At 68.7% G+C, this 57,671-nt stretch carries 49 protein-coding genes, 1 pseudogene and 3 CRISPR repeat arrays (1 of these 53 running past the window's edge); of the genes and pseudogenes, 31 read left to right on the plus strand and 19 right to left on the minus strand.

Annotated features, from left to right (window positions below; all coding sequences use genetic code 11):
• From AB0L25_RS33285 to AB0L25_RS33320, 8 genes are all read left to right on the plus strand, one after another.
• Positions 1 to 450, plus strand: a 450-nt coding sequence (locus AB0L25_RS33285) for a TraM recognition domain-containing protein (RefSeq protein WP_500176727.1), incomplete at its 5' end; no start/stop codon positions are given.
• Between the two features lie 63 nt (positions 451 to 513).
• Positions 514 to 921: a DUF4913 domain-containing protein gene (locus tag AB0L25_RS33290; RefSeq protein WP_500176728.1), complete on the plus strand. Its 408-nt coding sequence runs from the start codon at positions 514 to 516 to the stop codon at positions 919 to 921.
• 53 nt (positions 922 to 974) lie between these two features.
• Positions 975 to 1,790, plus strand: a complete 816-nt coding sequence (locus tag AB0L25_RS33295; RefSeq protein WP_500176729.1) for a hypothetical protein — start codon at positions 975 to 977, stop codon at positions 1,788 to 1,790.
• 30 nt (positions 1,791 to 1,820) lie between these two features.
• Positions 1,821 to 2,660, plus strand: coding sequence for a hypothetical protein (locus AB0L25_RS33300; RefSeq protein ID WP_500176730.1), 840 nt, complete (start codon positions 1,821 to 1,823; stop codon positions 2,658 to 2,660).
• 147 nt (positions 2,661 to 2,807) lie between these two features.
• On the plus strand, positions 2,808 to 3,209 hold the full coding sequence (locus AB0L25_RS33305; RefSeq protein ID WP_500176731.1) for a hypothetical protein: 402 nt from the start codon (positions 2,808 to 2,810) through the stop codon (positions 3,207 to 3,209).
• A 4-nt stretch (positions 3,210 to 3,213) separates the two neighbouring features.
• A complete protein-coding gene (locus tag AB0L25_RS33310; RefSeq protein ID WP_500176732.1) occupies positions 3,214 to 3,924 on the plus strand; it encodes a hypothetical protein in 711 nt (236 codons plus the stop codon).
• Positions 3,925 to 3,959: 35 nt separating this feature from the next.
• The gene (locus tag AB0L25_RS33315) at positions 3,960 to 4,343 is read left to right on the plus strand and encodes a hypothetical protein (protein ID WP_500176733.1); all 384 of its coding nucleotides are present in this window, start codon (positions 3,960 to 3,962) and stop codon (positions 4,341 to 4,343) included.
• 20 nt (positions 4,344 to 4,363) lie between these two features.
• A complete protein-coding gene (locus AB0L25_RS33320) occupies positions 4,364 to 5,836 on the plus strand; it encodes a hypothetical protein (RefSeq protein ID WP_500176734.1) in 1,473 nt (490 codons plus the stop codon).
• Positions 5,837 to 5,947: 111 nt separating this feature from the next.
• Here the strand turns inward: AB0L25_RS33320 and AB0L25_RS33325 are convergent, their stop codons facing one another.
• Together AB0L25_RS33325 and AB0L25_RS33330 are read right to left on the minus strand one after the other, a co-directional pair.
• Complete coding sequence (locus tag AB0L25_RS33325) at positions 5,948 to 6,553, minus strand: GNAT family N-acetyltransferase (RefSeq protein ID WP_500176735.1); 606 nt, start codon at positions 6,551 to 6,553, stop codon at positions 5,948 to 5,950.
• Positions 6,550 to 7,971: a helix-turn-helix transcriptional regulator gene (locus AB0L25_RS33330; protein WP_500176736.1), complete on the minus strand. Its 1,422-nt coding sequence runs from the start codon at positions 7,969 to 7,971 to the stop codon at positions 6,550 to 6,552. The genes AB0L25_RS33325 and AB0L25_RS33330 overlap by 4 nt, the downstream gene beginning before the upstream one ends.
• Positions 7,972 to 8,160: 189 nt before the next feature.
• Here AB0L25_RS33330 and AB0L25_RS33335 point away from each other — a divergent pair, with 189 nt between their 5' ends.
• The 4 genes from AB0L25_RS33335 (at position 8,161) to AB0L25_RS33350 (ending at position 10,560) form a co-directional block, all read left to right on the plus strand.
• A complete protein-coding gene (locus AB0L25_RS33335; RefSeq protein ID WP_500176737.1) occupies positions 8,161 to 8,619 on the plus strand; it encodes a hypothetical protein in 459 nt (152 codons plus the stop codon).
• A 221-nt stretch (positions 8,620 to 8,840) separates the two neighbouring features.
• Positions 8,841 to 9,728, plus strand: a complete 888-nt coding sequence (locus AB0L25_RS33340; RefSeq protein WP_500176738.1) for a sensor histidine kinase — start codon at positions 8,841 to 8,843, stop codon at positions 9,726 to 9,728.
• On the plus strand, positions 9,725 to 10,174 hold the full coding sequence (locus AB0L25_RS33345) for a roadblock/LC7 domain-containing protein (protein WP_500176739.1): 450 nt from the start codon (positions 9,725 to 9,727) through the stop codon (positions 10,172 to 10,174). Before AB0L25_RS33340 ends, AB0L25_RS33345 begins: the two co-directional genes overlap by 4 nt.
• Entirely contained in the window at positions 10,171 to 10,560 is a 390-nt protein-coding gene (locus AB0L25_RS33350) for a DUF742 domain-containing protein (protein ID WP_500176740.1), read from the plus strand. Before AB0L25_RS33345 ends, AB0L25_RS33350 begins: the two co-directional genes overlap by 4 nt.
• A gap of 19 nt (positions 10,561 to 10,579) precedes the next feature.
• Here AB0L25_RS33350 and AB0L25_RS33355 read toward each other — a convergent pair whose 3' ends face one another.
• The 4 genes and pseudogenes from AB0L25_RS33355 to AB0L25_RS33370 all read right to left on the minus strand — a co-directional run.
• Positions 10,580 to 11,425, minus strand: a complete 846-nt coding sequence (locus AB0L25_RS33355) for a helix-turn-helix domain-containing protein (protein ID WP_500176741.1) — start codon at positions 11,423 to 11,425, stop codon at positions 10,580 to 10,582.
• Between the two features lie 28 nt (positions 11,426 to 11,453).
• The gene (locus AB0L25_RS33360; RefSeq protein WP_500176742.1) at positions 11,454 to 12,014 is read right to left on the minus strand and encodes a DUF6879 family protein; all 561 of its coding nucleotides are present in this window, start codon (positions 12,012 to 12,014) and stop codon (positions 11,454 to 11,456) included.
• A complete protein-coding gene (locus AB0L25_RS33365; RefSeq protein WP_500176743.1) occupies positions 12,004 to 12,360 on the minus strand; it encodes a hypothetical protein in 357 nt (118 codons plus the stop codon). The genes AB0L25_RS33360 and AB0L25_RS33365 overlap by 11 nt, the downstream gene beginning before the upstream one ends.
• A gap of 460 nt (positions 12,361 to 12,820) precedes the next feature.
• Positions 12,821 to 13,245 (minus strand): annotated as a pseudogene (locus AB0L25_RS33370) (transposase); the annotation flags it as partial.
• A 427-nt stretch (positions 13,246 to 13,672) separates the two neighbouring features.
• Between AB0L25_RS33370 and AB0L25_RS33375 the strand changes: the two are divergent.
• Positions 13,673 to 14,533, plus strand: coding sequence for a DUF4062 domain-containing protein (locus tag AB0L25_RS33375; protein WP_500176744.1), 861 nt, complete (start codon positions 13,673 to 13,675; stop codon positions 14,531 to 14,533).
• Between the two features lie 363 nt (positions 14,534 to 14,896).
• Here AB0L25_RS33375 and AB0L25_RS33380 read toward each other — a convergent pair whose 3' ends face one another.
• Complete coding sequence (locus tag AB0L25_RS33380) at positions 14,897 to 15,103, minus strand: DUF397 domain-containing protein (RefSeq protein ID WP_500176782.1); 207 nt, start codon at positions 15,101 to 15,103, stop codon at positions 14,897 to 14,899.
• Between the two features lie 16 nt (positions 15,104 to 15,119).
• Positions 15,120 to 15,923 carry a helix-turn-helix domain-containing protein gene (locus AB0L25_RS33385; RefSeq protein WP_500176745.1) on the minus strand — a complete coding sequence of 268 codons (804 nt, stop codon included), beginning with the start codon at positions 15,921 to 15,923 and terminating at the stop codon, positions 15,120 to 15,122.
• Positions 15,924 to 16,338: 415 nt separating this feature from the next.
• On the opposite strand from AB0L25_RS33385, the gene AB0L25_RS33390 reads away from it, so the two are divergent.
• The 8 genes from AB0L25_RS33390 to AB0L25_RS33425 all read left to right on the plus strand — a co-directional run bounded on the left by AB0L25_RS33390 (position 16,339) and on the right by AB0L25_RS33425 (position 25,937).
• On the plus strand, positions 16,339 to 16,824 hold the full coding sequence (locus tag AB0L25_RS33390) for an ATP-binding protein (RefSeq protein ID WP_500176746.1): 486 nt from the start codon (positions 16,339 to 16,341) through the stop codon (positions 16,822 to 16,824).
• Positions 16,824 to 17,072 carry a hypothetical protein gene (locus AB0L25_RS33395; RefSeq protein WP_500176747.1) on the plus strand — a complete coding sequence of 83 codons (249 nt, stop codon included), beginning with the start codon at positions 16,824 to 16,826 and terminating at the stop codon, positions 17,070 to 17,072. Before AB0L25_RS33390 ends, AB0L25_RS33395 begins: the two co-directional genes overlap by 1 nt.
• A 155-nt stretch (positions 17,073 to 17,227) precedes the next feature.
• Positions 17,228 to 18,061: an SAM-dependent methyltransferase gene (locus AB0L25_RS33400; protein ID WP_500176748.1), complete on the plus strand. Its 834-nt coding sequence runs from the start codon at positions 17,228 to 17,230 to the stop codon at positions 18,059 to 18,061.
• A gap of 51 nt (positions 18,062 to 18,112) precedes the next feature.
• A complete protein-coding gene (locus tag AB0L25_RS33405; protein WP_500176749.1) occupies positions 18,113 to 18,289 on the plus strand; it encodes an FxLD family lanthipeptide in 177 nt (58 codons plus the stop codon).
• 91 nt (positions 18,290 to 18,380) lie between these two features.
• A complete protein-coding gene (locus AB0L25_RS33410; protein ID WP_500176750.1) occupies positions 18,381 to 21,488 on the plus strand; it encodes a lantibiotic dehydratase in 3,108 nt (1,035 codons plus the stop codon).
• A complete protein-coding gene (locus AB0L25_RS33415; protein WP_500176751.1) occupies positions 21,485 to 22,747 on the plus strand; it encodes a lanthionine synthetase C family protein in 1,263 nt (420 codons plus the stop codon). Before AB0L25_RS33410 ends, AB0L25_RS33415 begins: the two co-directional genes overlap by 4 nt.
• Before the next feature lie 20 nt (positions 22,748 to 22,767).
• Complete coding sequence (gene fxlM, locus AB0L25_RS33420) at positions 22,768 to 24,831, plus strand: methyltransferase, FxLD system (protein WP_500176752.1); 2,064 nt, start codon at positions 22,768 to 22,770, stop codon at positions 24,829 to 24,831.
• 2 nt (positions 24,832 to 24,833) lie between these two features.
• Positions 24,834 to 25,937: a hypothetical protein gene (locus AB0L25_RS33425; protein WP_500176753.1), complete on the plus strand. Its 1,104-nt coding sequence runs from the start codon at positions 24,834 to 24,836 to the stop codon at positions 25,935 to 25,937.
• Positions 25,938 to 26,071: 134 nt separating this feature from the next.
• A CRISPR array of direct repeats spans positions 26,072 to 28,540; the repeat unit is 28 nt; unit sequence GAACCATCCCCGCGTGCGCGGGGCCGAG.
• A gap of 161 nt (positions 28,541 to 28,701) precedes the next feature.
• Here the strand turns inward: AB0L25_RS33425 and AB0L25_RS33430 are convergent.
• From AB0L25_RS33430 to AB0L25_RS33465, 8 genes are all read right to left on the minus strand, one after another.
• Positions 28,702 to 28,995 (minus strand): superinfection immunity protein, encoded by a 294-nt coding sequence (locus AB0L25_RS33430; RefSeq protein ID WP_500176754.1) that lies wholly within the window; start codon positions 28,993 to 28,995, stop codon positions 28,702 to 28,704.
• Positions 28,996 to 29,015: 20 nt separating this feature from the next.
• Positions 29,016 to 29,885 (minus strand): hypothetical protein, encoded by an 870-nt coding sequence (locus AB0L25_RS33435; RefSeq protein WP_500176755.1) that lies wholly within the window; start codon positions 29,883 to 29,885, stop codon positions 29,016 to 29,018.
• A gap of 22 nt (positions 29,886 to 29,907) precedes the next feature.
• Positions 29,908 to 31,881: a toprim domain-containing protein gene (locus tag AB0L25_RS33440; protein WP_500176756.1), complete on the minus strand. Its 1,974-nt coding sequence runs from the start codon at positions 31,879 to 31,881 to the stop codon at positions 29,908 to 29,910.
• Positions 31,878 to 32,831 carry a DUF2637 domain-containing protein gene (locus AB0L25_RS33445; protein ID WP_500176757.1) on the minus strand — a complete coding sequence of 318 codons (954 nt, stop codon included), beginning with the start codon at positions 32,829 to 32,831 and terminating at the stop codon, positions 31,878 to 31,880. The genes AB0L25_RS33440 and AB0L25_RS33445 overlap by 4 nt, the downstream gene beginning before the upstream one ends.
• A complete protein-coding gene (locus tag AB0L25_RS33450; protein WP_500176758.1) occupies positions 32,828 to 33,118 on the minus strand; it encodes a hypothetical protein in 291 nt (96 codons plus the stop codon). Before AB0L25_RS33450 ends, AB0L25_RS33445 begins: the two co-directional genes overlap by 4 nt.
• 162 nt (positions 33,119 to 33,280) lie before the next feature.
• Positions 33,281 to 35,092 (minus strand): relaxase/mobilization nuclease domain-containing protein, encoded by a 1,812-nt coding sequence (locus AB0L25_RS33455; protein ID WP_500176759.1) that lies wholly within the window; start codon positions 35,090 to 35,092, stop codon positions 33,281 to 33,283.
• Between the two features lie 15 nt (positions 35,093 to 35,107).
• Entirely contained in the window at positions 35,108 to 35,530 is a 423-nt protein-coding gene (locus tag AB0L25_RS33460) for a hypothetical protein (RefSeq protein ID WP_500176760.1), read from the minus strand.
• 185 nt (positions 35,531 to 35,715) lie between these two features.
• On the minus strand, positions 35,716 to 36,291 hold the full coding sequence (locus tag AB0L25_RS33465) for a hypothetical protein (RefSeq protein WP_500176761.1): 576 nt from the start codon (positions 36,289 to 36,291) through the stop codon (positions 35,716 to 35,718).
• 321 nt (positions 36,292 to 36,612) lie between these two features.
• On the opposite strand from AB0L25_RS33465, the gene AB0L25_RS33470 reads away from it, so the two are divergent.
• On the plus strand, positions 36,613 to 37,557 hold the full coding sequence (locus AB0L25_RS33470) for a DUF6924 domain-containing protein (RefSeq protein WP_500176762.1): 945 nt from the start codon (positions 36,613 to 36,615) through the stop codon (positions 37,555 to 37,557).
• Positions 37,558 to 37,565: 8 nt separating this feature from the next.
• Here AB0L25_RS33470 and AB0L25_RS33475 read toward each other — a convergent pair whose 3' ends face one another.
• Genes AB0L25_RS33475 through AB0L25_RS33485 form a run of 3 tightly spaced genes read right to left on the minus strand, consistent with a single transcriptional unit; the run spans position 37,566 to position 41,667 of the window.
• On the minus strand, positions 37,566 to 38,813 hold the full coding sequence (locus tag AB0L25_RS33475; RefSeq protein ID WP_500176763.1) for an MFS transporter: 1,248 nt from the start codon (positions 38,811 to 38,813) through the stop codon (positions 37,566 to 37,568).
• 47 nt (positions 38,814 to 38,860) lie between these two features.
• Complete coding sequence (locus AB0L25_RS33480; protein ID WP_500176764.1) at positions 38,861 to 40,654, minus strand: S9 family peptidase; 1,794 nt, start codon at positions 40,652 to 40,654, stop codon at positions 38,861 to 38,863.
• A gap of 17 nt (positions 40,655 to 40,671) precedes the next feature.
• A complete protein-coding gene (locus AB0L25_RS33485; protein ID WP_500176765.1) occupies positions 40,672 to 41,667 on the minus strand; it encodes a hypothetical protein in 996 nt (331 codons plus the stop codon).
• A gap of 274 nt (positions 41,668 to 41,941) precedes the next feature.
• Between AB0L25_RS33485 and AB0L25_RS33490 the strand changes: the two genes are divergently transcribed.
• From AB0L25_RS33490 to cas2e, 9 genes are all read left to right on the plus strand, one after another.
• Complete coding sequence (locus AB0L25_RS33490; protein WP_500176766.1) at positions 41,942 to 42,655, plus strand: hypothetical protein; 714 nt, start codon at positions 41,942 to 41,944, stop codon at positions 42,653 to 42,655.
• A 203-nt stretch (positions 42,656 to 42,858) separates the two neighbouring features.
• A CRISPR array of direct repeats spans positions 42,859 to 46,607; the repeat unit is 28 nt; unit sequence GAACCATCCCCGCGTGCGCGGGGCCGAG.
• Positions 46,608 to 46,761: 154 nt separating this feature from the next.
• Entirely contained in the window at positions 46,762 to 49,665 is a 2,904-nt protein-coding gene (cas3, locus tag AB0L25_RS33495) for a CRISPR-associated helicase Cas3' (RefSeq protein WP_500176767.1), read from the plus strand.
• A gap of 224 nt (positions 49,666 to 49,889) precedes the next feature.
• The gene (gene casA, locus AB0L25_RS33500; protein ID WP_500176768.1) at positions 49,890 to 51,500 is read left to right on the plus strand and encodes a type I-E CRISPR-associated protein Cse1/CasA; all 1,611 of its coding nucleotides are present in this window, start codon (positions 49,890 to 49,892) and stop codon (positions 51,498 to 51,500) included.
• Positions 51,501 to 51,543: 43 nt separating this feature from the next.
• Positions 51,544 to 52,140, plus strand: coding sequence for a type I-E CRISPR-associated protein Cse2/CasB (gene casB, locus AB0L25_RS33505; RefSeq protein WP_500176769.1), 597 nt, complete (start codon positions 51,544 to 51,546; stop codon positions 52,138 to 52,140).
• A 52-nt stretch (positions 52,141 to 52,192) separates the two neighbouring features.
• Complete coding sequence (cas7e, locus tag AB0L25_RS33510; protein WP_500176770.1) at positions 52,193 to 53,323, plus strand: type I-E CRISPR-associated protein Cas7/Cse4/CasC; 1,131 nt, start codon at positions 52,193 to 52,195, stop codon at positions 53,321 to 53,323.
• A gap of 11 nt (positions 53,324 to 53,334) precedes the next feature.
• The gene (cas5e, locus tag AB0L25_RS33515; protein ID WP_500176771.1) at positions 53,335 to 54,123 is read left to right on the plus strand and encodes a type I-E CRISPR-associated protein Cas5/CasD; all 789 of its coding nucleotides are present in this window, start codon (positions 53,335 to 53,337) and stop codon (positions 54,121 to 54,123) included.
• A 7-nt stretch (positions 54,124 to 54,130) separates the two neighbouring features.
• Positions 54,131 to 54,877 carry a type I-E CRISPR-associated protein Cas6/Cse3/CasE gene (cas6e, locus tag AB0L25_RS33520; protein ID WP_378297068.1) on the plus strand — a complete coding sequence of 249 codons (747 nt, stop codon included), beginning with the start codon at positions 54,131 to 54,133 and terminating at the stop codon, positions 54,875 to 54,877.
• Complete coding sequence (gene cas1e, locus AB0L25_RS33525; protein WP_500176772.1) at positions 54,878 to 55,903, plus strand: type I-E CRISPR-associated endonuclease Cas1e; 1,026 nt, start codon at positions 54,878 to 54,880, stop codon at positions 55,901 to 55,903.
• The gene (cas2e, locus tag AB0L25_RS33530) at positions 55,900 to 56,211 is read left to right on the plus strand and encodes a type I-E CRISPR-associated endoribonuclease Cas2e (protein WP_500176773.1); all 312 of its coding nucleotides are present in this window, start codon (positions 55,900 to 55,902) and stop codon (positions 56,209 to 56,211) included. Before cas1e ends, cas2e begins: the two co-directional genes overlap by 4 nt.
• Before the next feature lie 18 nt (positions 56,212 to 56,229).
• A CRISPR array of direct repeats spans positions 56,230 to 57,671; the repeat unit is 28 nt; unit sequence GTCGGCCCCGCGCACGCGGGGATGGTCC (it continues 356 nt past the right edge of the window).

Consider the following 57,671-nt stretch of genomic DNA (forward strand, 5'->3'; position numbering starts at 1 on the left):
ATCATCCCGGTCACCATCCTGCAGAGCTACGAACAGGGCGTCACCGTCTGGGGCGAACCCGGCATGGCCGCCCTCTGGGGCGCCGCCACCCGCAAACTCATCGGCGCCGGCATCGACTCACCCCGCCTGGTGCGCGACCTGGCAACCCTCATCGGACAGCACGACGTCCCCGTCCGCTCCATCACCTACAGCGACGGACGCGCCAGCGAACAGATCTCCCTACGCCGCCAGGAAATCCTCGAAGCCTCCGACATCCGCGCCCTGCCCACCGGCACCGCGCTCCTGCTGGCGACCGGCACCAAACCCGCACTCGTCCGGCTCCGCCCCTGGTACGCCGGGCCGCACGCCACGGCCATCAACCAGGCCATCAAGACCGCGGACGCCGCCATCGCCGAAGCCGCCCGCGATTACTACGCCATCCGCGACGAGCCCGCACCAGACACCTGGTAACGGCCGCGGCATTCCCGAGAGGACGGACTCCCACATGCATTCCTCGAGTACTCAGGAGATTCTTTGCAGCCCCAGAACGACGACAACCGCTCAAGCTCGAACGAGACGCCGGAGCCGCTCTACCCCAACGTCACGAGGTGGGTGACGCACCACTTCATCCCCATGTACAGGCGCACGCTCGGTGGCGAGTTCCGCTGGTGCGCCGAGTGGTGGCGGCACGACGAGGCGATCTCCCGGCTCACCGCGCTCTGGTACGCGTGGGAGGCCATGCGCCTGCAAGGCGCCACCGGCATGGCCCTGTGGTACCGCGACCACCTCGACCATCAGCTCCCGGTGCTGCTCGGCCCGCGCGGACCCTTCTACCAGTGCACCGAGAACGAACACCTCGCGCCGCACCAAGCGCGCCTCGTCCCGGTGCCCTTCGGATGGCTGCGATCCGACGATGACGTCCTCCATGCAACCGACGCGTAGCTGTCCTGACCGCCAACCCGCAGGATCTTTCGCCTCTCCTTCTGGAGTTCCGCATGCCCGACCGCATCGACGCCGCACTTCTCGCGCTTGACGCCTACCAGCAACGCCTGCTCCCCGGCCTCACCACCGGCCACCGCGAAAGCCGAGCAGAAGCCGAAGGCCTCATCCACGGACTCGTCCACGACCTCCTCCGCTACGCCGAACACAACGACCTCGACACCGTCGACTTCATCGACCGGCTCGTCCGAGCCCGAACCGACCCCGACACCTACGCCATGGCCCTGCCCGACCGATTCCTGCTCAACGCCGAAGTCGAATTCCGACCCGGCCGCCAACCCGCCGGCGGCCCGGACTACCGCGGATTCATCGACGAACTGAAGGCGTCCCCCACCGGCCAGAACACCTGCACGGTGCGCGTCCCAGGACTCGCCGAACCCCTGCAGGCTCGAACGTCCGACCTCCGGCCCGCCGTGCCCATCCCGCTCGTCCCGACCCGCACCACGGGCATCGTCCACTCCGCCACCGAGGCAGAAGCCACGATCATCGCGCTGTCCATCGAGATGCTGCGCGCCCCCGCTGGCTCCACCGCTGACCCGCAAGCGCTGGCCGACCTCGCCGAACTCTCCGGAACGCTGGCCTACTGGTCCGGCACCACACACGCGACCGTCGCTCGCCACCTCCGCCACATCGCCTGGAAAGCCCTGCACGCCGCGAACGACGACTTGCGGGCGCCCTCCTCAGCCGAACTCGCCGCCACCGCATTCCCCGACGACCTCGCCGACACCCTGCGAGCCGACGAAGAACACGCACGCCAGGTGCGTCCGACACGACCAACCGAACCCGGCCGTCCAGCCAGACAGCACCCCTAGCCCCGACCCGCCACACCGACCACCGGAGCCATGATGGCCAATGCCGGCCCGGACGAATTCGCCGAATTCGCAGCCACCATCCTCGACACCTTCCAGGGCCTGTTCGAGGAGACCGGACACCTCGACCACCGGACGAGCGACGCCCACGCCCGCGACCTGCTCGGCGACCTCCTCGTCGACCTGATGCACTACGCCGAACGCCGCGGTCTGGACTTCGGCGACATCCTCGGCGAGTCGCGCGGCTACTTCCGCGCCGAGCAACAGCCGGCCGATACCTACACGATCGGCTCGACAGTCGAGCTCGAAGGGCCTGCCGCGGAGGAGGCGGTCCTACTCGGCCGTCCTACACGGGGCACCATCACCGGGCTCTTCGTCCCCGAACACGGCCTGACCGAGTACTACGTGCACTTCATCGGGGACAACAGCGACCGGCGGGTCATCGGCGCCGATCTCGATCCGGCTCCGGGCTTCCCCGCCACCTCCACCGCAGAAGGTGTGATCGCCAACCCGCTGAGAGCCGAGGAGGTACTGGTCGAGGTGACAACGCGCATCGGACTCGCGGACGTCAGCGGAGTCGCCCCGAACCCGGACGATCTCCGGGATCACCGCGCCCTCCTCAGGGCGTTCGTCTCCTGGACCGACATGGACAGACGAAGCGTCACCGATCTCCTCCTCAACCGCGTCGCGGAACGCCTCCCGTCACCGGGGGCCGCGCAGCAGCCGACGTCCACGGCGGAAGAGCCCACCCCGGGGAGGCTGGCCGCTCAGGGCTTCCCGGTACCCATCGCGGAGCGCTTGCGCGATTCCGTTGCAGGAGCGCCGAAGCCAGGGGCGAATGCCCATCCCCGAAGGCACGGTCCGGCTCGCTAGCCGTCAACTTTGAGGCATAGGCACGACACTCCGCCACGATCGTTGATCACTGCCCGACGGGTGCCCACACTAGTCTCATCAACTTTAGTCAACGATGCACATCAAGGCCTTCCCAAGGCCATGGTGTCGACAAGGTGGAGCAGCTCCTTGCAGCAACACTTCGAGACCGTCAACGCAGAGATCCGGTCTGCAGACGGCGTCCCGGCCCTGCTCGCAGCAGCTTTCAAGGGGCTGGAAGTCGTCGAACGCGCCACCATCGTCCTCGCCGACGCCGCCCCGGCCAGTGCCTATCCCGGGTATCAGGTCGCACGAGCGGAGGCCACGAACGCCTGGTCCGTGCTGTCCATGGCCCCCACGCTGGGCTGCGCTGATCGTGCGTCCACCGAAGGCAACGACGTCGAGGATCTCGCCGACTCCATTCGCGCCTTCGTATTGGTCGTTGCCGAGGCGATCGTGAACGTCGCCTCCAAGACGACCGAGCCCGGCGACCGGACGGCCTGCTTGCGGGCCGCGCATCACGCCGGTCGCGTCCACACAGCATTGAGGTGAACAGATGAACCACGATCCGAAGACCAGCCAGCTCGTCCGAGCCTCCAAGGCACTGGAGGGTTATGAAGAGGCCGCTTTCCCGGGCAAGTCTTCACTCCTCGGACGGGACCGGCTCTACTCCTCGGCCCTCTTGGCCGCACTGATCTGCGACCTGGAGCACTACGCCAACCAGCACGACCTCAGCTTCGCCCACGCAGTCAACGTCGGCCGATCCGCTCACGCCGAGGAGGCCGCCGAGCAGGCAACCTACTTCATCGGCGACCACGTTCGGCTTCTCAACCATGATGGTCGCTGCGGCACCATCATCGGCTGGGCGACCATCGACGACCACGATGACCGCCTCTTCCTCATCGTCGTCCCCGGCGTCTCCCGCGTTTACGATGAACGTGCCGCCGACCTCGAACCGGCCCCACCGTTCCCCGCGACAAGCACGACCACCGGGGAAGTGACGCACGCGCTCCAGGCCGAATCGGCCTACATCGGCTTCGCGGCCCGCATTCCTCGCACAGCGCCGTCACTCCAGCCGGCCCTGCGGCAGGACTGCCAGAAACTGCTCTCCGCTCTCAGCATATGGAGCGGCGTCTCCGTCCCCGAACTCCTGAAGGGACTGCACCCCAAGGTCACCAAGCGCACGGAGACGTTCTCATCCAAGGACGATGACCGTGCCTCCACATTCGAGTCATCCCTCGAAAGAAAGCACCACGAATCGTCCTGACGCTCAGATTCATGCCCCTATGGAGGACTTCCCGCATGGCCCACGAACGCGAGCACGAAGAAGTCCGGCACAACTGGTTCAGCGAAATCATGACGGCCGCGCTCAACGACCTCGCCCACACCGAGCGCGTCCTCACCTCCTTCGCCGCTCAAGAGCCCAACGGCTTCATCGCCTGGGGACTCGCCGAAGGCGAAGCCGTCCAGGCCCACCAGGCCCTGAAGCAGGCCCCCTCGCTGCACGCCGCCGTCCCGTCCGATCACGCTGCCGAGGACGCGACCGCCGACGCTCTGTTCGCACTCGCCAGAAAGGTGACCCAGAACCTCGTCCGCGCCGCCGAACTGGCCGCCGACCCTGACGACAAAGCAGCCTGCCTGCAGGCGGCCCTGCACGCCAGCCGACTCCGGGAAGCCCTCCGGTAGTCGTGGCGACCTTCGGTGACATGTCCGCCCTCGCCCGCCAACACCTCACCGAACTCAGACGAACACTCCACGCACCCGAAACCATCGCGCAAGCCCGACATCCGGCCGTGCCCGCCGAGTTGTCGCGCCTCACCACCGTCCTGGCCCGCTACCACGACCGCCTCACCACCGGCTTCGGCGTCCCGCACCCCGACGAACACGGAGTGCGGGGCGCCGCCCGCCGCAGTGCGCTGCTCCTCCGCGAAGCCCAGTCCGCCCTCGGCGCTCCCGCAGCCACCGAGATGCCGATCACTGAGCTCGCAGGAAGGCTTCGGTCCGTCTCCGTTGCTTTGGGGTGCGGCCTCGATCTTCTGGCCTCCCACTTCCCCACGGCTCCCGATCAGCCGTCCTCCGACACCGCCGCCGTCATCAACGCCACCGACACAGCCCGGTTACTCATGTACGACCTCGCCGAATACACCGCCACCTGCGCCCACTTGAGCCAACAGGCGGCCTCACCTTCCGCGAAGGCCGCCGGCCCCCTCCTGCGCGCCGCAGTCATCTCCCGCGTGTTCGGAGGGCACAGTCGAGAACTCGCATCCGTCATCCCGTTTCGGACCACCCCGGAACGCACCCCGCCCCGGTCCGGCGAGGGTTTCGCTGAACTCCTCAACGGAATCCACGCCAGTGTCCAACGCCTCAAGAACCCGCAGGCGCCCATCTGCGTCGCGACCTGGCGCTACCTCGCCACCGCAGCCGCCGTCACGAGCGACATCACCCACAAACTTACCCTTAGCCTGGCCCGGCGGCTGGAAGAGCTTCAGGAAGACAATCCTCGAGCAATGTTCATCGAAACAGCCATGGCCGCCAACCGCACCAGATGGAAATGGCGACTGGTCGTCAAGCACTGGAACCGACTCCCCGGCTACTTCGGTCCTCCGGAGAGTCCGATCTCTACCGATGCCAGCGACCTGATCGTCAGGCTCGGACGCCTAATCTACAGCGACCCCGACTGGCGTCCGTCTCCCCGCAGCACCTACCTGATCAGGCCGCTTGATGAACTGGCGCGAACACCGGCACAAGCAGCCGAGGTCGCAGTCGCCTCTCTTCAGGCTCTCGATGCCTGCAACTCCATCGCCCACCACCGACGTGCCGCCAGCCGCGACGCAGCCGTCATCATCGCCATCGAGAAAGAGAACCTAAACCACCCCCGTTACCCTGACGTCCCCAAATGGCACAACCGCGCCATCCGTCTTTTCAACCGCTATGAAGTTGCCGAATCTGAGGGGCGCAACGCGGCAAACCTCCTGAGAAACGCAATCCAAAGCATCCGAACGAACCAGGAGACTGCTACAGCGCACCCGATGGCGGAGCGGCAAACCGCAGCACCGCTCGACGCTTTCCCCACCTCCATCGCCAAGCACCTCGCCACACAGCCACTCCAAAACAGACCTTCTCCTCAACCCCAGAACGGCAACATCTCGGGACCAGACAGATCTGGACCTTCAAGGTGACGCCCGGTCACTGTGGCCAGGACGGCTTCGAATTCGCGGGGTTGTCGGCCCCGTTTCGGGCGAGCGTTGCCTCCTCTGCTGGTCCCGCTTCTGCCCCGACGGTCCCACCAGCTACGCCAGCCGCGCGTCCCTGCGGACGTCACTTGGGCCGAGCGGTAGGGGAAGGACCAGGACGTCGAATAGTGGGGCGTCCGGCCAGCTGGGGCGGAGTTGGCCGGCGCGGTGCCAGCCCCACGCCTTGTAGGCGCGGTGGGCGGTGTGGTTGTCGGCTTCGACCAGCAGCGTGGCTCGCTTTTCGTTCCGGCTGGCCAGCAGCTCGTTGTGAAGCGCGTGGGCGGCACCTTGGCCGGTCCATCTGCGGCGAACCATGATCTCCGAGAGTGCGAAGGTTCTGGTGCCGTCCTCTTCGGCGAAGCCGGGCTCGGGTTCTTCGAGGAGTCCACGCCACCATGCCGTGTCGGCTCCGAGTGGCCACCCCCAGGTCTGTCCCACCGGCTCGCCGTCGAGATAGGCCACCACCATGTCGAAGCCGCGTCCGGAGCCGGTGTAGGCGTCGAAGCGGATCATGAACTGCTCGGGGGAGTCGAAGGGGTCGCCGCTGGCGATGGCGTCGGCGTAGGCGTCCCGGTAGACCTCTTCGACGGTGGCGCGGACGGCGCGGGCCTGCTCGGCGTCATAACGGCGGAACTCGAACTCGGGCGTGCCGCTGAGGGTCATGCCAAGGACGCTACTTTCGTCGATAGGTCGCTGGCGATCGTCCCGTAGCGATCGTGGAACTCGGCGTCGCGGCGGGCGAGCGGCTGCAGCGTCCTCAGCGCTCGCATCGAGCCCACGTTCTCCAGGTCGCTGAGTGTTCGGTGACCGACCTCCAACGCCTCGGCCGTATCACCGGCGGCAAGCCGCATCTCGGCAAGCATCGCCCGGTAGTACACCTGATTGCGCGGTGCCAGCTCCATCGTGTCGAGCACGCGTTCAAGGAGCTTTGCGGCCCTGGTGGGGTCGCCGAGCAGCGCGGTTACGCGTGCTTCGTGTCCCATGATTTCGGAACGCCTGACGAACCCGAGGGCCTGCCTGTCGGTGGGATGGTCGCCACGGTCCAGCTCGCGGTGAGCCGCTGCGATCGAGGCGCGGGCGGTCGCGGCGTCGCCGAGGAGGGCGCTCACCGTGGCGGTGCGCATATCGATCAGAGCATGGAGTCTCGGCGAGGGGTGGTGCTTCGCGGACTGTGCAGCGATGCGCAATGAGCGCAGTGCCTCCCGGGCGGGGCCACGCTGCCCGCTGGAACGGGCCAGCGCGGTCGATTGCATGGCGACCGTCGCGTGTACGTGGGCGCGCAACTCCGAGTCGTCTCCGCTGTCGGCGAGCATCGCGGCTTCCTGCGCGAGCCGGCGAGCGAGGGACCGTTCCCCGGAGTCGAAGGCCAGGAAGCTCGTGCAGTTACCCAGGTCCGCGGTCGCCCGAAGGAGGGCGAGGCCGACACGTTCGTCGTAGTCGCTCTCGTCCAGCATCGCCTTGGCTCGGGCGAACAGGCGCAGACCGTTCCTGAGCAAGCTCGCGCCGCCCACGCTCCAGTCCCGAGTCCAGAGTTCGTCGGCGCAGGTCTGCAGGTAGTCGACATGAGTGCGGCCGATCCTGCTGGGCGAGAGGAAGCCGTCCGGTAGCAGGGGCCAGGCGGTCAGGGCGAGCATGCCGCCGTTGAAAGTCCTGCGGTCCAATTCGTCCCACTCCCGGGGATCTCGAGGTGCGTAGACGGCGTCCGGCGTGCCCAGGACGAGCGGCAGTAGCGCCTCCCGTGGGACGCAGAACGCGTCGGCCCACGCCAGCAGCTCCCGGATGTCGTACAGGGTTCCCCGCTCGCCGGATTCGGCCCGGGCGACCTTCGTCTTGCTCCAGCCGGGCACGAGGTCGGCCATCTGCTGCTGAGTGAGGCCCGCGGCCGAGCGCAGCAACGCCAGGACGCCGCTGAAGTTCAGTTCGGCAAGGGCCCGACGCATCGGCGGGGTGTCCCATAGCCACGTTGGCGCGCTGACAGTGGATTCCCGCAACGCCCGCTGGCAGGCCCCGCAGACGGGTTCGGTGTTGTAACGGGACAGCAGCGTCGAACGGCACCCTGGACACAACTTCTGTTCGGGCATCTGGGCCTTCCCAGCCGGGGAGACGCGGACCTTCACCACTCACGCTAGAAGGCCGCGCGCCGCGCTGCCAGCAGCCTTGATGCCAATGTGGCAACCGGGCGGCGGGACGTCGGTCGCCACACTGGTCGTTGCCGAGGTGGGCCGTGGCTGGCTGGCTTGTAACCCCAGCCGCCGTCCCTGGAGAACTCGGTGAACAGCACATCCGAGAACGCGATTCGCCATCTGACCGCGCTGGCCGACAGGCTCGCGGGCCATAGTGCGTTGCACATCGACCGTGCATTCGTGCAATCCCCGCCACAGCTGACGGTCAAGAACGTCGACGCGCGGGACGGTCGAAAGTGGGAGCTGGTGTCCGGTTCGATTCGCATCCTGATGAACCGGGGCACGAGCTGGTTCACGTGGGACGACGGAGATCGCCTCGGTCCCGTGGACGCTCTCGAGGCCGTCGCCCAGCGCATCATTCAGGCACTGACGGTCGGAGACGCGGGCTCCGAACCAGAGTCGGCTCGCTCCGGCATACCTGCCTCGGTAGCCCACCCGGGTTCCTGCATCTCTTTGCAGCCCACCCGTCTTCAGCCGCTGTGCGGCCCGTTTCCCTCCCGTCGCGGGCCGCACAGCCTTACTCCTCAGAGGCAAATGGAGGCTTGATGCCACTTCGACGAGAGTCCCGATACCAGTCCGTCACGCCGGTGACCGACGCCAATAGCGTCCAGGCCCGGCGGCGGTCTCGCCACAGCCGTTGGCGTACCCGCATCGCCCACTGGTTGGCGCCGCCTGTCTCTAACCGATCGAAGGTCAGCTATGGGGCGGGAGCGCCATCACATGACGCGAGTGCCTGGCAAGAACTTTGTGACCAGCTTGCGTCGCGTGTGCTGCTGCTGGCCGAGCGAGTTCGCCCGGCTCTCGACGAGTTGGAGAGGAACGAGGACGTCCCCGAGCGCGTGCGGCTGCTGTACGACATCGATCACGGCATCGCTCGCATGCGACGGCTCGCCCGTGACGTCCAGGTCTTGGCCGGGCAGAGCACGGACGAACTCCGCGTCCACCCGGCCTCACTACTGGACGTCGTACGCGTGGCGGCTTCGGGGATCGAGCACTACGACCGGCTCCACATCGGCCCGGTCGCCGATCGGGCGCTGGTGGACCGTGCCGCTGATGACGTCGCCTCGCTGCTGGCCGTGCTTCTGGACAACGCCACCCGCTGCTCTCAGGCACCGGCAACGATCAGTACTCGCTCGTTCGGTGACGGAAGCCTGCTGGTCAGGATCGAGGACGACGGCCCCGGCGTGGGCCCGGCGTGGGCGGAGGCGCTCAATCGGGTGTTCGTCGGGCCCGTCCCACCGCTGAACCCCGCCAACGCCCGCCGTCCGGGTTTCGCGGTCGCTCACCGCCTGGCCCGTAAGCATGGGCTCGGGCTCGCTCTCGTCTGCCGCCGCGCGGCCGAGGCCACTCCCGAGCACGAGGGGCGAAGGGGCACGGTCGCGATGGTGACCATCCCGCCACATCTGGTGTGCGACATCCCTCGCCCTGCCTGCGGCCTGCGGAACACGGCGCTCTCTGTCTCGACCCAACCGGACGTGGCTCCGAGCCAGCAAACTGGCGCCGCTGCGGGACGACGCCAGCGGGCGTCCTTCGCCGATGACGTGGCGGCCTTCACCGTCGCGACGTCCAGCGGAGGCTCTCCCGACTCCGGAAGCCCCCGAGCCCGCCCAGCTCCGTCCTTCACCAATCACCAGCCGGGAGGAGCGACAGCATGACTGCTCCCGAGCACGTCCACCATCCACCGTCCGCGCCGGACGACATCGCCTCGCTCGTCAACGACTTCGTCGATGAAACGCCTGGCGTCTCGCACGCGATCATCGTCTCCGCTGACGGATTGGCCCTGATCTCCTCTCGAAGCCTCGCCGCCGATCTGGCCGACTCGCTGTCAGCGATGGTCGCCGGACTGACCGGCCTCTGCGGGAGCATCGCTGGCCACCTCGACCGCGGAATCTACGAGCACGCCCTGCTGAGCCTCACCCACGGCCACCTGCTCATCATGGGCATCAGCCCGCTGGCGAGCATGGCCGTCCTCACCGACACCTGCGCGGACGCGGGAATGGTCGCCCATCAGATGAATTGTCTCGTCAGCCGCACCGGACACCTTCTCACGTCGAATGCACGGGACGAGCTGCGCCGCCGCAACGGCCGGAGACCAGCGTGATCGGCGGCATCCATTCCCCGGCCCAGCGACCCGAACACCCCTGGGTGCGGCCGTACGTGGCGACAGGCGGGCGCGTCGACGTTCCACGGCAGGTTCCCCTGCACACGCGCGTGACGGCGCACGTCTACGACGGAGACTTCGCGGCAAGGCTGCAGCCCGAGTCGCGCCGGCTGTACGAACGGGCATATATGTCCACGGCTGCCTCTGCCGCCGAGTCTCTGGCCGAGCTGGCTGCCGCCTGCGGTGTGCCCCTGCGAGTTGCCCGCGTCCTGCTGAGCGACCTGGCCGCAGCCGGTCGGGTGCAGATCGGGTCGGACTTGGATGCCTCACCGCACAGCATCCACCTGCTCGAAAGGGTCCTCGATGGCCTTCGCCAGCTTGCCTGATCGAATGTCGCCGACCGCGCTACGCGCCGTCGGCGTAGGCGGAAGCGATCTGGTCGAAGATCGCTTCCGCCTCCTCGCCGAACGAGGCCGTTCTCTCCAGCTCGGCGAACAACCGCACGTAGTACTGGATGTCGCGGGCATCGGTGATGGTGATCGTGGCGGTCTCCAGGCCCACCGTGACCAGCCGTTCGTCGAACGCCTCGAACCCGTGCAGCGGCACCTCGCGGACACGCGCGCTGAAGGGGATGATGCCGATCCGCACGTTCGGTCGACGAGCCAGTGCGGCGATGTACCGGACCTGCGCTCCCATGACCTCGTCCGCGCAGAGCCGCCATCGCAGGGCCCCTTCGGTGAGGACGAACGTGAAGCGCTTGCTGCGGTCGCGGAAGATCTTCTGGCGTTCGGCCAGCGCGGCCATGCTGCGATCCAGATCGTCCCCGGAGACCGAGAGACTGTAGATCTCCCGCGTGAACTCGGGAGTCTGGAGCAACCCGGACACGGTCGCCGGCTGGAAGAACCGGAGCCGCTTCGACTCCTTCTCGACGCGGCCGATCTGCTGCTGCTTGCGCCACGCGCCGCCCCGGAGGATCGCCCGCGCGCTCTCGGTGTGGCGGTGCAGCGACTCGGCCAGGCCGGTCAGTTCGGAGAGGGTTTCGCGGTCGGCACCGTACAACCGGCAGAGCGTTTCGATGTCCTCGATGGTCGGGACGGTGGTGCCGTTCTCGATTCGGGAGATCTTGGGCTGGCTCATGCCGGCCTGCCGGGCGGCGTTCGTCCCGGTGAGGCCGCTGTCGAGACGTAGCCGCCTGAGCGCGCGGGCCAGCTGGTCGCGTTCGCGCCGGTAGCGCTCGGGTGCTTCCTCCATCAGGGAGGGAGTCTAAATGCAGGGCAGGTCATGGCCGGGAACCGAGCCAGTTCTCGCGGCGGTACTCCGGGTGCCTGTCCCACCATGCGGCGAACGGTTCCGCCTTCGCCATGACCGCATCGCGGTAGCCGCGGTAGGCGACGGCCCCGGCACCGTCAACGAGCTCGGCCCCGAGGAAGCGTCCTTCATCGTCGTAGCGCAGGACGGCGACCTTGTCGTCGTCGAACAGCCAGAAGTCCTCGTTCGGCACACCCTCCGGCCGTGCGTGCTCGGCCTCATCGAGGATGAAGACCTCCTGGCCGTACTGCGACGAGACGGCGTATCCCCATTCGCATTCGAAGCGCAGGTACTCGGAGATCGGGCTGCGCAGGATGTGCACCTTGTACCAGCGCTTTCCCGACGAGATCTCCTGCGCCATGAACTCCAGCCACTCGCGGGTGGCAGGCTCGATCTCCAGCGGCTCGCCGTTGAGGTAGCGCTCGAGGCGTTCGTTCTCCGAGGACACGGTGTACCGGTCGAGCGTCTCCATCCGGAACGTCTCGTGCTTGAAGTCGTCGAACAGTGCTTCGAGCTCTGCTTCAGTAAGCATTCGGGACCACCTCGGGAAGTAGCGAGATCGGCACTTCAACGGCCGTTTCCCCTTCGGGCAGGGCCAGCCGGTCGAGCGCCTCGGCGTCGTCGACCAGTTCACCGCGCACGATCGCCGTGCCGTGGCCGGTCAGCCGCACCGCCGGGGTCTCCGGGGACGTCGCCGAAGGGGACGTCCACAGCATCGTCACCGGCACCTCCACCTCCGCCTCCCGCTCCAGGGGAGGGCTGCTCGACGCCGAAGCGACGATGTAGCCCTGCACGATGAAGCTTCCCCGATCGGTCAGATACAGGGTGGGGCACGTGGGTTTTGGGTCGCAGGCCCCTCGAAGCCGGGTCAGGTGCATGGGGGTGTTCCCTCTCGGATCGTGCGGGGTAGACCGTACCTGAAGCATTCGCGTCTAACGTGAATATGTCAAGGTCTAGAAGGTTCGATCAACTGTCCGGCGACGTGGAGAACATTGCGTTCCGTCAGCCGCCTACCGCGAAGGTGAGGCGTTCGCTTCTGTCGCCACGGGCGCCCTCAGAGGCGAATGAAACGATTCCGAACCGGACGCTTCCACGGGCTCGCCTCCGCCGAGACGATCGCACAGCTGGTTGCGCACAACGCCGGCCTCGCAGCTAGCGGCTGCCTACCTCGCCCACCTGGCTGGGGACGCCGGCGAGGTGCGGTCGGCCGGGCCCGAGCCGACCGACCGGGTGACCCGGCCCTGGTGCGGGCGATGGCCGAGGACGGCATCGACGTCTCCGCCGCGACGCCCCAAGATCCTGACGGTCGACGCGGTAGGTGCGGGCGACCCACGTGGTCATCGCCATGGGCTGGCTATTGGAGATGCCCTTGATGCTCATCTGCTCGACCGGCTTGTCCACCCGCCGCATCGACACACCGAGCAGAGAGGAGGTTGCCACCGCGCTCACCAGGATTTGCTCGGCCGGCTACGCCGTTCCGACAGCCACTCAGACAAGCAGGAGCCCGAGCGCAGCTTGGGGAGGGCCACCCCGATGGTGCCGACGCGAGTTTCCCAATCCCGGGACCCGAAACCGGTATCCATTGCGGCGGTTGACCCGCTCGTCCGTGTGCTGTCCGTAGCCGGCCTCGCAGACGGCGTCGGCCTCCGCGCCCATGAGCGCTTCGGCCATCGTCTTGACCAAGCCCGCAATACATCGGGCTCACACGCCACGATCTGATCGGCAACCCACTCGGCAGGGTTCACACTGTTGTCGGCGGCCATCGCGTTCCTCTCCTTCTAATCTTGGTCGATTCGAAGGATTCACGCGTTGGCCGTCTCGCGACACGACGCCATACCACTTGACCTGGTCAAACTCGTACACCACCTCCGTGGACGCAACCAACCACCCTGGAACCCGCCCGTCCCCAGGGGTCAGAAATCGCGCGACGTTGACAGACCTCTGCCGACAGTCGGCAACCCGACCGTATGACGAGCGAATCCCGGTAAGCGGTGTCAAGCCAACCATGAGCACGCCGAACCTGCGGACGAGAAGCAGTGCCGAGGCGGGCGGTCATGCCTTAATCGGCCCTGACCTGCCCGTATCGCACACCGATCCGCTGCGATGATGAAGATGGACAGCCCTCGCCTGCAACGCTTCACAACGTAGAACTGCGCTGTACTGGCAGTCCCGGCGCGTATCCTTCTTGTCATGCCGTACACCGCCACCGTACTCAGGGTCATGATCGCTTCGCCATCCGATGTCCCCGAGGCTCGTGACGCGGTGGAGAAGGCCATCCACGGCTGGAACAACACCCACGCGCAGAACAAGGGGCTCATTCTTCAGCCGTGGCGGTGGGAAACCTCAGCAGTCCCGATGTTGGGGGCCCACCCACAAAAGCTCATCAACGCCCAAGGCGTCGACGACTCCGACATCGTGTTCGCGTTGTTCGGCGGACGGCTCGGCTCTCCCACCCCAGACGCCGTCTCAGGAACCGCGGAGGAGATCGACCGTGCGCTGAAGGCAGGCAAGCCGGTTCATCTGTACTTCTCCACCGCACCGTTGCCACACGACATTGACACAGCACAACTCGAGGCACTCCGCGCGTTCAAAACAGACATGTACGATCGCGGGCTGCTTGGCGAGTTCAGCACCCCAGATCAGCTCAACCACGAGGTGTGGAAGGCAATCGAACACGACATCGCGACCCTGTATCCGGGGGCAGAGCCCGCACCTAGGCAAACTTTGATCGGCGTGGACTTCCGTGTCCAGCCAGAACAGGAACGTGAACTGTCGGGCCACACCTCGAAAGGGAAGCCTCGTTACAAGACCAGGCATTGGGTTGAGGTCACCAATACCGGTGGCCGTGATGCCGAAGAGGTCACTTTCGATAGCGCCAATGAGGACAGCGGAATGATCGTGGTCGGTTCGAATGGCCCCACGATCATCCACGCAGGACAAACCCGGCGCATCCCCATCGCACGCGGCTGGAGCGGGTCGGCCGACCCGGTACTGCGTATCCGATGGACCGAGGACGGAGAGAAGAAGGAACGCGACTTCCACGTCGGGTAATTCATTGCCCGACCCAACTCCCTGGGACTGTACGATTTTCGGCTCTGTCCCTTTTTCGGTGGGTGGCGTCCTTGATCACGCTTAGGCGTGATCAAGGGCGATGGTCTTGTCGGTGTGGTGTTCGTGGGCCTGTCTGGCCTGGTCATCGACGAAGTGGCGGATGAGGGCGAACTGATCCGGGTGCGGTCCCACAGCCGTAAGGGCTCCCTGCGATCGGACCGCGACCAGCGCGCACATCGAGTCGGTTCGACATGGGGCTAGTGACTTCTCGTGTCGGCGAGACATGCGCTCTGCCGCTACCCGGTCCGCCGTGCCCACAGGCGCCAAGGAGCTCGCCACCGGTTTGACCTGTGGCGAGCGGCTCTACAGGTCGAACTCGCCGTTCTTTATCCGCCTCACCAGCGCGCCGTACGCTCCGACGTGGAGAGCGAGGTGGCCGGCCTCGGGGTTCTTGGAGTCGCGAACCGCTAGGGCGTCACCGATGCGGGTGACTTCGACGCACTGGTTGCCGCCGCCGCTGTGGCTCGACTTGCGCCACACCGGGCTCGACGAAGCGCCAGAGTTGATCACCAAGCGTTCTCCTAAGTCACAGCTGATCGTGGAGTTCTCGGAGCATGGCGACGGACTCGTGCGGGTCGAGGGCTCCTTCCAGCATGTGAGTCCAGGCCAGTTGGTAGGTGTCCAGCTCCGGCTCCGATTCTAGATAGAGGTCTCCCATCAGCCCCTCGGCGTAGACGACCGGCGCATCCTCGGGGTCGTGGAATATGAGGATGACGAACTCGCCTTCGACGCCGGCGTGCGCCCCGAAGGTGAACGGAAGGACCTGGAGGGTGACGTTGGGGAGTGCGCTCGCCTCGATGAGGGAGGCCAGCTGGTCCCGCATGACGTCGCGGCCGCCCACATGACGGCGGACGGCTGACTCGTCCAGGACGACGTGAACTTCGGGCGGGTCCTCCTTGCCGAACAGGGCCTCGCGCCTGGCGGCGCGGGCTGTGACTCGACGTTCGACCTCTTCGGCTTCGAGGGTGGGCCGCGTGCGACCGATGATGGCTCGCGCGTATTCGTCCGTCTGCAGGAAACCGGGCACGAGCTGCGCGTTGATCCTGATCTTCGCCGCCGCGCTCTCCAGTCCGACGTACGAGCCGGTGAACACGTCCGAGTACTTCGTCCACCAGCCGCGGCGCCGCGCGTCGCGCCCGAGCTGGATCAGCGCCTCCCGCTGCGGGGATCGCACGTCGTACAGGTCGAGCATGTCCTCGAGGTCGTCGGTGCTGACGCGGCTGCGTCCGTTCTCCAGCCGGTAGAGCTTGCTCTTGCTGAAGTCGAGACGCTTCGCCGCAACCTCGAGCGATAGCCCGGCGGCCTCCCTGAGCCGCTTCAGCTCTCGCATCAGGCGACGGCCTCGAACGGTCGGACTCTGATCCATGTACCTGCCCGCCAAGTCTGCCGATGGGTGCGCGGAATCACCAGGTTGTTCCCGGTTCGTCATATCTGCAACCTGTCACTTCTGAAACCAGTCATGTGTGACCTGTTGCATGTCTGACACGGTGCGTACATGATGCTAGTCACATCCTGGCGTTGATGCTGCTAGATCCCCCAACGCCCGCACCGCCTGAGCCCCATGGCAGGTCGAAGCCATCGACATGGCCGCTGATGTATGGCCTCACAGGCCGTTCTTCTTGATCGCTTCATCGGCCATCGGCTCCAGATGCCTGGCCGATGGGTGGCCGGGCGGCGTCCCGCAGCTTTGCCAGGAGGAGCACCAGGTTGCCGACCTGGTTGGACTACTCGGAGGCGCATGCCACATGGAGGCACCACCGCTCTGCAAGACGTCCGCGGCTCCGGACGAGCCAGAACGCACGCTCGTCCGGTGCCTGGACGGTCCCCGCCCCGAACACCGAGCCCGCGACGTGCTCGTCGAAGTACTGGGCCGGCTGGACGCCACGGAAGAGACATTCGAGGCCGAGCTCGCCGTCAACGAGCTCGTCACCAACGCGCGTCAGCATGCCCCGCCACCGTACGAGCTCCGCATCTCCTGGACGGAGACACGAGTGACGGTCGCGGTCGTGGACGGCGGTGCAGACCACGACACCGTGCTCAAGCGCCTGTCGCGAGCGACGGCCGGATGCCCGTCGGAAGGCGAGTCGGGCCGCGGACTCCAGATGGTCGCCGGACTCTTCGGCGGCCGGTGCGGTGCCGGGGCGACGGCCACGTCCACCGGTCTCGTCCCCGCGAAACAGATCTGGATCGTGCTACCTCGCAAGAGCAGGCACCCGGAAGGAGTCCGGTGATGGCGATGACCGAGAACGAGCGGCAGGCGGTCCGGCTCGCAGACGACCTTCGGAACCACATCGGCCGTTGGTTGATTCAGCGCGGCCTTCAGGGCCCGGTGAGCATCTCGCCGTACGTGGGCCGGGATGGGCGGCCGAACGTCCTGATCCGGACGGACGCGCATGTCGCTCGGGCCCTCGCGATGAGCCTGGACGAACGATCCCACCCGCCCCCGCGACGTCCATTGCCGCCGAACCGGCACGTCTGACGGCACCCTGCGGGCGGCTGGGGAAGTACACGACCGCTCGACGCGCCCGTCGCGGCTCGACCGTCGAGCGGTCGATTCAGTCGCCTTGAAGTCTCTTGAATTATTCACTGCTCGCGTGAATAATCTCAGGTCGTCGACACTCGACGAAGGAGTCAGTGGCATTGGATGCGGAGAGCCTCGACAAGGCGAGCAGCGGCATCGACCCCAGCGTCGCGACCGCCGCGGGCATGTACGACTACTACCTGGGCGGCACGGACAACTTCGCGAGTGACCGGCGAGCCGCTCACCGAGTGATCGCCGAAGCCCCGGAGGCGCTGCTCCTCGCTCGGGAGAACCGCCGCTTCCTGCAGCGCGCCGTCCGCTTCCTCGCGCGGGACGTGGGGATCCGGCAGTTCCTCGACATCGGCACCGGGCTCCCGACGCAAGGCAACGTCCACGAGATCGCCCAGCAGGAGGCACCCGGCGCGCACGTCGTGTACGCCGACAATGACCCGAAGGTGCTGGCCCACTCGCGGGCGCTCAAGACAACGGAAGCCGGGACCACGGGCGTCATCACCGCAGACCTGCGGGATCCGCAGGCGATCCTCGACCACCCGGAGACCCGCCGGCTTATCGACTTCGATCGGCCGGTCGCGGTCCTCCTGGTGGCCGTCCTGCACTTCATCGCCGACGACGCCGACCCCTACGGCGTCGTCGATCGGCTCCGCGCCGCCATGGCGCCGGGCAGCTACCTCACCATTTCCCACGTCACCGCCGACTCTCGTCCCCGGCGGGCCAACGGGCTACGAGACGTCTACCGGTCCACCAAGAACCCCGTCACCCACCGCACCCGCGGCCAGGTCGACCGCTTCTTCCACGGGTTCGAGTACGTCGACCCCGGACTCGTGTACGTCCCCGCGTGGCGCCCCGACGGCACATCGGACGTCAGTCCAGAAGAGGTGTGGGTGCTTGGCGGCGTGGGCCAGAAGCCGCAATACAGCGGCGCCTGAACTGCCAGGGCGCCGACAGGAAGAGTTGGTTCAAGAGACTTGGAGGGTCTCATGCCGAGGAACAGCACCGCAGAACTGGAAACCGTCGCCGAACAGCCTGGCGCCGTCCAGGACCTCTTCGATCTGGACGTCCGGCTGCTGGAGATCGCGGACCCGGCCGGCCTCGTGAACGTCACCGATGACGGGTGCACGAGCACTTGCGGGGCCTGCATCAGCAACGCGTACTAACCGGCTCGCCCACGAGCGCATTCCCGGCGCCGCCGCGACGCCCGCGGCGGCGCCACCGTCCCGCTCACGCATCACCGCCACGGAGGGCGTCGTGCCTCCTTCTGCTCGCCCGCAGAAGTTCAGATCCGTTGGCGCGGCCCTGTTCCGTGCCGCCGCTCACTCCTCGCTGACGCTTCCGCCCTGCCCCGAGCCGACCGGCAACGACACCCCCGAACATGCCGCCACGTGGGCGGACTGGCTCGGGCAGGTCTGGTCGGACGAAACCGTGGCGGAGGCTCTCGAACACGCCAGCCCCTCGCTGGCCCGGCAGGTGCAGTCGATCCGCACCGGCCAGACCGAGACTCCGCGCGAGACGCGGCGCGCCGTCCTGTCGGTCGTCCGCTACCTGCAGCGCATGACGGGACGAGCCACACCGTTCGGCCTGTTCGCCGGTGTCGCGCCCGTCTCCTTCGGTACGGAGCCGCGGTTCCGCTGGGGTTCGCGGCACCATGCCGTCGCTCGCGCCTCCGCCGGCTGGCTCGCCGGAGTCATCGACCGGCTGGAAGGCTGCCCCGAACTCCTGGCGCGTCTGCCCGTCATGGCGAACAACACGCTGACCGTCCGCGGGAATCGCCTGGTCGTGCCGTACCGGCCATGGAAGCGAGCGCGTGGGGCGGGAGCCGTCGAGATCACCGTCCGGCATACGGATGTGGTGCGCGCCGCCGTCGAGGCGGCCCGCGCCCCCATCCGTATGGAGGGCCTGGCGGACAAGATCCAGGCCGGCTTTGCCGCCGCGTCAACAACGCAGATCACCACGTTGCTCACCGAACTCGTGAACCGTGGCGTTCTCATCAGCAGCTTGCATGCGCCGAGCAGCGAGCCCGATGCCCTCGGACACTTGGTGAAGGAGCTGCGGGCCGCCGACGCTTCAACGGTTGTCCCTGTGGCCGGGCTCGTTGGCGAACTCAGGAAGATTCACGAACTGATCGGCCGCCAAGAGCTCGCGGCGCCGAGCTCTGCGAGAGCGGTACGCGCGGACGTCTCCAAGTTGATGCGCATGGTTTCGCCGTCCGGTCATCAGCCCCTGGCGATCGATCTACGGCTGGACGCGGCGGTCGTCCTTCCGCACGAAGTCGTGCGCGAGGTCGAACGGGCCGCGCTCGTCCTCACCCGGACCAGCGCCTTCCCCGTCGGGTCTCCCGCCTGGCGCGCCTACCACCAGCGGTTCTACGAGCGATACGGGATCGGATCGCTGGTGCCGCTCTTGGACGTCGTCAGCGACAGCGGAGTCGGCTGGCCGGAGGGCTACCCGGGCACGACGACCCCAGAGCGGCGCTCCCCGATGTCGGCCCGCGACGGGACGCTGCTCGCCATCGCCCAGCGGGCGGCCCTCGACCGTCGTGACGAGGTCGTTCTGGACGACGAGCTCATCGAGTCGCTAAGCCTCACCGCTGAGCCGCTGCGGTCACCGTCCCACCTGGAGTTGGGCGTGCGCGTGCATGCCGCCGACCGGCGAGCGCTGGAGCGTGGCCGCTTCACGATCGAAGTCGTCAGCGTCTCGCGAGGGGCCGGCGTCTTGTGCGGCCGATTTCTGAACGTCCTCGCCGCACAGGACCAGGCGGCGCTCGCCGAGGGATTGGCACACCTTCCCGGAACTGACTCCGGCACCGTGGCGGCGCAGCTGTCCTTTCCGCCGCTGGATCCGGCGACCGCTCACGTCACACGTACTCCGCGGTTGCTTCACACCGCGATCAGCCTGGCCGAGTACAGCCCGGCCGACCATACGACGCTGGCACCCGAGAACCTGGCGGTCGGCTGCGATGGCCGCCGCCTCTACCTGGCCGATCCGGTCCGTGGCCGACGGCTGGAAACCTTCGGCATGCACGCGCTCAACCTCGTGACGCATACACCGCCGCTGGCTCGCTTCCTCACGGAGCTCGGCCGCGCGCAGTGCGCCCAGGTGACGACATTCGACTGGGGTGCCGCGTCGCATCTCCCGTCCCTGCCCCGGCTGCGCTACGGCAGAACCATCCTGTCCCCGGCTCGCTGGCGGGTGCGGGCCCGCGAACTACCCGCGCGTACACAGCCTTGGACCGCATGGGACACCGTGTTCGGGGAGTGGCGGGCACGCCGCCGGTTGCCTCGATCGGTCTACCTCGCCGAGGGCGACCGGCTCCTACCGCTCGACCTGGATCAAACGGCCCACCGAGTCTTGCTTCGCTCCCATCTGGACGGTGCCTCGGAGGCCGTTCTGTCCGAAGGCCCCGCTCTCGGCGACGCTGGCTGGTGCGACGACCGTCCGCACGAGGTCATCGTTCCGCTCGTCGCCGCCGAGCCGACAGCGTGGCCACCGCTGCCCGCGCCAACACCGGCGCGGGTCATCACCCGCGACCGGAGCGAGACGCCAGGCACCTCGCAGGTTCTGCTCGCCAGCCTGTACGGAGATGTTCAGCGACAAGACGTCGTCCTTACCGAGCATCTGCCCGCTCTACTGCACCAGTTCGACGAACCCGTCTGGTGGTTCGTCCGGTACCGGGACCCGGCGCATCACCTTCGCCTCCGCATCGTCCTTCCCGAACCGGAGGCGTTCGGCAACGCGGCCCGCATGGTCAGCACCTGGGCTGACGAGCTCCGCCGTGTCGGACTGTTGCGCGAGGTCACCTACCCGACGTCCTGGCCAGAGACCGGCCGCTGGGGCTCCGGGCCAGCATGGACGGCAGCCCGGTCGGTGTTCGCGGCTGACTCGCAGACATCGCTCGTCCAGCTCGGCTCGGCCCTGCGCCTGCACCCGCACGCACTTGTAGCGGCCCAAGCCGTCTCGATCGCCGTCGGCTTCACCAGCGACGTCGCCGAAGGTATGCGATGGCTGATCGAGCACGTACCGGCGAAGGCACCCGAACGGGTTCCGCGGCCTGTCTTCACCGAGGCCACACGCATCGCCGACCCCTCCGACAGTTGGGCGACGCTGCGCCAAGCTCCAGAAGGCGCCGCGATCGTGCAAGCATGGAGCGCGCGCGACCAGGCCTTGTCCGAGTATCGGACCTACTTCCCCTCCCCTCACACCAAAGGGATCTCGCCGAACGACGTGCTCGCGTCGCTCATGCATGTCAACTTCGTCCGATCCCGCGGCATCGACTTCGACGAAGAGGCAGTCGGCCTGTACCTCGCTCGCGCTGCCGCACTCGCTTGGACGGCCCGTGCGGACAAGGACCGCCGGTGATCGCCAGGCATCCCGCACGCGAGATCGGCGATGCCGTCGCCGAGGTGCTTGCACACCCCGACGTTCTGCCCGCGCGGCTGACGTCCCGTCCCTGGTGGCGGCAGTCGCTGGCTCACGGGGCACCTGGCATCGCCCTGCTGCACATCGAGCGCGCCGCCGCCGGGCTCGCGCCGTGGCGGCATGCCCACGACTGGCTCGCGTACGCCACCCAGGCGCCACTGACCACCGGGTTCGACAGCCACCTGTTCTACGGAGCCCCCGCAGTCGCCCATGCCCTGGCCTGTGTGAACGAGTCGCTTCCCGACTCCTATACCGAGGCTCTCGACCGCCTCGACCGAGTGGTCGCCGACGATGCCCGCCGCCGAGTCGGTTGCGCGCTGGCGTGGCTGGACGCCGGACACCTGCCCTCGCTATCCGAGTTCGACTTGATCCGAGGCCTCGCGGGCATCGGGTCCTACCTCCTGCGGCGCACTCCCGACGGCGATGCGACGCGCGCCGTCCTCGAATACCTGGTGCGCCTGACCGAGCCCACGCAGAACGGTAAGGAGACGCTGCCGGGATGGTGGACGCTCTCCGGACCCGACGGGCAAGAGAGAGCTCGTTTCAGAGGCGGCCACGCCAACTCCGGGTTGGCCCACGGGATCGGCGGTCCGCTCTCCCTGCTCGCCCTCGCCGCTCGACGCGGCACCCTCGTGGACGGTCACCTGGACGCGATCGCTCGCATCTGCGACTGGCTCGACCGCTGGCGCACCGACACGCCGTCCGGACCCATGTGGCCCTACTGGATCAACCGAACTCAGCTACGGGCCAGCCGGCGAGACGTCTCAGTCCAGCGGCCGAGCTGGTGCTACGGAACCGCCGGTCTGGCTCGTGCGCAGCAGCTCGCGGCCCTGGCGACCGGAGACACCGAGCGCCGGAACATGGCCGAGCGAGCCTTGATCCAGGCCCTGACCGATCCCGCCCAACGTTCCGCGACCACCGACCCCACGCTGTGCCATGGGTACGCCGGACTCGCCCATATCGCCACCCGAGTAGCCGCCGATGCCTCCCCGGACAACGCCGAAACGCTGCACGCCCTCATCCCCGATCTCCTGGACTCGGCCCACCAGACGTCCGCTCACACGGCCGCACTCGTGGACGAAACGGGAAGCAGTCCGGCGCTCCTCGAAGGGGCCGCTGGTGTTGCCCTCGGCGTTCTCGCAGCGAGCGGCACCGGCCTTCCCCGATCAGGTTGGGATACATGCCTGCTCGCCGCCTGAACTTGAGGACGAATCGCCCGATGCCTACCGCCGACTGGCAGCAGTACAACATCGAGTTCCCAGACCGCCAGACGGCTACCGAGGTCGCAGCGCACCGACTTCGTCCCGCACTGGTCGCGGCACAGGAGGCGGGGCTCCTGAACGGCTGGTGGTTCATGCGCAAGCGCCCATGGCGGCTCCGCTACATCCCGACCTGCGACGCACCCGCCACCATCGCCGAACTACTGGACGACCTGGCCGGCGCCGGTCGAATCAACGCATGGACTCACGGCATCTACGAGCCCGAGACCGCGGCATTCGGTGGCGAGGCCGCCATGGACGTCGCCCACATGCTCTTTCACAACGACAGCCTTCACGTACTCACTCGCGCCGCGCAGCCCGCCGTCCCGGAACTGGGCCAACGGGAGACGACGGCGCTGCTGTGCAGCGCGATGTTCCGCGCCGCAGGCTTGGACTGGTACGAGCAGGGTGACGTCTGGTCGAAGGTCGCTGCACTCCGCCCCGCAGCGCCGACGACGCACCGTCCCGAGCTGGTCCAGGCAGCACATCGGCTGATGACCGCCGATGCCCACGATCTGTACGGCGACGGCCCACTCTGCGGCCACGAAGGCTGGATCGCCGCCTTCGAACGAGCCGGGCGCGACCTGGCGGATCTCGCTCGGAAGGGCTTGTTGACGCGAGGGCTCCGCGCCGTCCTCGCCCACCACGTCGTTTTCCACGCCAACCGTGCCTCGCTGCCGGCGGCGGACCAAGCCGCCTTGGCGGCGCTGCTGTCGAACGCCGTCTTCCACTCCGTCCCGAACACGCCGACCGCATCCACCACGACGATTAAGGTCCAACCGATGACTACTCTCAGTAACGATCGAGCTGCCGCGTCCGCCGACGGACTCCGCGCCGCACTGGCCGACCGACTCCGCGACCAGAACGTCCTGAAGACCCCGGCGATCGAGGAGGCGTTCCGGCGGACACCCAGGCACCTCTTCCTCCCTGGGGTTCCGCTCGACCAGGCGTACGCCGACACCCCCGTCTACACGAAGACGGACGGAACCGGAGAGAGCATCAGCGCGGCATCCCAGCCCTGGATGGTCGCCACGATGCTCGAACAGCTCGACGCTCAGCCCGGCGACCGCGTCCTGGAGGCCGGCGCGGGCACCGGATACAACGCGGCGCTCATGGCCGCGATCGTCGGCCCGACCGGCCACGTGACGACCATCGACGTGGACGAAGACCTCGTCGCCGGAGCCCGCGAGCACATCACCGCCGCGGGCGCCGAGAACGTCGACGTCGTCCTCGGCGACGGCGCCCTCGGCCACGCGCAAGGTGCACCGTTCGACCGCATCATCGCGACCGTCGGCGTGTACGAGGTCCCGACGGCATGGCTGGAGCAGCTCACGCCGGACGGGCGCATCGTCGTGCCGCTGCGCCTCCGCGGCACCAACTCCCGAAGCGTCGTCTTCGAGCGCCACGGCGACGGCTGGCGCAGCGTCGACAGCCAGCTCGCCGTCTTCATGCCGCTGCGAGGCATCGGCGACGACGCCCGCCGCTACGTCTCCCTGACGCCGGAAGGAGACGTGACGCTTCAGGTCCACAAGGACCAGACAGTGGACGACCGCGCTCTCGCCGGCGTCCTGGACACCGACCGTCACGAGAGCTGGTCCGGAGTGATGTTCCCACCGGACGTCTCGTTCGAATGGCTCGACCTCTGGCTGTGCCTGCGTCTCGACAACCCTCTGATGAGGATGAACGTCCAGCCCGCGGCCAAAGAGCGCGGCCAGGTCACCCCCATGTTCGGCTGGGGATCGATGGCCACCGTCCACGACCGCGACCTCGCCTACCTCACCATTCGCCCCGCTGCTCCCGGCCAGGACGGCGGCAAGCTCTACGAAGTCGGCGCCATCGGCCACGGCCCGTCCGCCGACCACTTGGTGGACCGCGTGAACGCGGAGATCCGCACCTGGGACGAGCTGTACCGCGACCGCAGCGTCCGGTTCGAGATCCCCGACGCTCCGACGAACACCGACCAGGCCAGAGGTCAGTTCGTCCTGGTGCGTCCCCACCACCCCATCACCGTCATCTGGGAGTGACGATGCTCGATCCGGCCACGGCAGCGCTGCGCTGGTTTCCGCTCGTCGCACGCTCGCGACCACGCTGCTCGCCACTCGACGTCCGGATCAGTGGGCTATGCGCCCTGGCAGATGCCGCCGCCCGGGACCAAGACCCGGCGGCGGCGTCCACCGTCTTCAATCAGGCCGCCCTGCTGGCCTCCGATGTCGGTTTGCACGATCTGGCCCGAGACTGGTGCCACCAGCACGCCGCCGCCTACCTGCGCGCCGTCCCCTTGGACGCCGCGTCCGCACGCCGTGCGCTCGAGCCCCTAGTCAACATCGCCCGCCTGCACATCAGAGCCGGCAATGGTGACGCGGCACTCCAACTTCTAAACGACCTCACCAAGGCGGTCACGTCTCGCACAGACACAATCATCGACGGCCAGCCGCTGCCCGGCTCGTCCCTCACCTCTTCGCCGCGCGACCACGCCCAACTACGCCAGTGGCTCTGGACGGTGAACCTCGCCGACGGAACCCGCGCCCTCACCACCGCGGGCCGCTGGAACGACGCCCTCGACCACCTGCAGCAACACAACGGCATCGGCCAACGAATGCTGGACGGCCGACAGGTCGCTGTTATCGCTCGGATTCTCTCCAATGACCGGGCCGTGGCCGAGCAACTGCTTGCTCAGACGGTCCCGGGTATGGCATGGGAAAATGCAGTGACGGCCTGTCTTGCTGTCCTTGGTAGCTCAAGGGCGGCCCAGGGGAGCAGCGCATTGCTGCAGCACTGTCAAGCCCTGGACTGCCCATCGGACTTGGTGGTCTTCAACACTCGCCTGTGTCTGTTCGCCCTCGGCCTCCTCCGCAACACCGAACATCCAATCGGGGTTCTCGTCGACAACACGGTCCAGCGAGCCATCGGCGCGCGCGATGGATACGCGGCTCGCGAGGTCTTGGCAAACGATACTTGTGTGGCTTCGATCACAAGTCGTCAGGTAAACGACCTAATTGGCATCATCGAAGACTGTGGTCTAAAAGGTTGTGTGGCCCCTCGCGCCTTCCGCGTGGCACTTTTGAAGGCACTCGCCATCAGCAGATCTGTAATTACTGGCATACGGGAAATCGGTCGTCATCGAGACTGATCTCGACTTTAGTGACGGCTTCGGATGACCAATGACCGAGATTACCTTTGTGGAGGTCCAGGGCGTTCTCGTGGACCATCCCCGCTGTGTGCGGGGCCGAGGAGGGTGAGCGCGCGCGGTTCTCCGATGAGGGGGAACCATCCCCGCGTACGCGGGGCCGAGTTCTCGCGCAGGACCGCGACGGGGGCGCTGGTCGAACCATCCCCGCGTGCGCGGGGCCGAGTCTCCCGCGTGAAAAGGAAGAACAAGGCGACGAGAACCATCCCCGCGTGCGCGGGGCCGAGCTCACCAGGGTGAAGAACCGTCGCCACGCTGCCGAACCATCCCCGCGTGCGCGGGGCCGGGGAGTACGAGGAGCTGCCGCGCGACCACGACGGGGAACCATCCCCGCGTGCGCGGGGCCGAGGCGACGCCCCCCGCGATAGCGGCGGTGCGGAGAGAACCATCCCCGCGTGCGCGGGGCCGAGCGCTGCCGGGCAATCCCCGCCCGCCCCTTGGACGAACCATCCCCGCGTGCGCGGGGCCGAGTTCAGCATCCGGATCAGGTCCGCGATCGTCCGAGAACCATCCCCGCGTGCGCGGGGCCGAGTGTGAGCCCCGCAAGGGCGAGCCCGGGGCTGTGGGAACCATCCCCGCGTGCGCGGGGCCGAGGCGACGCCCCCCGCGATAGCGGCGGTGCGGAGAGAACCATCCCCGCGTGCGCGGGGCCGAGCGCTGCCGGGCAATCCCCGCCCGCCCCTTGGACGAACCATCCCCGCGTGCGCGGGGCCGAGTTCAGCATCCGGATCAGGTCCGCGATCGTCCGAGAACCATCCCCGCGTGCGCGGGGCCGAGGTCTTCTTCGACCGGCTCGGCATCGACTTCCTGGAACCATCCCCGCGTGCGCGGGGCCGAGAGGCGGTAGGTCAACATCTCCATGGGGCAGTCCGAACCATCCCCGCGTGCGCGGGGCCGAGCTGACGACGTTGCGGCGGGGCCGCCCGGTCGTGGAACCATCCCCGCGTGCGCGGGGCCGAGCGCTTGACCGTCCAGCGCGGACCGCACGACGCCGAACCATCCCCGCGTGCGCGGGGCCGAGTCTGGCGTGGCCATCTGCCAGGGGCGCTCTCCGGAACCATCCCCGCGTGCGCGGGGCCGAGAGGTCGACCGTCTTGCGGATCAGCTCCTCCTGCGAACCATCCCCGCGTGCGCGGGGCCGAGGCGCGCGGCGCGATCGACGCCTACGCGACGTTCGAACCATCCCCGCGTGCGCGGGGCCGAGGCTCGCCCGGCCCGCACAGCATGAGCGTCAGGGGAACCATCCCCGCGTGCGCGGGGCCGAGCTGTGCGCACAGCTTGCAACCGGTGCACACAGGGAACCATCCCCGCGTGCGCGGGGCCGAGAGGCGTTCACCCTGTGCCCCGACCCGGTGTGGCGAACCATCCCCGCGTGCGCGGGGCCGAGGCCCGCGCCATCCCGGTCCGCACCGACGGCGGCGAACCATCCCCGCGTGCGCGGGGCCGAGAAGCTGTCACGCGCCTGCTCAGTCGACCGGCGGGAACTATCCCCGCGTGCGCGGGGCCGAGTGATCAGGGGTTGGGGCCGGCCGGGGCGAACTCGAACCATCCCCGCGTGCGCGGGGCCGAGCGCCTCGCGTGCGTCGGTCCGCGCCCGGATCAAGAACCATCCCCGCGTGCGCGGGGCCGAGGCCTGCGACCCGCGCACCGTGTCGAACCCGGTCGAACCATCCCCGCGTGCGCGGGGCCGAGGCCTGCCCGTCCTTGTGATCGGTCGAAAAGTGCGAACCATCCCCGCGTGCGCGGGGCCGAGCGCTTGGTGTCCTCGGTCGGGACGTTGGTCCCCGAACCATCCCCGCGTGCGCGGGGCCGAGGACCGATGACAGTCGCGGCCGTCAAAGCTGCCCGAACCATCCCCGCGTGCGCGGGGCCGAGGGGACGACGCCGTACCCCTGCCCCTTCAGCGCCGAACCATCCCCGCGTGCGCGGGGCCGAGGGTCTCGTGGATCTTGCGGCTGATCTGCATCACGAACCATCCCCGCGTGCGCGGGGCCGAGACCGCCCCCGCCCGATCGAAGTCCCCGATCACGGAACCATCCCCGCGTGCGCGGGGCCGAGCGGTACTGGTAGGGGCCGCCGATGAGGATCGGGGAACCATCCCCGCGTGCGCGGGGCCGAGCGCCTCGCTGTCGGGGAGCCGGTCGTCGTCGGCGAACCATCCCCGCGTGCGCGGGGCCGAGGCGATGGATGCGAGTTCGGCCTTGCCAAAATGGGAACCATCCCCGCGTGCGCGGGGCCGAGCACAAATGATCTGGGACCCCAAAGCCGCCCGAAGAACCATCCCCGCGTGCGCGGGGCCGAGGCCTCGTCGACCTTCTTGGAGACGTGCGCGAACGAACCATCCCCGCGTGCGCGGGGCCGAGCGGTCCGGGCTCGCGCCGCAGGCGATGTACCAGGAACCATCCCCGCGTGCGCGGGGCCGAGCCGGACGGACACCCCGGCGGACATCCGCGCGGAGAACCATCCCCGCGTGCGCGGGGCCGAGGGGCGGGAGGACATCCCGCACCTGCAGCACACCGAACCATCCCCGCGTGCGCGGGGCCGAGGCTTTCTGAGCTGGGACTTTAGCAGAGGGGAGACGTTCTTTCATTTAGTTGCGTCACGCAACCTATGCTGGCGACCTTAGTCGACGATCTTGGAGCCTTGAGTTGCGAAACCACAGGCCGTGCCCGTGCGGAGCCGTTGTCAGCGGTTGAGAGATCACGCACTAGGGCCTCTTGCAGGGGCGGAGTTGTCGTCCTGCGGCGACCGCTGGTGAGGGCAGCTCGCCGGTCGACCTCCGGCTTGGCTGCGGGTAGCGGCGCGGCCACCGGATCGCGAAGTAGAGGGCGATGGGCCACCCGATGACGGTCGCGCAGAACAGGACATTGAGCAGGACGATATACGCCAGGTCGTCCGCGCCTCGCGCGAGTGCGATGAACGTCGGCAGGACGGCGAGCACCACCAGAAGCGTGATGAGTCCCAGCCCGAAGATCCAGTCCGACGGGAGCTGCGAGATCATTCTTGCTCTCCAATCGATGCTCAGAGGTTCCGTCGGCGGTTTCGGTCCGGTGTGAGGGCATCGGGACGCCGCGCTGGTGACGTCTGGACGGGCTGCTTCGCGGTCATCGCCAGCGCCTCGTCAATGGGGAACGGGAAGTCCTCGGCGGCGGGCCCGCAGCCGAAGGCGCCGCGTTGCCGAGCGGATTCCGTGGGTACCGGGACGGCCCTGGCGATGATGTGCTCCGGCAGGTTGGTGGTGACCTCCAGGACCGTCCGCAACTCCTCTGGTTCGGGCTCCCGGCCCTCGGCCTGGAGCCGAGCCTTGAGGTTGTCCGCTATCTGGCGCCCACGCTGCTCCTGGCGGGCCTCATCCCACTCCGTGCGGTCGGGGCCGTGCATGGTGGCCGCCCAGTTGTCTCCCATGCCTTCGTGGAGTGCCTGGCGCGGCGCAGCCGGTTCGCCTGTGTGAATGTTCGGATCCCGGCTGAAGAAGGGCGCAGCCTCACGCATCGCAGTGAGCGGGTCCTTGTTCTCGTTCCGGATGCGGTCGTAGTGGCTCATCGCATGCGGATGCAGTTCACGCAGCCGTTCCTCGCACTTGCCGACGGCTGAAGCGGCCGACGCGTTCTCCGGTGCGTACGGGACGGCCGCGCCCCAGACCTCGGCGACGTCGAGCAGGCTCGCCTGGCGGAGCCACCTGCGATCGTGCGCCGGCGACCATCGGGATTGGGCTTCGGCCAGAGCCGTCCTCCGCGCATGTGCCTCGGCGGATTGCTCCGCGAGCCTTAAACGGCTGCGGCGCCGGTCCCATGCTTCTTTGGCGCCGACGGCCAGGGTGACGATCTGGACGATCCGCTGGCCGCTGTGGGTGAGCCCCTCGTTGATGGGATCGGGGTGCTGCTGGGTCATGTCGTTCTCCACTGTTCGTGCGTCATCTGGAATGGGATCGCCGGGACGGTTCCGGTGCGCGTCCCGAAGTGGCGCGCGGCGCTGGGCCGCTGTCTGCTAGCGGCGGTAAAGGGAAGTCATCCGCGGCCGGCGCGACGCCCGGCTCCGGACTGATGGCTGCAGCGACGGCGGCGGTGACCTCGGTGACTTCCACCTGGGTACGAACGGAGACGCGGACGACCTGCCGACTGATCTGGGTGGGCGGCAGATCAGCGATGAGCCGTGCGGCGGCCCGTGCCGCGGTCAGCCGGCTCTCGATGAACTCGAGCGTCCCCCCGAACCGCTCGATCGTCTCATCGACTACCAGGTCGACCAGAGGTGCTGCTGATTGTAGTGCCCCAGTTACGGAGTGGCGTGAATCGTTGGAAAGGAGGTCGGCGGGGTCCAGGCCGTGCGGAAGCACGGCCGCATCGATCGGCCAGGTGACGTCTTGGAAGGTTCGCCATGCGCGCACGGCTCCGGCTCGTCCGGCCGGGTCGCCGTCGAGTGCGATGACGAGTCCCTGGGCGTCGAGGTCCGCGATGGCCGCGAGGGAGCCAAGGTGAGCTGGGCTGATCGCCGTTCCACATGGTGCGACCGCCGCGTAGGTCTGCGGCATGACGGTGTTGACCGCGATCGCATCGAGCGGTCCCTCGACGAGGAGCGGGCGCGCGGGACCTGCGAGTTGTCCACGCACCTCATGCAAGCCGAAGAGGAGCTCGCGCTTCTTGAACAGGGCCGTCACCGGCGTGTTGAGGTACTTGGGCCCCTTGCCTTCGTCCCGTCGGCGACCGATGAACCCGACGACCGCGCCTTCACGGTCACGGAGCGGGAACAGCACGCGATCCCGCAGCACGTCGAAGGGCTCCGCATCGTCCGTCTGCCGCGCGAGACCGGCTTCGACGAGCGTGCGGTCGTCATGACCCAGCTCGCGCAGGTGCCGGACAAGCGCTCTTTGTGCCCTTGGCGCTTGCCCGATTTCCCAACGCTCCTGGACCTTCGCGCTGAAGCCACGGCGGGACAGGTAACCGGTGCCCCAACTACCGAGCAGGTTCCGCCGGTAGAAGCGGTGGGCGTCAGCCAGCGCGGCCAGCAGCTCTTCGCGCTTCGGCCTTGCCTGCTTGCCGGGCTCCAGCGTTGACGTCTCGCGCGGTGCCTCGCTCGCTCCACCAACGGCTATGGTCGCCGGAACTACGGCTGGCTTCGGTGAACCATCTTCCAGCCGACGCCAGAGTCTCATGGCCGTACTGACGATGCGTTCCCCGACCGCTCGGACGGCGGCGGCAGGAGCTGCTCGCGCGTCTGTTCCCGCCCACGACTCCGCAGGTGTGAAACGCAGGTGGTCGACGGGCAGCCCCATCTCGGCGAGCAACAGGTAGGCGACCGAGTCGGCGATGACGCGGCGGACGCCATGGCATCCCGCGGGCTGACCGTGGGCGCCATCCAACTGCCCCTTGGGCTGGATGACGTGTGCGAACTGGTGGGCGAGCAAGGACGCGGCGGATACGTCGTCCAACTCTGGAGGGAGAACGAGCCGCCGACCTGGACGTCCGAGATACGTCCAGCCTCGCCCGCGGTCCACGTAGAGGTCGAGGTCTGCGGCGATCTGCAGCAGCCGCTCCAACCCCTCGGGGAGCCTCTCTGCCGGTAGGTCCAAGGGGTTGCCGTCTGTCTGCTCGATATCGAAAACCGAGCGAACCTTGGCTCGCGTCGAGAGGATGCGGATCCCGGTCTCTCCCCTGCGGACCTGCCGCCCCACCTTCCGCCATCCTTCATACGAGCGGACGTCGGTGGCGGTTCGCCTCTGCGCCGGGATCAGCAACGTGTTGGTGAACCCGTACCGCCCATGCTGGCTCGCGTTCTCCAGCCAGACGTTCCACGGCAGCTTCCCGCTGACGAGGCGGACCGCCGCGTGGGCGGCGATGCCTTCAAGAACGTCCAGTCGCCGCTGCTGCTCCTCCGGATCCGGGGCCGTCATGCCGAACCTCGCTTGGCCGCTTCGGCACGAACGGCGGCGATCATCTCGACGAGCCGATCGTTAGCGATCGTGTGGCCGCGTTCCCGCAAGTGATGCCCGAGGCGGTCTCGGGTGAAGCGGAGACCCGCCTTCTCGACCTCCTGATAGAGCTCGCGAGCGATGGCCATCAGGTCGTCCCCTTCAGGCGTCTTCTCCTCGACTGCCCGTTCCCCGCCGGCGAGACCGGCCGTCAACTCGTCGGGCAACCTTCGCAGTGACAACCGCTCGGTCAGCGGCGCCTGCCACCGCCACGCCCATCGGCCGTACTGCTGCTTGAGCTCCGAGACCGCCAGGAGGTGCCGGTACTCCAGTTCGAGGCCCTCCCTATATCCGGTGATGTGCCACAGCACCATGCGGCGCCACAGCAGCAGGCTGGACATCGGCGCGAGCATCCAGCGCGCTGCCGGAACCCGCTCCACGCGCGTGCCGGACGACAGGCCGACCCAGCGCCGGATCAGGTGCCGTACTCCCTCGACAACGGTGATGAAGAGCATCGGCATCGCGGCGTTCATCACGCTTCCGGCCAGATCTCCGCCCGCCGCCGCGATGTTCACGAGGACCGTTCCGGCGATGTAGGCCCAGGCCACCCAGCGGAGCACCGGCCACGGCAGGTCGAGGTACTCCATCAACAGGTCCCACGCCAGCAGGATCAGGATCCCGACGTCCATGCCGACAGGGACGATCCAGGCCAGCTCGCCAAAGTGCGGCTCGGCCATCTCCCGAACCGTCGCGAAGGACCCGACGCCGCCGAGTACCGCGAGAGCGAGAGTCAGGGGAGCGACGACGATGACTACAACCTTGACGACCGTGGCTCGCATGCCGTCCGGCGACATCGCCTTCGTGACCCCATCGTCGGTAGCCGCGGTCTGCGGCTCGGAAGGCGGCGCTTCCCCTCCATGGTTCGAGGTCAACGCTGACGCCTCTCGCCCATCCAGGCCAGCAGGCGAGCGACGTGCCGCACCTCGTCGGTCGTGCCGAGCAGCCGACCGTGGGCGGTCACGTAGACGTAGGTGTCTTCGGCGCCCGCGCACAGGACGGTCTCCGACCATCCGCCGCTCCGGACCCTCAACTGCCAGCGCCCGTTTCGCGGCTTACGGACCCTCACCTTCGCACCGTTGCACTTCAGCTCGTAGTGGAGGCGGAGCAGACGAGCACGCCGCCTCTTGAGCTCCACCTGCCCGGTGACTCTCTGCCTCATCAGCGATCCCCCGTGACGTCGGCTGATGAACTCAGCGCTCGTTAACTAAAGTCGTTGATGTGACGATGCATCAGCGATCCGAGATGGTCAACCAACATGGATCATCTGGCGTGTCAGGCAACTTTGATCAGAAGGCTGCGCCCGCCGAGGTGGAGCAACAACTCACCGGCCTCGACTTCGGTTTCGAGGTGCAGGGGGCGGCGCACCGCCCATCGATCCTCGTGGAACCGCCCCAAGTGAGGGTGTCCACGAGCGCGGGAAGTCGGCCACGGCAAGACGGCCTGATGTGAACCTGCGTTCGAACGCAGCATCTCGGCCCAGGGGGCTTCCGGTCGTTGCTCCAACGCGGCCGAGGTGCTGGACGGCTCTTCGAGCCGCATCGGCCTGCGCCTGCAGACGCTGGAGTCGGCGGACGTGGGCGATGGTGTCCAACAGCGCGATCAAACTGCTCACGAGCATGAGGACCGTGATCGTCCCTGGATCTTTGCAGCCCGCCAGCACAAGCAACCGAGTCGCTGTGCGCAGGGCGTTTCCCGCGGAGTTCGACCTAGGGATGCGACCGTGCGGTGCACGGGCGGCACGGTCGTAGGCCTCGGCAGCGCGCCGGAGATGCCGGTTTCCGGTGGCCTTGGCTGCAACGTGCAAGGTATCGGAGGCCGCCCAGCAGGCGTCTTGAGCGGCGTACGGGTTCGTGACCATGTGCCTGCGAAGCTGCGCTGTCGCATAGGCCGCCGCACGGGCCGCGTCCTCGTAGAACGACTGCCGCTCCTCGGGGGAGAGATCGTTGCCGGGCACGCGGTCCCGTGGGACAGGCAGCGAAGCCCTCCAGCGCCGTTGCAGGCGAGGAAGGGACAGATCGGCCGCGAGCCGACCGCCGGAGAGCCACAACGGTTCCTCGCCGTCGGAGCGAATCGGCAGTGCGACGGCATAGCCGGTGATCTCGTCCGGTTCGGACTGGCTGAATCGTCGCTTGACCAGCAATCCGTCTTGCTCGAGTCGGCGAAGGAACGCGTCGACGGTCCGTGCTTCGTCCGCCGCCCGGCGGACGACCGTCCGCAGTACGGCGCACGCCGTCCGCGCTGACACGTCCCGTCCGGACAGCGGACCGTGCCCGGGCGAGGGCCGCCGTTCCGGAGTCCAACGGTGACGCAGTTTGGGCAGCGTGAGGTCGCTCGCCAGTTTCCCGCCGCCGTACCAGACGGGCCGTCCGGAGGCGGCGAGATCGTCGGCGAGCGCGACCGCGTACCCCGTCACCTCTCCGGCGGAGCGCGTGCTGTACCGCTTCCGAACAACCACACCATCGGTCTGCAAGCCGGCGAAGAACTCGTCCTCCGTCCGCGCTGCGGCCGCGATGGTGAGGACGTGCCGCCGTAGGATGCTGCGCGCCGGCTCCGGTCTTCCGCTCCGGGCCGCCTTCTCGGTCTCGGCGCGCTTGGGCCGCCGCGCCGCCGTCCGGTCCGCCGGAGCCGTCCGCCGCAGACCGTAGCGTTCCTCGATCGCCTGGCAGGCGTCTCGGACCCGGTAGCCGTCGTTCCAGACTTCTGGACGGTCGCCGTCCTCTCGTGCCAGCGTGGCGACGATGTGCACATGGTCGTCGGCATGGCGCACGGCGATCCATCGGACGCCCGCGGTACCGCCGGCCGGTGCCAGACCGGTGCGAGCCATCACCTCGCGCGCGGCCTCGGCCCACTGCTCGTCCGTCAGGACGGGGTCCTCCGGCGCGGCTCGCAGGGATAGGTGCCACACCGGTTTCCGGTAGTTCCGGTCTCCCAGGAGGGCCATGGGTTGGGAGAGCAGACCATCGAGCTTCCGAAAGTCCCGGACGCCTGCCGTGTTCGCCGCAGGTTCCAGCGCGGCGGGGTCTCGGAAACCTGCCACGATATGAGGGTCGTGGTGCTCTCCGTTGCGTCCGGGGCCGTACAGGTAGCGGATGAGCCCTTGTACTCGCTTGCCGCGGAGCACCTTCCCGATCACGTTCCGCCCATTCGATCAGGGCAGCCGTAGCCGCAAGTCCTCGGCCAGCTCGTCCAGCTTGCGGACTGCACGTGCAGCGGCTTCGGCGTACCACCGCAACTGCGGCGGTGGCTCGCCGGAGTGCATGGCCGCGACCGCCTGGTTGAGGTTCACTCCGATGCGCTGGGCCTGGCCCGCCGCATGCATCACCGTCGCCAGCGCCTCACGTAGCGCGATGTACTCGGGACGCGCACTGCCGCGGGCCGCCGCCAGCGTCGCCTGTGCCGCGAACGCGCCGATGGCGAGTCTTTCGGTCTCCGCCGTCGCGGCTACGATCGCGTGTTCCTCCTCCGACAGCGAGCGCCTCACCGACCGGTCGCGACGTGGCGTCCGGTGCGTTCGCCGATTTCGCCGCACCGTCCGCGCCGCCGCCGGGGTCCGTCCGTCCTCGCCGACCACCGGCCACACCCCTCTGGGATCGCGCTCGATCCCGTCCGCCGTCCGGACCGCGCTCGGTCCGGACGCCATATGTGCACGATTTCCATTTCTTGCCCTGCGGCGGCGGAGCCCGGCGACCAACGCCAAAGCTCCGCCGGGCGCCCGCCGAACGCGGCGACGGCTAACGCATGGCGACTATCGACCCCTCACAGCTCACGGCGTGGTCGCGCTGGATGCGATGTCGAGAAACGCTGCCCTGGACCGGCGTCCGCCTTCCCCTCTCCGGAAAGCACTTCGCCGATGGGTGTAGGGAAGTCCCTCATCGCTGGCTCGACACCAGACTCAGCGGAAGCGGGCTGGTCCGCCACCGTCGCGTGGGTCCCCTCTGCCTTATCTAGGGACTGAGCTTCGTCCTCCACAGCGCTGTGGACGGATGTCAGTGCACCCTGCGCACGGCGGAAGGCCTCGCCGAGCTCGGTCGCGTACTCGTGCGCTCGCCCGAGCGCATCATGCGCCCGAACGGCGGCGACGACGAGCTCGCCGTGATCATGCCCGAGCCGTCCGGCCGAAAGCTCCCGGTCGAGGAAGAGGTCGAGCTGCTCGGCAGTCTGCGCCAGCCCGAAGGAGGCCTGTGCCAGATTCCCCAGGACCGTGTATGCCGTCGTCGGCTGCGTCAGGCTCGGCCCTTCCTGGGTGCGGCGGTTGAGTTCGCGGACATGGTTATGCAGCTCGCCAGCGAGCCGCTCGGTGTCCTCGTCGGTGCGAGTGTCGTGTTCGTCCATGCGAGGTGCCCTCCGGCATCAACGTGAGTCGGACCATCCAGGGACTCCTCTCTCAAGCTCGGAAGCGCTACGGCGGACCTGCCCGCCACCTGACTCGAGCCTGCCCCACACACCCTCCCGTGGCCACGATAAGCGTCAGCGTGTCGTCATATTGCTTTAAGTTGCTGAGTGGATGGGCCTTGGACAGGCCCTGAATGCCTCGGGTCTGGAGCAGGAGCCAACCCCGAGAGCCGCCGCCTCCAGAACCGAGATTGTCCTACCGGGTGGTCACCATGGCCCGAGACCGTCATTAGTGGTTGTTGCGGACTTTCGAGGAGAGCCATGCCGTTTCCGGAGCTTCCTGCCTCTGCGGATGACGAGGTCTTGCTGGTTTCCAACTGCTACGAGGGCGGCAAGGCACAGTGGGGCAGCCTGCTAAACGAGATCGGGGGCCGCCGCGAAGGCGATGTGCTCGTCCTGGAAGGCGGTGAGGTGCGGCTCAGGTTGCTCGAGAACACGGGATGGGCCCGCATGCACGGCGGAAACCTGCCGGCACTCGTCCCGACCGGTGGTTCGGCGCAGGCAGTAGTCGTATTGGCGGACAGCCTCGTGGTCTACGGTGGCGGCGGCCCATTGCTCGTGGACGTGGCATCGATACCCGGCCGTGGTGTGCGCGTCCGATCGGGTCGGCTGGGCGAGATCCTGACCGCGATGCTTGCAGGCACGCTCACGTTCGACCATCTAGTGCGTGACATGGACACGAGCGGCGTTTACCAGGGCGACGACGGCCGCCCGGCTTTCCCCGCTCCGGCGTGGACACCGCACCGGAGCTTCCCGGCACTGCCCGCTACGACCGAAGCTCTTCTCGTCCGCACCTCCTTCGATGACGAGGACGGGTGGCAGGCTTTGCTCGCAGAACTGGGCGGGATTGACGAGGACGGTTGGGTCGGCGCGGATCTGGACCCGGAAGAGATCGACGTAGAGAACTACCCGCTGACCGCCTTGGTCGTCGACGACCGGACCTATGAAGACCTCCACCCGGGCCAGGTTCCGGCACTGGTCCCGCCCGAGAAACACACCACGCTGGTCGCGCTCGCCGACACCAGAACCTTCACCGAACCCGGTTGGCCGCTGACTGTCGTCGACCTGTACGAAACCCCAGGGCAGCCCGCCGTGCTGCCTTGCCGCAAGGTCGGGTCGATGGCGTGCAACCTACAGATCGCCAACATGGACTTCCGCGACTACGTCGCCCGCGAGGGCACACGGCCGTGGTGGGAGAACTCCTGAGCTTCACGTCAGGACGGAACCGGAGCCTCTTCCGGTGCCTGCTTGGCGGTGGTCGGCCTGCCGAAGTTTGCGCGGAGTGCCACGATCGTGCCTGCGGTGGCGGCGAGGGTGAGGAGTCCGGCGCCGAGGGAGGCACTCTGCGGGCCGATGCTCTTCACCAATGGTCCGGCGACCAGGAGGGTGACGGGCATGAGCGCGTACCCGGCGATGATGTTCCAGCTGTTCACACGGGCGAGCACCTCGGGAGCGAAGGTGTTCTGGAGCGCGGTTGTCCACAGGACGTAGAACACCGCTTGGCAGGCTCCCGGGATGAGGCCCAACGCGGCGATCAGGGGCCAGGGGGTTCCGGAGGCAAGCAGGGCCATCGGGATGGCTCCGGCGGCCGGAAGGGCGGCGGCCACGAGCACGAGGCGGGCCGGCTTCCATCTCGCGCCGATGAAGGCGCCGATGAGCGCGCCGACGGCCTCGGTGGCCGTGATGATTCCCCACGCGCGTGCTCCGCCGTTGCCGTCGTCCATATAGACCGGTCCGGCGATGTCGACGTAGCAGACCGTCGCGATGATGACGGCGGTGTTCTGGACGGTCAGGATCCACACCCAGCGGTGGGCGGTGAACTCTCGCCAGCCGGTGCGCAGGTCGCGCAGGACGCGCGTTCGATCGTTGTGCCAGCGCGTGGTGTTGAGGCGACTCAGGAGGACCGCGCTGACCGCGCACAGGGCGCCTCGGGTGGAGGCGGCCCAGCCTGGGCCGAGCATGGAGACCACGAAACCGGACGCCGCGAGTCCGGTCAGCAGCCCGACGGACTTGGTCTGGCTGATCAGGGCGTTGCCCGCTGAGCGTCCGGTTCGCGAGAGTAGATCGGCGATGATGCCGCGGATGGTCGGCAGGAACATCGCGGTGGCCACGCCGGACAAGAGGGCGAGTCCGCAGAGCAGGAGCAGCGGCGCTTCCCCTACGAGGAAGCATGCGCCCAGGCCGAGCCATGCGACGCATGTGATGATCTCGGCGGTCATCAGGACATGGTGGCGGCGGAAGCGGTCACCTGCCAGGCCGCCGAAGAGGACGAGCAGTGCCGGGGCCGAGTTGCAGGCGAGGACGATCGACAGACCGCCCGGCCCGTATCCGAGGTCCATGACGCCCCAGGCGAGGGCGAGCTGCCCGAACCCCACACCGATGCTGGATAGCAGACGCGCGAAGAAGAGCGGCGCGACGGAAGGCTCGGTGAACAGAGCCAGGGGCGAAAGGACCTTGAGCACGGGTTACTGCCTCACACGTGTTGCCTCGTCGGGAAAGACCGCGGTCGTTACTGCGTCAGGAGGTGCTGGATCAGGAAGTCCGCGACCTGCTCGTAGGCCCGGAGCTCGTTCGCGCGGTTGGTGAATCCGTGGCCTTCATCGGCGAAGACCTCGTAGAGGACGTCGACGCCCCTGGAACGCAGGCGGGTGACGAGCTGGTCGGACTCTGCTTGGGGGACGCGGGGGTCCCGGGCTCCCTGCAGGATGAGGAGCGGGGCCGTGATGTTGTCGGCGTAGGTCACCGGTGAGCGGCTGGTGAGGCGGTCTGCATCGGTGACGGGGTCGCCGAGCATGGCTTCGACGAAGTGCTTCCAGGTGGGCGGGGATGCCTGGGCGAGGGTGACCAGGTTCGTGGGGCCGCACAAGGACACCCCGGCCGCCCATGGGAAGGGAAGGCGGGCCAGGCACGAGAGGGCTGCAAACCCTCCGTAGGAGCCGCCCATGACGGCGACGCGGTCGGTGTCCAGGTCGGGGGTCGCTTGCAGGTAGCGGGTGGCGTGGTCGAGGTCGTCCAGGTCGATGCCGCCCCAGTCGCGGTAGATGAGGCGCTGGTGGGAGCGTCCGTAGCCGGTCGAGCCGGCGATGTTGGGGGCGAAGACGGCGATGCCCTTGTCGAGCAGGTATTGGAACAGGCCGGTGCGCGAGTAGCGGGGGCGCTCCTGCGCCTCGGGGCCACCGTGGACGAAGAGCAGGACGGGGTGCGGCCCGGGCTTGCCGGGGCGGTAGAGGAGTGCGTGGACGCGCCGGCCTCCGGACGCCGGGTAGGTCACCGGCTCGGGTTCCACGGGGCGGACCGCCTGGACAGCAGGAGGGCGGGTGTCGGTGAGGTAGCGGAACCCGGTGCCGGGGGCCAGGACGGCGACCTCCGTCGGACGTGCCGGGGTGTCGAGGAGCAGGGCGACGGGAGAGGCTTCGGGGCCGAGCGCCATGGTGACGACGACGCCGGTGGGGATGTCCGGCAGGGGCAGCGGCTCGCCGCAATGGCGGGCGTGCAGGATGGATCGTCCGTCCTGGTTGACCGACCATAGGAGGGTGTCACCGGCGACATCGATGTGCTCGACGTCCCAGTCGTGCTGGACGACCGGCTCCATGACGGCGTCATCGATCAGGTAGCGCGCGGCCGCCTTGAACTCGCCCCACCGGTCGGTGATCAGGTGGAAACCGGAGGAGTCGGCCATCCAGGGACCGGGTTCGTACAGCCCTTCGCTGTGCTCGCCGGTGATGCAGAACGGCTCTGCGTCGCCCTGCAGGTCGATGAGGTACAGGGCGATGTCGCTGTTGCTGCGGAAGCCCGCGGTGAGCAGCCATCGCCCGTCCGGGGACAGTTCCGCCGGTTCGAACACCACTCCCGGCGGCGGCACGAAGCGTCGTTCGCTCTCGTCGTCCAGGTCGCGGACCAGGATGTCCTGGACGGTCGGGTCCCGGTCGTTGGCGGCGTAGGTCAGGTAGCGGCCGCTGGTGTCGAAGGGGGAGGACGCGAGGATCCGTTGGCAACGCGGGCCCGTACTGATGTCGGTCGGCTGCTCGTCCTCCAGCCCGATGCGGTACAGGCGGTACTGCTCGTCGCCTTCGCGATCGGCCGTGAACACCAGGTTCTTACCGTCCGGCGCCCAGGCGATGTTGCGCACCGCCTGCCCGGCGAGGTGCGTCAGGCGCCGCGGCTCGCCCCCGACCACGGGAACGATCCATAGGTCGAACTGGCCGCTCGCATTCCCCGAGTAGGCGATCCACGTGGCGTCCGGGGAAAGGGCAAGGGTCGCTTGGAAGCTGTGTCGGGGGACGAAGTCGCTGTAGGAGGACATGGCACGCCTTTCCGCGTTCATTTGATCCAGCCGCGCCGGACTGCGGCGGCGCCGGCGGCGAAGTGGTGGTCGGCGCCGAGCATGTTGCGAAGGGCCGTCGAGTGCCGCCGGATCGTCGAGATGCTCACACCCGCACGCGTGGCCATCTGCGCGTCCGTCAACCCCTCCACCAGCATGTTCAGAATCTTCTTCTGGATGTCGGAGAGCGGACTGTCCGGGTTGGCGGCCCCGAACGGCGTCGCCCGCTCCCACAGAAACTCGAAGTACTCGCGAAGCGCACCGATGATGACGGACGAGCGGATCAGCAGGGCACCCGTCATGCCGGTCGGAGTCAGCGGAAGCAGCGCGATGGCATCGTCGGCCAGCTTCATCTTCATGCCGATCCGAGGCAGCAACCGGGCCTCCTCTCCGGCTTCGACCGCGACCTCGATGGTCTTGAGCCCGACGGGATGCTCCGCGCAAGCCGTTTCGTAGATGGCCCGGCATCTGACATGGCCCTCGAACGATGGCGGCGGCGGGACGGCGGTCAGTTCGTCCATCGGGCGTTCCACCGACTGGTTGTCCAGCGTCATCCACTCGTGCCTGGCCGAGCTGATCAGGCCGCGCGCGACCCGTCCGATCTGTTCGCGGTCGACGATGATCTGCACCAGCCGCTCGGTCGAGCCGTCCATGGAGGCCGGCAGCGGGTGGGTCTCCGCCATGCGGCGATGGCCGGTCAGCAGCCGTTCCTGCTCTGCCACCATCCGGCGCGAGAGCTCGGCGAGCGTGCTCTGCAGTGCCAGGTCGGGGGGAACCGGAACCAGCCGCCGAGGCAGTCCCGGACCTGAGGACCGCACGAGCGCCATCCCTTCCTTGACGAGGGCTTCTACTTGCTCCACACCGTCAAGCAGATCGGCTGCCTCCTCCTGTTCACACCCGTCCATTCGCAGCAGCCGCATGTAGAGGTCCAGCAACTCGTCGGGAACGATGTCCTTCAGTAGCCGCTTCGCCGTCTGCTCGGCTTCTATGTGCACGCGCCACCTCCTCGGGTACAGAGAGTAGCTATACCGAACCGGCGTGTTACAAGAACCGTCAGTGACTGTTTCTGCTCAATGAGTAGAAGTGGTCAACCTTGCGGTCAGCGGCAGGACCCCCGCCCCCATCGCCGATCTCACGTCGGCGAGCGGCCGAAGCACCGGCACGGGGTTGACCACTTCTCGCCATGACGAGTTTCGATCACGGGTTTGACCTGCGCACTTCCGGTTCCATCGTGCTCCGGAAAGCCAACCCGACCCGGGAGGTCACAACATGAACGTCCTCACCCGTACCTGCCCGTGCAAGCACGCGACGGCGAACAACCGTCCGCAGCAGTGCGCGTCCTCCGACACGACCCCGGCGCGCCCGCACACGCGGGAACGCATCGGCACGGCGCTTCGACAGCGCATCACCAGCCGACTCCGGACGCCGTCCCCGCCCAGCGGCGATGCCGTCGAACCGCTGGCCCTGGCCTTCGGACTGCCCCGCGGGGCCGGCTTCATCGGCGACGGCGCCGACGGACTCCTACGTGCCGCCTTGACCGAAGCCCTCACCGGCAAGGTCGGCGTCTCGTGGATCATCGCCACCGGCCACGATCTGAGGTGCCTGTTCGGCGACGCCTTCGACGACACCCTCGTCGAAAGCCTCGCTCCGCGCCTGCACGTGGTCGACACCCTCGAAGAGGCCGCCGAGCGTCTGGAGTTCGAGGCCGACGTCATCCGTGCCCTCGACGTCAACGATCGCCCGTCCTTCACCGTCTCCACGGTGCTGTGGTTCACGGTCCCGGGCCCCGACACCGACGTCGTCCACGACACGCTCCAGAATTGGCCCGGCACCGGCCTCGTCCCGCTCATCGCTGGCCACTGGCCCTACGGACCGACCCACCTCATCGACTCCGACGGCCCGCGACCACTCCCGCACCGCCCGATCAACCTGCTCACAGCACAGCAGGCAACGACCGAACTCCAGGCCGCCTCGGCGGCCTGAACCGTACGGACGCTGTGAGTCTGGAGCATTCTGGGCTCACAGCGCTGTTCGGTCATTTCATTGGTGCAGATCGACGTCGACGCGGGACACCGGCGGACCATGCACGCATGCGGGCCGAGGGTGCCCTCCTGGCGGGATACCGGACGATACCCGCGTGCGCAACGCCGACCGAGCGCGACGCCGAGCATGCCGACCGGAAGGACGGACCATCCCCGAGTGCGCGGGGCCGAGCCCGGCGGCCCCGCCGTCATCGCCACCATCCAGGAACCATCCCCGCGTGCGCGGGGCCGAGATCCCCGGCGGGTCCTGCGACCTGTACGACACCGAACCACCCCCGCGTGCGCGGGGCCGAGGCGCGGCCGACCGGGTGCGTGCGCCAGTCCCGGGAACCATCCCCGCGTGCGCCGGGCCGAGCCTTCCTCGGTGACCTCCTGGCAGGGCCCGATAGAACCATCCCCGCGTGCGCGGGGCCGAGACCTCAACCTGTATGCAGACGTCGCCCTCACGGGAACCATCCCCGCGTGCGCGGGGCCGAGTCCCTCGGAGAGCTGCAGCGGGCCCTCAGCGACGAACCATCCCCGCGTGCGCGGGGCCGAGCCCTTCTGCGTCGAGAACCCGTGCGCCCTGCCGGAACCATCCCCGCGTGCGCGGGGCCGAGGAGACGTCTCGTCAAGGACGGTCGCTAGGTCCAGAACCATCCCCGCGTGCGCGGGGCCGAGATCCGGGCCCCGGGGGAGAGACGAGCGGGACGCGAACCATCCCCGCGTGCGCGGGGCCGAGGGCAGAGACGCCTGGAACACCGCCGCCCGGTACGAACCATCCCCGCGTGCGCGGGGCCGAGGCGCCGGGGATCAGCAGCTCGGTGCGGATGACGGAACCATTCCCGCGTGCGCGGGGCCGAGGCGTCGATCACCGGCGTGATGACGGTCAACGCGGAACCATCCCCGCGTGCGCGGGGCCGAGCGGGCGCGGGGTGAGTGGCAGTCGCTCGTCCGGGAACCATCCCCGCGTGCGCGGGGCCGAGGCGTCGATCACCGGCGTGATGACGGTCAACGCGGAACCATCCCCGCGTGCGCGGGGCCGAGCCGTCCGGGGCCGCGAGCAGCTCCGCACGCTTCGAACCATCCCCGCGTGCGCGGGGCCGAGGGCGCGGCGGACCTGCCGGTACCGGGGCACGCGGAACCATCCCCGCGTGCGCGGGGCCGAGCGGGCACTCCATCGCTACTACCTGCAGCGCGGGGAACCATCCCCGCGTGCGCGGGGCCGAGGGGTCGTCACCGGGCGCGTACTCGTACTGGTCGGAACCATCCCCGCGTGCGCGGGGCCGAGAAGGACGGGAAGCCGACCCCGCCGAACCTGGAAGAACCATCCCCGCGTGCGCGGGGCCGAGCCCTGGACGGACGCCCACGGGTCGCTGCCGTCGGAACCATCCCCGCGTGCGCGGGGCCGAGAGGACGGTCAGTCGGCGCGCCAGTCCCAAACGCGAACCATCCCCGCGTGCGCGGGGCCGAGGCGGATATCGGCGTCCCGGACCGGCCACGCCAGGAACCATCCCCGCGTGCGCGAGGCCGAGCGGGCCGTCTCTGTGCGCGTCCCCGAGGAGCACGAACCATCCCCGCGTGCGCGGGGCCGAGCAGAACGACGTCGTCGACGGTGGCCTCCGCGGGGAACCATCCCCGCGTGCGCGGGGCCGAGGCGCACCCGGCGTTCCCGCCGACCCACCCGGGGGAACCATCCCCGCGTGCGCGGGGCCGAGGGCGAAGGGTGACGGCCGGGCTCCTGAAGTCGAGAACCATCCCCGCGTGCGCGGGGCCGAGCTGGCCACCCGGATCAGCAACGCGATCGAGAAGGAACCATCCCCGCGTGCGCGGGGCCGAGAACCGGCTGGAGGCCGGCGGGTGGGTGAAAAGGGAACCATCCCCGCGTGCGCGGGGCCGAGCCGAATCGACCCCGCCCGCCGAAAAGTCATCCGGAACCATCCCCGCGTGCGCGGGGCCGAGGTCCTCAACGGCTACCGAGGCATCATCGCCGGGGAACCATCCCCGCGTGCGCGGGGCCGAGGCCGTGACCGACTACATCGAGACCTATGACGACGAACCGCCCCGCGTGCGCGGGGCCGAGCTGGACAAGGACGGGCTCAGCTGTCAACGGCCAGAACCATCCCCGCGTGCGCGGGGCCGAGTCGTCCGGGCCCACCTCTTCATTGTGGGGGTGGGAACCATCCCCGCGTGCGCGGGGCCGAGCCGGAGCGGGCGGCCTCCACCACCCACGTCCGGGAACCATCCCCGCGTGCGCGGGGCCGAGGTGCCGGGGGCCCGCGGGGTCTGCGGAAGAAGGGAACCATCCCCGCGTGCGCGGGGCCGAGTGGGGGATCTGACGGCCCGGGTACGGCTCCGGGGAACCATCCCCGCGTGCGCGGGGCCGAGCCGAGGATCAAATGGCGGTGTACCTCGCGTACAGAACCATCCCCGCGTGCGCGGGGCCGAGGCAATGCCGCCAAGGAGAGCGGATCCAAGTTCCGAACCATCCCCGCGTGCGCGGGGCCGAGGGATGACCGGGGCGCGCGGGTCAGGCCCGCGCGGAACCATCCCCGCGTGCGCGGGGCCGAGGACGAGGAGGAAGCGCTACGGCGCCGCGGCGCGGAACCATCCCCGCGTGCGCGGGGCCGAGGCCGCCGAACGGCTCCGGATCCGGAGAGCGGACGAACCATCCCCGCGTGCGCGGGGCCGAGGCGACGCTCGACGGCGCCCGCGCGCAGGGCCTGGAACCATCCCCGCGTGCGCGGGGCCGAGCCCTGCGCCGTCGACCCGGACCCGAGTGTCGGGGAACCATCCCCGCGTGCGCGGGGCCGAGTCACCGACCACGACCGCGCGCGCCTCGAACGCCGAACCATCCCCGCGTGCGCGGGGCCGAGAGCTTCACCCTGACGACCTGGATAGCGACCCGCGAACCATCCCCGCGTGCGCGGGGCCGAGGTGGCGCGTGATGCCCTCCTCGACACGGAGCGCGAACCATCCCCGCGTGCGCGGGGCCGAGGTGCGCATGCAGGCGACCAGGTCGGCGATCGACGAACCATCCCCGCGTGCGCGGGGCCGAGGCCGAGCAGGTGCAGGTGATGGGCCCGGCGCGGCGAACCATCCCCGCGTGCGCGGGGCCGAGTGGCTGCAGAGGAGTTCGAGGTGGGCCTTGGCCGAACCATCCCCGCGTGCGCGGGGCCGAGACCCGCCGCGCCCGCCTGGCCGACCTCGCGGCGGAACCATCCCCGCGTGCGCGGGGCCGAGTGCGTGCTGCGCCCGCGCCTCGGCCGCTCGGGGGAACCATCCCCGCGTGCGCGGGGCCGAGGCCGCGACGCTTGACCGAGAGGACGAGCCCCTCGAACCATCCCCGCGTGCGCGGGGCCGAGCAGCGCGGGCACGCCGCGTCCGGCCACACCCCCGAACCATCCCCGCGTGCGCGGGGCCGAGGCCGTCGAGGTCCCCGGGCGGAGCGTCAGCCGGGAACCATCCCCGCGTGCGCGGGGCCGAGGAGATCGCGGCCGGGTGCGCGGACCCGGCAGTCGAACCATCCCCGCGTGCGCGGGGCCGAGGACCAGCACAGCAGCGGCAGCGAGGGCGGCGAGGAACCATCCCCGCGTGCGCGGGGCCGAGCCGATCGTGTTCCACGTCGACGAGATCCAGAAGGAACCATCCCCGCGTGCGCGGGGCCGAGGCCATGGCGAACATCCTCGCCCGCGGCGGACGGGAACCATCCCCGCGTGCGCGGGGCCGAGTTCGCGATGGCTGCGTATCTGCCGTCCGTGGCGGAACCATCCCCGCGTACGCGGGGCCGAGTGGGACCCGCCGGGCGACACCGGGCAGAGGCGCGAACCATCCCCGCGTGCGCGGGGCCGAGCGGCTCAGTGACGAGGACGGGGCACCCATCGAGGAACCATCCCCGCGTGCGCGGGGCCGAGGCTTGCTGAGCTGGGACGTTAGCAGAGGGAGGGCGTGTTCTCATTTAGTTGCGTCGAGCAACCCACCCTTGTTGTCTTAGTCGACGATCTCAAGGTGTTGAGTCGCGAAGTCACAGGCGTCAGTTTGTCAGTGGGGGTGGCTACCTTGCCCGTTGTGACGCAAGCGGACCATGGACATGGCAGCCCGCCCCCAGACCTTGCCTCGCGCTCCGCTCCTCTGTCGCCGCTGGGTGCGCTCTGGGGTAAGAGTGCGAGCAAGGGCGGTGGACGCACCAACCTGTTGTTGCAGCATCTGCTCGACACTGCGGCGGTCGCAGAACTCGTGTGGGACCACTACCTGGCGCCGTCGCTGCGTCAGGCAGTCAATGACATAGCTGGCCTCGGGAGGGGGCGCCAGTTCTTCGCGTGGTTGTGCGGGATCCATGATTTCGGTAAGGCGACGCCAGCGTTTCAGCATCTGGACGATGTCGGCGCTGCGCGCGTTCGTCGGGCAGGGTTGACCTGGGATCAACGTGTGGTCCGGCGGCATCGCTGGAGGCACGATCGGGCAGGTGGGTGCCTGATCCGTGGGTGTCTGGCGGAGGCGGGGTGGTCGGAGACCAGCATCGACTGGGTGTGGCCGTTGATCGCAGGCCATCACGGGTTGTTCCCCACGCTCGGTGGGGCACAACCCGAGCCGCCACGTGTCGGCGGACGACTCCGGGGCCAAGGCCTGGAGTGGGAGAAGGCGCGGTTCGAGCTCCTAAACGCCTTCACGACCGCGCTGGGGTTCTCCGATGTCGCCGGCGTCGAGCCGGCCAACACTCCGAACCGTGCAGTGCAGTTGCAGCTCAGCGGGTTTGTGGTGATGGCCGACTGGATCGCCAGCGATCAGAAGCACTTTCGGGGTGTCGATTCGCTGGCCCGGGTCAGCATGCGGTGCGCTCGCGAACGGGCCGAGGCGGCGTGGCAGCGGTTGGGGTTGCGGGGCGGCTGGGGCGAACTCGCCGATCCAGGACCGGACGTCTTTCAAGCGCGATTCGGTGAGGAACCACGGCCTTCGCAGATGATGCTGGCGGAGGTCGCCCGTGAGATGGGTGCGCCTGGCTTGGTCGTGGTCGAGGCGCCCATGGGGGAGGGGAAGACCAAGGCTGCGCTGGTGGCAGCCGAAGTGCTCGCTGCTCGCTGGGGGATGGATGGCGTCTTCGTCGGGATGCCCACGCAGGCGACCTGCGACCCGATGTTCAGCAATGTCCGTTCATGGGTGGAGGCCATCGCCTCGGAGTTGGCGTCGCAGGTCGCGCTTCTGCACGGCAAGCGCATGTTCAACAAGCAGTGGAGGGAACTGCTCACCGACGACGCCACGCCGGACGACCGGTTCACCAGCGTGGACGAGGACGAGTTCGATCTCGATGACCCGTATGGCGCTTCCAGTGGGGGGTCACCGGGTGTCGTTCCGGAGCGACGTGCTCCGGCAGAGTGGTTCATGGGGTCTAAGCGTGGACTCCTTAGTCCGTTCGTCGTGGGGACGATCGACCAGTTGCTGTTCGCCGCCACTCGGACCAAGCACGTCATGCTGCGGATGGCGGGTTTGGCCGGCAAAGTTGTCGTGCTCGACGAGGTGCACGCCGCAGACGTGTACATGTCCCAGTTCCTGGCAGAGGGGCTGCGGTGGTTGGGGCAGGCCGGAGTGCCGGTGGTGCTCTTGTCGGCGACGTTGCCTCCGGCGCAGCGCCGAGCGCTGATGGCCGCCTACCTCGCGGGTGCCCAGTCCGTTGATGCCGTTGCGTCGGAGATTGCGGCGGTGCCGGAGCCCAGTGGTTATCCGAGCGTGACGGCAGTGTGGCGTTCCAACTCAGGCGTGGGCCACGTGGTGAAGGCGAGCCGGTCCTGGCGGAACGATCTGCGGGTAGCGGTCGAGATTCTCCCCGAGCCGTTCGATGACCAGGCGGATGGTCCAGACGAGCGCGCATCAGGTGAGCAGGTGGCCAGCCTGCTTCGGGAGCGCCTCGCCGACGGTGGGTGTGCCTTGGTCATTCGGAACACGGTGCCAAGGGCTCAGCAGACGTTCAATGCACTGCGCGAGGTGTTCGGTGACGAGGTCCGCCTGCTTCACGGACGACTCTGCGCGGCCGACCGCGCCGACCGGACGGAGGACTGCCTGGAGGTGCTGGGGCCTCCTGAGCCGGGCGGTTCTCCTCGTCCGCACCGCATGATCCTCGTGGCGACGCAGCTCGCCGAGCAGTCGTTCGACGTGGACGCGGATCTGCTGGTCACTGACTTGGCTCCCATGGACTTGTTGCTGCAGCGCGTCGGCCGCACCCATCGGCACGCCGGTGTGCGGCGGCCCGACGGGGTCAGTGACCCACGAGTGATCGTTACTGGGTTCGCCCCTCAGGGCGGCAAGCCTCCGCGCTTCGTGAAGGCGGCCGAGGCAATCTACGGTCGCTACCTGCTGCTGCGAACGGCTGCTCTGGTCTGTGCCGCTGCGGGGAAGCGCTGGTCGATCCCCGGGCAGGTGCCGCAACTGGTTACCGAGGTGTACGACCCCGAGTGTCCCGTCGTGCCCGCTTCATGGGAACAGGTAGATAGCGAAGCGCATACCGACTGGGCGGTTGAGCAGCGCACACGCGCAGAGAGCGCCGAACCTTTCCTGCTCACCCGGGCTGGCGAACATTCACGTCAAACCTTGGAAGGGCTTCACCGCGGAGGCACACAGGACGTCCTGCCCGACGAGCACCACCGCGCCATGGTGCGCGACGGCGATCGGAGCGTCGAGGTTGTCGTGGTGCGTCAGGACGACCGAGGGTTCCGCACGCTGTCGGGTAGATCTCTGGGGGTGCACGGGGACGCCTCCCGCGATCTCTTGGACGACGTCCTGGGCGGGACCGTGCGCCTGCCGTCCAAGCTCACCGATGACGCAGAGCAGGAACTCACTCCGCTCGACGGGTGGCGGGACGACCCGTGGCTGCGCTACAGCCGGGCGCTGCCCTTGGACGCCTCCGGACGGGCACGGGTCGGCGACCACACTCTGCGCTACGACGAGCTCCTCGGCCTGGTCGAAGAAGGCACACGTTGAGACGAGAGCGGAGCGGCCAAGGCCGCCCCGCTCTCCCCCGCGTACCGCGGGGCCAACTGTCAGCTCACACGAGATTGGGAGCCATCCCCTGCTCGGCCGGGGCCGCGACCTCCGCTTTGTCCAGCGAAAGGCCGCGTCCGGCCAACCTTGCCATATGACCGGCATAGCTCCTCAAGCCTCCCTATGGTCGTCCCATCTACACGAGATTGTTTATGAGGTGGACGATGTCGGGGTTCGACCTGGTCGACGACGCGTGGCTGTCCGTGCGCCTCGGTGATGCACAGACCACCGAGGAGTTCGGTGTGCTGGATGTGCTGCGCCGCGCGGGAGACGTCACAGAGATCGTCGTCGATCTCCCCACGCAGTTGCCGGCGCTGTTCCGGCAGGTGCTTCTCCCCATCGTCGTGGACGCGCTCGGGGTGCCGGACGACCGGCGGGCATGGGCCCGCCGGTTCACGCAGGACGGCTTCACGACCGCCGAGCTGGGCAAGATCGAGGCTTACCTGCAGCAGCACCGGGAGCGTTTCGACCTGTTGCACCCCGAGACGCCTTTCGCGCAGGTCGCGGGGCTGCGTACGGCCAAGGACGAGACCAAGGGGTCGGGGCTGCTGGTCGCGGTGGAGGCGACCGGGAACAACGTCCCGCTGTTCTCCGCGCGGACCGAGGGTGACCCTCCCGCCTTGTCGCCCGCGAAGGCGGCGCTGTGGCTGTTGCACGCCCAGTGTTGGGACACCGCCGCCATCAAGACCGGCGTCGTCGGGGACCCGCAGGCCAAGTCGGGCAAGACGACCGGTAACCCCACCGGGCCCTTGGGGCAACTCGGTGTGGTGATGCCAATCGGCCGGACGCTCTACGAGACGCTCCTGCTGAACGTCCCCATTGGTGTGCAGGAACGGCTCGGTGAACCGCAGTGGACCCGATCCATCGGGCCCGAGTGGGAGAGCCGGACGGCACGAGGCCTGCTGGACCTGTGGACCTGGCAGTCCCGCCGCATCCGGCTCGTGCCCGAGGAAACCGACGACGGGATCCGGGTCACCCGCGTCCTCGTCGCCGCCGGCGACCGGCTCTCCACGACCCCGGATTGGGAACCGCACACCGCCTGGAGAGCCGACCGGACATCGAAGAAGGCCAAGAAGTCCGCACCGTTGCGTCCCCTCCGGCACACCCCCGGTAAACAGATCTGGCGCGGAATGGAATCGCTCCTCGCGGTCGAGGCCAACGAGACCGCCTCCTTCCGGACGAGCGACCTTCTCGACCAGATTCGCGGCTTGCAGGCCGACGAAGCGATCGACGAGCAATACCCGCTGCGCGTGGAGACGTTCGGCATGGTCTACGGGAACCAGTCCGCGATCGTGGAGGACGTCCTGCACGATCTGACTCCGCTGCCGATCGCCGCGCTCCAGCCCGGCAGCGACGTCCACATAGCCGTGCTGGACGCTGTCGAGCAGGCGGAACAACTGGCCCAAGCCGTGAACTACCTGTCGGCGGACCTTCGCCGTGCCGCAGGGCTCGACCCCATTCCCTGGGACAAGGGGCAACGCCCGGGCGAGCGGTTGCTGCACCTGCTGGACCCGGTCGTCCGCCGCCTACTGCACGGACTGCAGAACGTCGCCGACGACGACGCCGTCGAGCGTGGCGTCCAAGCCTGGGAGGCGACCGCCCGCCGCCTGACGCTGCAGGTCGCCGACTCGGTGCACTCGACGGTCCCCGAGAGCGTCTTCTCCGGCCGTGAGAGCCGCAAGCCCGACGGGACCACGGTGCCGGGCCTGCCGCTGGGCGTCGCCGTGAACGACTTCTACGGACGCCTCAATCGCGTCCTTCCCCGCGCCGTCTAGAGCCGGCGCCGACCGCACACCCTCACTCCTCCGCGAGGCATCCATGACGCAGCGCTATTGGCACCGTGTCGACACCAACGGCACCTGGCTCTCCCACGACCCGAAAACGGGCCGTCCGCTGGGAGCACCACCGGGAGAAGACCTGGCCGCGTTGCGCGCCGGGCTGGGACGTCCGGCGGGGGACGTGCCACGCATGTGGCGGTTCTACACCTGCCCTATCGATGACCGGCTGGCACAGGTCGGCGAGGTGTCCATCGAGCAGCAGGCCGAGCATGCCGCCCTCGCCCTCTATGGGCTGCACCAGCAGTCCAAGAAGAAATCGATGCACCACCCGAAAGTGCCGCTGGGCAAGGCGCTGTACCTCTTGCGTGCAAGCAGCCGCTTCAGCGCGCAGGCCGTGGACGCGCGTGTCAACGCGGCCGCCACGACCACGGGTCCCGCACCGCTGCTGATGCGGCTGCGCGGCCTGATCGACCAGCTCCGCGTCATCGACCAGCCCCTCGACTACGACGGGCTCATGCAGCTGATCCACGACTGGCACTACGAGGACGGTCGCCGCAGAGCTCGCCGCCGCTGGGCGGTGGAGTACCAGGTCTGGGCGCAGCAGGACACCGACACCCCCGAAGCGCCCGCCTCCTGACCCGCAGACGCCGCGCCACTTCCCTCACCCACGATCTTCTCCAGGAGCCACCATGCCCGAGCACCAGTACGTCGAGTTCCACATCCTGCAGACCGTCCCGCCGGCCAACCTGAACCGAGACGACCAGGGGAACCCGAAGGAAGCCTTTTACGGAGGCGTCCGCCGATCCCGGGTCTCCTCGCAGGCGTGGAAGCGCGCCACCCGCATCGAGTTCGACCGGGACCTGCCCGAGGCCGACCAGTCGACCCGCACCAAGCAGATCGCCAAGCAGCTGGCCGAACGCATCGAATCGCGCACCGATCTGGTGGAAGAGCAGGCGCAGCGGCTGGCCGGGGCGTTGCTGGAGCCGCTGGGCATCAAGGCAGGGCGCAAAGCCGGCGACACCGCCTACCTGCTGTACTACGGCTACGGACAGCTCGACCGGATCGTCGACCTGGTCGCCGACCGCGCCACGGAGCTCGCCGACCTTCCCGACGACGCGCTGAGCGCCGCCGCCAAGGACCTGAAGATCGCCGACGAGCTCAAGACCGGCCATCCGATCGGGGTCGCCTTGTTCGGCCGCATGGTCGCCGACATCCCGTCCCTCAACGTGGACGCCGCCGCGCAGGTCGCCCACGCCCTGTCGACCCACCGAGTCGACCTCGAATCCGACTACTACACGGCGGTCGACGACGCCAACGAGGCCGACGAGACCGGCGCCGGAATGATCGGCAACATCGGCTTCAACTCCGCGACCCTCTACCGGTACGCCAACATCGGCGTGCACCAGCTCATCGCCAACTGCGGCACCGTCGACGCGGCGCTCGACGCCGTGCGCCGCTTCGGCCGCGCGTTCTCGCTGTCCATGCCGACCGGCCACATCACCTCCTTCGCCCACCGGACGAGGCCGAGCCTGGTGGCCGTCACCGTCCGCGACGACCAGCCGGTCAACCTGGTGTCGGCGTTCGAACGCCCCGTTTCGGCCACCGCCACGTCCGGCGTCGCCGCCGCGTCCGCCACCGAGCTCGCCAAGGAGTACCTGCGTTCGGTCCGGCAGTGGGGGGACCAGCCGTTCCACGCGGCCGTGTCGCACGCGTTCGACGACGACGCAGACCTCCCCCGCGCGTTCGGCGCCAACCAGTCCTTCGACCGGATGCTCGACGGCCTGGACCAGGCGCTGACCCGGGCATGGAAGCAGAGCTGAGGACCACCGCCATGGCCAACGACGAACCACACGTCCTGCTCCTGCGGCTCGCCGGCCCCCTCCAGTCATGGGGCGACCAGAGCCGCTTCAACCGCCGGGAGACCCGCCCCGAGCCGACCAAGTCCGGGGTCATCGGCCTGCTGGCGGCCGCGCAAGGACGCCGCCGCAACGAGCCGTTCGACGAGCTCCTCGGCCTGACCCTCGGGGTGCGCGTGGACCAGGCCGGGACCCTGCTGCGCGACTACCACACCGTCAGCGACTACCGGGGCCGGCCGCTGCCGCAGGCGGGCGTGAACGCCAAAGGCGTCCAGAAGCCCACATCGCCGGCCAAGCACACCCACGTGACACAGCGGTTCTACCTGCAGGACGCGGTGTTCGTCGTCGGCGTCGCCGGCCCGGCGGACCTGGTGACCTCGCTCGCCGGAGCCGTCCGCAGCCCCGCCTATCCGCTCGCGCTCGGGCGCCGCTCCTGCGTGCCGACCCAGCCGCTCGTCCTCGGCCAGCGCCCCGGGACGCTGCCCGAAGCACTGCAGAGCGAGCCCTGGCAGGCCGGGCAGGCCGCACGCCGAGAATTCCAGCGCCGCCACGGCCGTCCGGCCCACATCCAACTGTCCGCGACGATCGAATCTCCCGATGGAGACGACGTCGTCCACGACGTGCCACTGTCATTCGATCCGCGTGGTCGCCGCTTCACCAGTCGGCGCGTCTCCCACTCCTGGATCTCGGCGCCCACTGGTTTTTCCGACCCCGACGGACCCGTCAGCGAAGACCACAACCCCTTCGCGCTGCTGGGCTGGTGAATCGACGATGCCTTACCTGTCACGCGTCCGCATCAACCCGCTGCGCAAGGAATCGCGCACGCTGCTGGCCAACCCACGGGCCATGCACAGCAACGTCTGCGCCGCCGTCCCGGCCACACCCGACACCGAACGATCGCTGTGGCGCCTGGACACCGACAACGACCACCGCCCCTACCTGGTCGCGCTCACCGCGTCCAAACCCGACTGGACCCACCTGGTCGAAGCCGCCGGCTGGCCCGCAGCAGACGAAGACCACTACACCGTCGCCGACTACTCCCCCCTCTTGGCGCAACTGGCAGTGGGCCGCGAATTCAACTTCCGCCTGACCGCCAACCCCGTGCAGAACACTTCCCGCCCCATCAAGCAGACCGACGTCCAAAAGAAGCAGCTCGCCCAGGGCACCCGCAGATCGTTCCGCATCGGACACCGCACCGCGGAAGCCCAACTCGCCTGGCTCCTGGCCCGGGCAACCAAGCACGGCTTCGAGATCCTGCCAGCCCGCACCGATCCGGGGCTGCCCGACCTCCCCCTCGAGGACTCCACGCCTGCACCCGACGTCCGGATTCTCAACCGCGACCGTCTGTCCTTCAGCAAGAAGTCGCACAAGCCGGTCGTCCTGCACACCGTCACCTTCCAAGGCCACATGCGAGTCACCGACACCGAACTCCTGAGCCGCGCCCTCCTGCAGGGAATCGGCCCGGCGAAGGCATACGGCTGCGGCCTGCTCACACTCGCCCCACGAGGCGGACACTGAATGGCCGACATCTGGTGGCGCGCACACCCGCACGACCTGCACCGCCTCGAAGACCGCGTCTCCAGCGTCTACGTCGAGCGAAGCCACGTCGACCGCGACGAGAACGCAGTTGTCGTCATCAACAAACGCGAAACCGTCCGAATCCCCGCGGCCCTGGTCGCCGTACTGCTGCTCGGCCCCGGCACACGCATCACCCACGGCGCGGTCAACCTGCTGGGCGACTCCGGCACCGCGATCTGCTGGGTCGGACAGCAAGGCGTCCGCCTATACGCATCCGGCCTCGGACCCGCCCGCGGCGCCGGACTGCTGCACCGCCAGGCGTACCTGGTCACCCGCCCCAAAGAACGCCTGAACGTCGCCCGCGCCATGTACGCCATGCGCTTCCCCGGCGAAGACGTCTCCACCGCGACCATGCAGCAACTACGGGGCCGCGAAGGCACCCGCATCCGCAAGCTCTACAAGGTCCACGCTCAACGCACCGGCGTGGACTGGACCCGCCGCGAATACAAAGCCGGCGACGCCCACGCAGCCGGCGACGACCTCAACCGCCTGCTGTCGGCCGCCAACGCAGCCCTCTACGGCGTCTGCCACGCCGTCATCGTCGGCCTGGGCGCCAGCCCCGGCCTCGGGTTCGTCCACACCGGATCGGCGCTCTCCTTCGTCCTGGACATCGCGGACCTGTACAAGGCCGAATACACCATTCCGCTCGCCTTCGACCTCGCCGCCCAAGGACTCACCGAAGAACGCGACGCACGCACCGGCCTACGCGACCTCATAGCCGAAAACCGACTCCTGGGCCGCATCGTGCACGACGTCAAAACGCTCCTCACCCCCGACGAAGCAGCCCGCATCCCCATCGACGAAGACATCAACCAGCTCTGGGACGAACAAACCGGCGCCGTCCCCGGAGGACTCAACTGGTCGGGCACCGAAGACCTCATCGACCCGGGCATGGGCACCCAGCACGTCGCCATCATCGGCCCCGAGTTCGACCCGCCCACCGACAAACCCGCCCCGACCACATGACCACCGTCATCGTCCTCATCGCCGCCCCCGAAGGACTCCGAGGCCACCTCACCCGCTGGATGGTCGAGGTCCACGCCGGAGTCTTCGTCGGCAACCCCAGCCGCCGCATCCGCGACCGTCTATGGGAACTGCTGGCCACCCGCATCGGCGACGGCCAAGCCATCCTCGTCGAACCCGCCACCAACGAACAAGGCTGGGCCGTCCGCACCGCCGGCAAAGACCGCTGGCGCCCCGTCGACTTCGACGGCCTCATCCTGACCGCCCGACGGAGAAACCAACTAAACGAAAACCGCCCATCTCCCGGATAGAACCGCAGGTCAAAAAGGGTCGGCCCCGCGCACGCGGGGATGGTCCGGACTGGCTGACCGCGATGCGCGAGGCCGGGCTGTCGGCCCCGCGCACGCGGGGATGGTCCGAACGAGTGGGGGCGAGTCCCGGCCGAGATGTGGTCGGCCCCGCGCACGCGGGGATGGTCCTTGAGCTTTTCGGTCAGCCAGTCGATGACGCCGGTCGGCCCCGCGCACGCGGGGATGGTCCCGTGGTGCCCTGCCCGGTGATCCCCGGCATGGGGTCGGCCCCGCGCACGCGGGGATGGTCCGGGCGATGTCGGGACCGTGATGCGGCCGGTGTAGTCGGCCCCGCGCACGCGGGGATGGTCCTGCGTCTCCGACAGCGGCCGAAGCGTGATCGTCGTCGGCCCCGCGCACGCGGGGATGGTCCGCCAGCCGCCCCGCAGGAGAACGGCGAGCCGCCGTCGGCCCCGCGCACGCGGGGATGGTCCGTGCTGGCACGGCCGGTGGGTTCTCCACCGCGTGTCGGCCCCGCGCACGCGGGGATGGTCCCGCGTTCTGCCCGATCGCGTCCCACCGTATTGCGTCGGCCCCGCGCACGCGGGGATGGTCCCCGGATGGGGCCGCCCGCCGATGCTGACTGGAGGTCGGCCCCGCGCACGCGGGGATGGTCCCCAGACCCAATCTCTGGAAGGACCTGAACAGATGTCGGCCCCGCGCACGCGGGGATGGTCCTAGCGACGGGGTTCGCCGCGGCGTCTCCCGGGCGACCATCCCCGCGCACGCGAGGATGGTCCCTGTCCCGCGCCCACGGCATCGCCCACCAGAACGTCGGCCCCGCGCACGCGGGGATGGTCCGAGAGCGAGCGGCTCGCTGCGATCCGCGCCCGCGTCGGCCCCGCGCACGCGGGGATGGTCCTTCCCGGTAGTCGGCGGTCAGGTCCAGGAAGGCGTCGGCCCCGCGCACGCGGGGATGGTCCGTCGGCGGCGCCGGTCAGCAGCGCCGTCAGCTCGTCGGCCCCGCGCACGCGGGGATGGTCCCACCTACGAGTTCACCATCGAGTTGCAGGAGGAGTCGGCCCCGCGCACGCGGGGATGGTCCTGGCACAGACGGTCCGGCTCACGTGGGACGGCAGTCGGCCCCGCGCACGCGGGGATGGTCCCCGCGCCGCCCTCGACATCTACAAGCGCTGCGTGTCGGCCCCGCGCACGCGGGGATGGTCCCAGGCTGCCGCGCGGCGAGCGGACATCGAGGCCGTCGGCCCCGCGCACGCGGGGATGGTCCGTGCGAGGCGTGCGGCAGCTCCGATTTCGAGAGGTCGGCCCCGCGCACGCGGGGATGGTCCGCCAACGCCCTCCTATACGCGGGCCGGGCCGGCGTCGGCCCCGCGCACGCGGGGATGGTCCCCCGCGGGTCCTCGAGAACTACCGGTTCTGCCGGTCGGCCCTGCGCACGCGGGGATGGTCCGTCCTGCACC

It is taken from the genome of Spirillospora sp. NPDC052242, from assembly GCF_040679555.1.
Classification (GTDB): Bacteria; Actinomycetota; Actinomycetes; order Streptosporangiales; family Streptosporangiaceae; genus Spirillospora.

Excerpts from the sequence above, each read along its gene's own strand:
- AB0L25_RS33295 (WP_500176729.1), top strand. The coding sequence starts at position 975 with ATGCCCGACCGCATCGACGCCGCACTTCTCGCGCTTGACGCCTACCAG.
- AB0L25_RS33300 (WP_500176730.1), top strand. The coding sequence starts at position 1,821 with ATGATGGCCAATGCCGGCCCGGACGAATTCGCCGAATTCGCAGCCACC.
- AB0L25_RS33310 (WP_500176732.1), top strand. The coding sequence starts at position 3,214 with ATGAACCACGATCCGAAGACCAGCCAGCTCGTCCGAGCCTCCAAGGCA.
- AB0L25_RS33315 (WP_500176733.1), top strand. The coding sequence starts at position 3,960 with ATGGCCCACGAACGCGAGCACGAAGAAGTCCGGCACAACTGGTTCAGC.
- AB0L25_RS33320 (WP_500176734.1), top strand. The coding sequence starts at position 4,364 with ATGTCCGCCCTCGCCCGCCAACACCTCACCGAACTCAGACGAACACTC.
- AB0L25_RS33325 (WP_500176735.1), bottom strand. The coding sequence starts at position 6,553 with ATGACCCTCAGCGGCACGCCCGAGTTCGAGTTCCGCCGTTATGACGCC.
- AB0L25_RS33330 (WP_500176736.1), bottom strand. The coding sequence starts at position 7,971 with ATGCCCGAACAGAAGTTGTGTCCAGGGTGCCGTTCGACGCTGCTGTCC.
- AB0L25_RS33345 (WP_500176739.1), top strand. The coding sequence starts at position 9,725 with ATGACTGCTCCCGAGCACGTCCACCATCCACCGTCCGCGCCGGACGAC.
- AB0L25_RS33355 (WP_500176741.1), bottom strand. The coding sequence starts at position 11,425 with ATGGAGGAAGCACCCGAGCGCTACCGGCGCGAACGCGACCAGCTGGCC.
- AB0L25_RS33360 (WP_500176742.1), bottom strand. The coding sequence starts at position 12,014 with ATGCTTACTGAAGCAGAGCTCGAAGCACTGTTCGACGACTTCAAGCAC.
- AB0L25_RS33365 (WP_500176743.1), bottom strand. The coding sequence starts at position 12,360 with ATGCACCTGACCCGGCTTCGAGGGGCCTGCGACCCAAAACCCACGTGC.
- AB0L25_RS33375 (WP_500176744.1), top strand. The coding sequence starts at position 13,673 with ATGCCGTACACCGCCACCGTACTCAGGGTCATGATCGCTTCGCCATCC.
- AB0L25_RS33385 (WP_500176745.1), bottom strand. The coding sequence starts at position 15,923 with ATGCGAGAGCTGAAGCGGCTCAGGGAGGCCGCCGGGCTATCGCTCGAG.
- AB0L25_RS33390 (WP_500176746.1), top strand. The coding sequence starts at position 16,339 with ATGGAGGCACCACCGCTCTGCAAGACGTCCGCGGCTCCGGACGAGCCA.
- AB0L25_RS33395 (WP_500176747.1), top strand. The coding sequence starts at position 16,824 with ATGGCGATGACCGAGAACGAGCGGCAGGCGGTCCGGCTCGCAGACGAC.
- AB0L25_RS33405 (WP_500176749.1), top strand. The coding sequence starts at position 18,113 with ATGCCGAGGAACAGCACCGCAGAACTGGAAACCGTCGCCGAACAGCCT.
- fxlM (WP_500176752.1), top strand. The coding sequence starts at position 22,768 with ATGCCTACCGCCGACTGGCAGCAGTACAACATCGAGTTCCCAGACCGC.
- AB0L25_RS33425 (WP_500176753.1), top strand. The coding sequence starts at position 24,834 with ATGCTCGATCCGGCCACGGCAGCGCTGCGCTGGTTTCCGCTCGTCGCA.
- AB0L25_RS33430 (WP_500176754.1), bottom strand. The coding sequence starts at position 28,995 with ATGATCTCGCAGCTCCCGTCGGACTGGATCTTCGGGCTGGGACTCATC.
- AB0L25_RS33435 (WP_500176755.1), bottom strand. The coding sequence starts at position 29,885 with ATGACCCAGCAGCACCCCGATCCCATCAACGAGGGGCTCACCCACAGC.
- AB0L25_RS33440 (WP_500176756.1), bottom strand. The coding sequence starts at position 31,881 with ATGACGGCCCCGGATCCGGAGGAGCAGCAGCGGCGACTGGACGTTCTT.
- AB0L25_RS33450 (WP_500176758.1), bottom strand. The coding sequence starts at position 33,118 with ATGAGGCAGAGAGTCACCGGGCAGGTGGAGCTCAAGAGGCGGCGTGCT.
- AB0L25_RS33465 (WP_500176761.1), bottom strand. The coding sequence starts at position 36,291 with ATGGACGAACACGACACTCGCACCGACGAGGACACCGAGCGGCTCGCT.
- AB0L25_RS33470 (WP_500176762.1), top strand. The coding sequence starts at position 36,613 with ATGCCGTTTCCGGAGCTTCCTGCCTCTGCGGATGACGAGGTCTTGCTG.
- AB0L25_RS33480 (WP_500176764.1), bottom strand. The coding sequence starts at position 40,654 with ATGTCCTCCTACAGCGACTTCGTCCCCCGACACAGCTTCCAAGCGACC.
- AB0L25_RS33490 (WP_500176766.1), top strand. The coding sequence starts at position 41,942 with ATGAACGTCCTCACCCGTACCTGCCCGTGCAAGCACGCGACGGCGAAC.
- casA (WP_500176768.1), top strand. The coding sequence starts at position 49,890 with ATGTCGGGGTTCGACCTGGTCGACGACGCGTGGCTGTCCGTGCGCCTC.
- casB (WP_500176769.1), top strand. The coding sequence starts at position 51,544 with ATGACGCAGCGCTATTGGCACCGTGTCGACACCAACGGCACCTGGCTC.
- cas7e (WP_500176770.1), top strand. The coding sequence starts at position 52,193 with ATGCCCGAGCACCAGTACGTCGAGTTCCACATCCTGCAGACCGTCCCG.
- cas5e (WP_500176771.1), top strand. The coding sequence starts at position 53,335 with ATGGCCAACGACGAACCACACGTCCTGCTCCTGCGGCTCGCCGGCCCC.
- cas6e (WP_378297068.1), top strand. The coding sequence starts at position 54,131 with ATGCCTTACCTGTCACGCGTCCGCATCAACCCGCTGCGCAAGGAATCG.
- cas1e (WP_500176772.1), top strand. The coding sequence starts at position 54,878 with ATGGCCGACATCTGGTGGCGCGCACACCCGCACGACCTGCACCGCCTC.
- cas2e (WP_500176773.1), top strand. The coding sequence starts at position 55,900 with ATGACCACCGTCATCGTCCTCATCGCCGCCCCCGAAGGACTCCGAGGC.